This is a genomic window from Streptomyces sp. cf386 (assembly GCF_900103585.1).
In the GTDB taxonomy this organism is placed as follows: Bacteria; Actinomycetota; Actinomycetes; order Streptomycetales; family Streptomycetaceae; genus Streptomyces.
In genome coordinates this window covers 229325-286995 of the sequence record NZ_FNHV01000014.1, presented here as the reverse complement: position 1 = coordinate 286995, position 57671 = coordinate 229325, and the positions used below count along the sequence as shown (strand labels likewise).

43 protein-coding genes and 2 tRNA genes (2 of these 45 running past the window's edge) are annotated in these 57671 nt (G+C 70.7%); 24 read left to right on the top strand and 21 right to left on the bottom strand.

What is annotated here, in order from left to right; all coding sequences use genetic code 11:
- The 4 genes in view from BLU79_RS32620 to BLU79_RS32605 are tightly spaced (each overlapping or abutting the next) and all read right to left on the bottom strand, a layout consistent with a single transcriptional unit that may run on beyond the window.
- Positions 1-1481, bottom strand: partial view of a tetratricopeptide repeat protein gene (locus tag BLU79_RS32620; RefSeq protein ID WP_093909567.1) — the beginning only. It extends 1519 nt beyond the left edge of the window; the window shows 1481 of its 3000 coding nt (coding positions 1-1481); the start codon lies at positions 1479-1481; its stop codon lies off the left edge, out of view.
- Positions 1478-2491, bottom strand: coding sequence for a hypothetical protein (locus BLU79_RS32615; protein ID WP_093909566.1), 1014 nt, complete (start codon positions 2489-2491; stop codon positions 1478-1480). The genes BLU79_RS32620 and BLU79_RS32615 overlap by 4 nt, the downstream gene beginning before the upstream one ends.
- Positions 2488-3447 carry an AAA family ATPase gene (locus tag BLU79_RS32610; protein ID WP_177001261.1) on the bottom strand — a complete coding sequence of 320 codons (960 nt, stop codon included), beginning with the start codon at positions 3445-3447 and terminating at the stop codon, positions 2488-2490. Before BLU79_RS32610 ends, BLU79_RS32615 begins: the two co-directional genes overlap by 4 nt.
- Positions 3444-4676, bottom strand: a complete 1233-nt coding sequence (locus BLU79_RS32605) for a toll/interleukin-1 receptor domain-containing protein (RefSeq protein ID WP_093909564.1) — start codon at positions 4674-4676, stop codon at positions 3444-3446. Before BLU79_RS32605 ends, BLU79_RS32610 begins: the two co-directional genes overlap by 4 nt.
- A 227-nt stretch (positions 4677-4903) precedes the next feature.
- Here BLU79_RS32605 and BLU79_RS32600 point away from each other — a divergent pair, with 227 nt between their 5' ends.
- Positions 4904-6019 (top strand): hypothetical protein, encoded by a 1116-nt coding sequence (locus tag BLU79_RS32600; RefSeq protein ID WP_093909563.1) that lies wholly within the window; start codon positions 4904-4906, stop codon positions 6017-6019.
- Positions 6020-6034: 15 nt separating this feature from the next.
- On the opposite strand, the gene BLU79_RS32595 is transcribed toward BLU79_RS32600, so the two are convergent.
- On the bottom strand, positions 6035-6934 hold the full coding sequence (locus BLU79_RS32595; protein WP_093909562.1) for an ATP-grasp domain-containing protein: 900 nt from the start codon (positions 6932-6934) through the stop codon (positions 6035-6037).
- 131 nt (positions 6935-7065) lie between these two features.
- Between BLU79_RS32595 and BLU79_RS32590 the strand changes: the two genes are divergently transcribed.
- On the top strand, positions 7066-8151 hold the full coding sequence (locus BLU79_RS32590) for a MerR family transcriptional regulator (RefSeq protein WP_093909561.1): 1086 nt from the start codon (positions 7066-7068) through the stop codon (positions 8149-8151).
- Between the two features lie 19 nt (positions 8152-8170).
- Here BLU79_RS32590 and BLU79_RS32585 read toward each other — a convergent pair whose 3' ends face one another.
- The gene (locus BLU79_RS32585) at positions 8171-8929 is read right to left on the bottom strand and encodes a tetratricopeptide repeat protein (protein WP_093909560.1); all 759 of its coding nucleotides are present in this window, start codon (positions 8927-8929) and stop codon (positions 8171-8173) included.
- Positions 8930-9131: 202 nt separating this feature from the next.
- Here BLU79_RS32585 and BLU79_RS50095 point away from each other — a divergent pair, with 202 nt between their 5' ends.
- Entirely contained in the window at positions 9132-10220 is a 1089-nt protein-coding gene (locus BLU79_RS50095; RefSeq protein ID WP_093909559.1) for a S1 RNA-binding domain-containing protein, read from the top strand.
- Positions 10221-10636: 416 nt separating this feature from the next.
- Here the strand turns inward: BLU79_RS50095 and BLU79_RS32575 are convergent, their stop codons facing one another.
- On the bottom strand, positions 10637-11548 hold the full coding sequence (locus BLU79_RS32575; RefSeq protein WP_093909558.1) for a hypothetical protein: 912 nt from the start codon (positions 11546-11548) through the stop codon (positions 10637-10639).
- A gap of 330 nt (positions 11549-11878) precedes the next feature.
- On the opposite strand from BLU79_RS32575, the gene BLU79_RS32570 reads away from it, so the two are divergent.
- Both BLU79_RS32570 and BLU79_RS32565 read left to right on the top strand, forming a co-directional pair.
- Positions 11879-12145, top strand: a complete 267-nt coding sequence (locus BLU79_RS32570) for a DUF6959 family protein (protein ID WP_093909557.1) — start codon at positions 11879-11881, stop codon at positions 12143-12145.
- Between the two features lie 721 nt (positions 12146-12866).
- On the top strand, positions 12867-13907 hold the full coding sequence (locus BLU79_RS32565; protein ID WP_093909556.1) for a 5'-methylthioadenosine/S-adenosylhomocysteine nucleosidase family protein: 1041 nt from the start codon (positions 12867-12869) through the stop codon (positions 13905-13907).
- A gap of 214 nt (positions 13908-14121) precedes the next feature.
- Here the strand turns inward: BLU79_RS32565 and BLU79_RS32560 are convergent, their stop codons facing one another.
- The 5 genes from BLU79_RS32560 to BLU79_RS32540 all read right to left on the bottom strand — a co-directional run bounded on the left by BLU79_RS32560 (position 14122) and on the right by BLU79_RS32540 (position 21264).
- A complete protein-coding gene (locus BLU79_RS32560) occupies positions 14122-14586 on the bottom strand; it encodes a hypothetical protein (protein ID WP_093909555.1) in 465 nt (154 codons plus the stop codon).
- Between the two features lie 473 nt (positions 14587-15059).
- Positions 15060-16550: an FAD-binding protein gene (locus BLU79_RS32555; RefSeq protein ID WP_093909554.1), complete on the bottom strand. Its 1491-nt coding sequence runs from the start codon at positions 16548-16550 to the stop codon at positions 15060-15062.
- A gap of 167 nt (positions 16551-16717) precedes the next feature.
- The gene (locus BLU79_RS32550) at positions 16718-17989 is read right to left on the bottom strand and encodes an acyltransferase family protein (protein WP_093909585.1); all 1272 of its coding nucleotides are present in this window, start codon (positions 17987-17989) and stop codon (positions 16718-16720) included.
- Positions 17986-20370, bottom strand: a complete 2385-nt coding sequence (locus tag BLU79_RS32545; protein ID WP_093909553.1) for a glycosyltransferase — start codon at positions 20368-20370, stop codon at positions 17986-17988. Before BLU79_RS32545 ends, BLU79_RS32550 begins: the two co-directional genes overlap by 4 nt.
- A gap of 186 nt (positions 20371-20556) precedes the next feature.
- Positions 20557-21264, bottom strand: a complete 708-nt coding sequence (locus tag BLU79_RS32540; protein ID WP_093909552.1) for a FadR/GntR family transcriptional regulator — start codon at positions 21262-21264, stop codon at positions 20557-20559.
- 197 nt (positions 21265-21461) lie between these two features.
- Between BLU79_RS32540 and BLU79_RS32535 the strand changes: the two genes are divergently transcribed.
- The 7 genes from BLU79_RS32535 to BLU79_RS32505 all read left to right on the top strand — a co-directional run bounded on the left by BLU79_RS32535 (position 21462) and on the right by BLU79_RS32505 (position 34700).
- Positions 21462-22829, top strand: coding sequence for an SLC13 family permease (locus tag BLU79_RS32535; protein ID WP_093909551.1), 1368 nt, complete (start codon positions 21462-21464; stop codon positions 22827-22829).
- A gap of 50 nt (positions 22830-22879) precedes the next feature.
- Positions 22880-24337 carry an acyl-CoA synthetase gene (locus tag BLU79_RS32530; protein WP_093909550.1) on the top strand — a complete coding sequence of 486 codons (1458 nt, stop codon included), beginning with the start codon at positions 22880-22882 and terminating at the stop codon, positions 24335-24337.
- A complete protein-coding gene (locus tag BLU79_RS32525; protein WP_093909549.1) occupies positions 24330-25679 on the top strand; it encodes a carboxyl transferase domain-containing protein in 1350 nt (449 codons plus the stop codon). The genes BLU79_RS32530 and BLU79_RS32525 overlap by 8 nt, the downstream gene beginning before the upstream one ends.
- 84 nt (positions 25680-25763) lie before the next feature.
- Positions 25764-27656 (top strand): VMAP-C domain-containing protein, encoded by a 1893-nt coding sequence (locus BLU79_RS32520; RefSeq protein WP_093909548.1) that lies wholly within the window; start codon positions 25764-25766, stop codon positions 27654-27656.
- Between the two features lie 58 nt (positions 27657-27714).
- Positions 27715-28746 carry an AAA family ATPase gene (locus tag BLU79_RS32515; RefSeq protein ID WP_093909547.1) on the top strand — a complete coding sequence of 344 codons (1032 nt, stop codon included), beginning with the start codon at positions 27715-27717 and terminating at the stop codon, positions 28744-28746.
- Positions 28736-33412 (top strand): SAV_2336 N-terminal domain-related protein, encoded by a 4677-nt coding sequence (locus BLU79_RS49785; RefSeq protein ID WP_093909546.1) that lies wholly within the window; start codon positions 28736-28738, stop codon positions 33410-33412. The genes BLU79_RS32515 and BLU79_RS49785 overlap by 11 nt, the downstream gene beginning before the upstream one ends.
- A gap of 211 nt (positions 33413-33623) precedes the next feature.
- Positions 33624-34700, top strand: coding sequence for a rod shape-determining protein (locus BLU79_RS32505; RefSeq protein WP_093909545.1), 1077 nt, complete (start codon positions 33624-33626; stop codon positions 34698-34700).
- 331 nt (positions 34701-35031) lie between these two features.
- On the opposite strand, the gene BLU79_RS32500 is transcribed toward BLU79_RS32505, so the two are convergent.
- Entirely contained in the window at positions 35032-35925 is an 894-nt protein-coding gene (locus BLU79_RS32500) for a DUF6424 family protein (RefSeq protein WP_093909544.1), read from the bottom strand.
- Between the two features lie 153 nt (positions 35926-36078).
- On the opposite strand from BLU79_RS32500, the gene BLU79_RS32495 reads away from it, so the two are divergent.
- The gene (locus BLU79_RS32495; protein ID WP_093909584.1) at positions 36079-36375 is read left to right on the top strand and encodes a DUF1876 domain-containing protein; all 297 of its coding nucleotides are present in this window, start codon (positions 36079-36081) and stop codon (positions 36373-36375) included.
- Positions 36376-36392: 17 nt separating this feature from the next.
- Here the strand turns inward: BLU79_RS32495 and BLU79_RS32490 are convergent, their stop codons facing one another.
- Complete coding sequence (locus BLU79_RS32490; RefSeq protein ID WP_093909543.1) at positions 36393-37073, bottom strand: response regulator; 681 nt, start codon at positions 37071-37073, stop codon at positions 36393-36395.
- A complete protein-coding gene (locus tag BLU79_RS32485; RefSeq protein WP_177001260.1) occupies positions 37070-38746 on the bottom strand; it encodes a sensor histidine kinase in 1677 nt (558 codons plus the stop codon). The genes BLU79_RS32490 and BLU79_RS32485 overlap by 4 nt, the downstream gene beginning before the upstream one ends.
- Before the next feature lie 97 nt (positions 38747-38843).
- Here BLU79_RS32485 and BLU79_RS32480 point away from each other — a divergent pair, with 97 nt between their 5' ends.
- From BLU79_RS32480 to BLU79_RS32455, 6 genes are all read left to right on the top strand, one after another.
- On the top strand, positions 38844-39854 hold the full coding sequence (locus BLU79_RS32480; protein WP_093909542.1) for a Bug family tripartite tricarboxylate transporter substrate binding protein: 1011 nt from the start codon (positions 38844-38846) through the stop codon (positions 39852-39854).
- Positions 39851-40390 carry a tripartite tricarboxylate transporter TctB family protein gene (locus tag BLU79_RS32475; RefSeq protein ID WP_093909541.1) on the top strand — a complete coding sequence of 180 codons (540 nt, stop codon included), beginning with the start codon at positions 39851-39853 and terminating at the stop codon, positions 40388-40390. Before BLU79_RS32480 ends, BLU79_RS32475 begins: the two co-directional genes overlap by 4 nt.
- 7 nt (positions 40391-40397) lie before the next feature.
- Entirely contained in the window at positions 40398-41903 is a 1506-nt protein-coding gene (locus BLU79_RS32470; protein WP_093909540.1) for a tripartite tricarboxylate transporter permease, read from the top strand.
- 15 nt (positions 41904-41918) lie between these two features.
- Positions 41919-42314, top strand: coding sequence for a universal stress protein (locus BLU79_RS32465; protein WP_093909539.1), 396 nt, complete (start codon positions 41919-41921; stop codon positions 42312-42314).
- Positions 42315-42316: 2 nt separating this feature from the next.
- Positions 42317-43462 carry a DUF475 domain-containing protein gene (locus BLU79_RS32460; protein ID WP_093909538.1) on the top strand — a complete coding sequence of 382 codons (1146 nt, stop codon included), beginning with the start codon at positions 42317-42319 and terminating at the stop codon, positions 43460-43462.
- A gap of 174 nt (positions 43463-43636) precedes the next feature.
- Positions 43637-45376 (top strand): VanW family protein, encoded by a 1740-nt coding sequence (locus BLU79_RS32455; protein ID WP_093909537.1) that lies wholly within the window; start codon positions 43637-43639, stop codon positions 45374-45376.
- A 9-nt stretch (positions 45377-45385) separates the two neighbouring features.
- Here BLU79_RS32455 and BLU79_RS32450 read toward each other — a convergent pair whose 3' ends face one another.
- Entirely contained in the window at positions 45386-45922 is a 537-nt protein-coding gene (locus BLU79_RS32450; protein ID WP_093909536.1) for a hypothetical protein, read from the bottom strand.
- Positions 45906-46037, bottom strand: coding sequence for a hypothetical protein (locus BLU79_RS49320; protein WP_256333532.1), 132 nt, complete (start codon positions 46035-46037; stop codon positions 45906-45908). The genes BLU79_RS32450 and BLU79_RS49320 overlap by 17 nt, the downstream gene beginning before the upstream one ends.
- 153 nt (positions 46038-46190) lie before the next feature.
- On the opposite strand from BLU79_RS49320, the gene BLU79_RS32445 reads away from it, so the two are divergent.
- Positions 46191-48050 (top strand): acyltransferase family protein, encoded by a 1860-nt coding sequence (locus BLU79_RS32445; protein ID WP_093909535.1) that lies wholly within the window; start codon positions 46191-46193, stop codon positions 48048-48050.
- A 29-nt stretch (positions 48051-48079) separates the two neighbouring features.
- Here BLU79_RS32445 and BLU79_RS32440 read toward each other — a convergent pair whose 3' ends face one another.
- The gene (locus tag BLU79_RS32440) at positions 48080-48904 is read right to left on the bottom strand and encodes a lipase family protein (RefSeq protein ID WP_093909534.1); all 825 of its coding nucleotides are present in this window, start codon (positions 48902-48904) and stop codon (positions 48080-48082) included.
- A 128-nt stretch (positions 48905-49032) separates the two neighbouring features.
- Positions 49033-50055, bottom strand: a complete 1023-nt coding sequence (locus BLU79_RS32435) for an aromatic ring-hydroxylating oxygenase subunit alpha (RefSeq protein ID WP_093909533.1) — start codon at positions 50053-50055, stop codon at positions 49033-49035.
- 193 nt (positions 50056-50248) lie between these two features.
- Here BLU79_RS32435 and BLU79_RS32430 point away from each other — a divergent pair, with 193 nt between their 5' ends.
- The 4 genes from BLU79_RS32430 (at position 50249) to BLU79_RS32415 (ending at position 57215) form a co-directional block, all read left to right on the top strand.
- Entirely contained in the window at positions 50249-51805 is a 1557-nt protein-coding gene (locus BLU79_RS32430) for a flavin-containing monooxygenase (protein ID WP_256333531.1), read from the top strand.
- 56 nt (positions 51806-51861) lie between these two features.
- A complete protein-coding gene (locus BLU79_RS49315; protein ID WP_093909581.1) occupies positions 51862-52893 on the top strand; it encodes a helix-turn-helix transcriptional regulator in 1032 nt (343 codons plus the stop codon).
- A 179-nt stretch (positions 52894-53072) separates the two neighbouring features.
- Positions 53073-54170: a PLL family lectin gene (locus BLU79_RS32420; RefSeq protein ID WP_093909532.1), complete on the top strand. Its 1098-nt coding sequence runs from the start codon at positions 53073-53075 to the stop codon at positions 54168-54170.
- A gap of 114 nt (positions 54171-54284) precedes the next feature.
- On the top strand, positions 54285-57215 hold the full coding sequence (locus BLU79_RS32415) for a PLL family lectin (RefSeq protein WP_093909531.1): 2931 nt from the start codon (positions 54285-54287) through the stop codon (positions 57213-57215).
- A 166-nt stretch (positions 57216-57381) separates the two neighbouring features.
- Here the strand turns inward: BLU79_RS32415 and BLU79_RS32410 are convergent.
- Together BLU79_RS32410 and BLU79_RS32405 are read right to left on the bottom strand one after the other, a co-directional pair.
- Positions 57382-57458 (bottom strand) — tRNA-Ile (locus BLU79_RS32410).
- A gap of 181 nt (positions 57459-57639) precedes the next feature.
- Positions 57640-57671: transfer RNA gene (locus BLU79_RS32405), tRNA-Asn, on the bottom strand (it continues 41 nt past the right edge of the window).

The window sequence follows — 57671 nt, the reverse complement described above, 5'->3', positions numbered from 1 at the left end:
CGGGGCGCCCAGCCCCACCCCTGGGGCCCGCTGTCCGGACCGTGCCGCAGCAGCCGTACCAGCCAGGAGCCGAACAGCCTGTCCCAGCCGGCGTCGTGGGGCACCAGGACGGAGATCTGGCCCGTCCAGCTCGCCGTCCTCAGCTCCATGGACAGCGGCGGATAGCCCCAGCCGTCGCCGCTTCCCGGCGGCCGTACGGTGTCGAGCAGGACGAGCACCTGGTCGGCGCCCGACCCGGTGGCGAGGCGGAAGAGGTCCTCGCCGGTCAGGACGGTGTCGGGTCGGTCGGGGTCACTGTCGCGGAAGGCGAGGTTCGGGCCGCCGCTCCTCCTGCCGGGGAGGGCGTACCCGCGGACGTACACCACCAGCGGCCCGTCGTGCCGCCGCGCCGACAGCCGTGCGAGCCGCTCGGTGACGGCCGCGAGCGACGGGTCGGCCAGGTACTCCTTGGCGTAGGTGTCGCCGAACGCGGCCCCCACCTCACGGCACAGGTCGGGCGAGTGGTCGAGCGGCGGCAACTGCGCGTGCTCGTACCGGGCCACCGAGATCCCGAGGAACCGCCCGGCCAGGCCCGCGCCGTGCACCGGTGCGGCCCGCTCCGGCAGCCGGAACACATGGCCGCGGGCGCTGCGCAGCAGGACCGGTCCGGGACCGACGTGGACGCGGAGCTGCCAGGCCACCGGCACGGACAGATCCTCGTCCCGTTCGCGCGGGCCGCCGGCCAGCAGGGTCAGCACGCGCGGTGCCGTGTCGGGCACGGGGAGGGCGTAGCTGTCCGGCGGCACCTCGGTGGCGGCCTCGGGGTCGACCGGCTGCCCGTCGATCTCCAGCTCGTCGCCGTCCCGGCGCACGGTGATCAGGATGTCGTCGAGGACACGTGCGAGGTCGCCGAGCCGCCGGGCGGGCAGCGGCACCCGTTCCACGCCGAACGGGAAGCGCCGGGCCGGGAAGCGGGGGCGGGCGGTCTGGGCGAGCTGCCAGCCGGTCGACGAGTCCCGGACCGCCTGCGGCAGCCGCTCCCAGGCCGAGGCCAGCCACTGCTTCAAGCCGTCACGATTCTGCAGCGTGACCGCCTTCAACGCCGGGGCGAGCGCGTCGTCGATCTCACCGCTCCGCCCCGCCACGGCGAGCCAGGTGACCTGTTCCTCCAGCAGGAGGGCCGGGGAGAGGTCGGTGTGCACGTGCTGGATGATCCGCCAGAGGGAGTGCACGGGGGCGTCCGGATGCTGCTGCCGCAGCCATCGCTCCAGGCGGCGTTGGAGCCGGTGGCGTTCACCGGTGTCGAAGACGAGGCCCTTGGGCCCCTGGGACCGGACGAGTCCGCTGAACCACAGATCGGACTCGGTCTCCACACCGAGCCGCGGGAACAGCTCCAACCGCACCGCCCGGATCAGTTCGGGCTCCACGCGCACCGCCACGCTGAGCGCGGTCGCCAGCTTCTCGACCGCGTCGACGGTCTGTCGGTCGCGTGTCACGGTCACCGCCGGCTGCCCACCAGCGCGGCGACCGTGCTCACCGTCGTGGTCCGGTCCCAGGTGAGGGCGGACAGCAGCGGCGTCAGCTCGCCGGGCACCCGGTTCACCGGATAGGGCACCAGCGCCAGGACGGTGCACCCGGCCCGGACGATCTCGTGGCACACCCGGTACCACTCGGCGACCGAGGCCCGCCGCGGATGCAGGACGGGCCCGCCGACGCCGAGGTCGGAGACGACCAGGACCCGGGTTCCCGGACTGGGCGGCCGGTACGGCTGCCAGGTGCGCGGGGAGGCCGGGCCCGTGCCCCGGTTCGGCGCGTCGGCGAAGAAGCGGATCTGGGTGAGTTCGGCACCGACCAGTCCGGTGACCCGGCGGGCGAGTTCGCGCTGGTCGCGCCGGTACGGCTGCATGCCGTCGCCCTGGTCGACCAGGACCTGCACACCGAAGCGCAGCGTGGGGCGGGGCGCCCGCGGCAGCCGGGTGAGCGGGATGCCCCGGGCGAAGGCCTCGACGAGGGCGTCGATGTCCGGTTCGCCGTCGTCGCGGACCAGGGTGGTCAGGGCGGCGTTGAGGATCGCGGTGGAGGACCGCTCGGTGAGCAGCGGCTCCAGCGGGGGCCGGGCGGTGAGATGACGGTCGGTCACCTGGCCGAGGGAGGGGACGGTCGCCCAGTCGGTGGGGTCGGGGGCGTCGTGGTCGACGGGTTCCAGCACGGGCAGGCCGGCCGGGCGGGTCCGGCCCTCGTACCGCCCCGGCTCGAACTCCGGTGGCGGTGGTTCAGGAGGGACGGCGGTGTCGCCGGGGAGGCGGGCGGGCGCGCGAAGCGGCTGCTCCTCGGCCGGCGGGACGTGCGCGGGCACGGCGAGCGCCGGGTCGGGCCGTGGTCCGGGCTGCGGTGGCGCGTGCCCGAAGCCGAGCATCCGGGCGACCCGGTACTGCCGGTCGGGGTTGTCGCCCACCGCCGCCAGGGCTTTGGCCAGATCGGCCACCCAGATCTGGGGGACGTGTTCGCTCACGCCACGTTGTCCTGCTTCAGCAGGGCCATCCGGCGCAGCGTCCGCCAGCGCTCGTCGCTGTCCTCGACCCGGATGCCGAGTTTCCGGCAGGCGTGGAACGCGTCCAGGAACTCGGCGGTGCTGGGCTTGCGGTGCGCCCTTCGCTCCGCCTCCTCGCGCAGCTGCTGCACCACCTCCGCCAGCTCCCGGGCGAGCCGCAGGTGGGCATCCGTGAAGGGGCCGTCGTAGGCCTCCACATGGGCGCGGGCGACCTCGACCAGTTCCTCGGGTTCGGGGTGTTCGAGCTTGACGACCAGACAGCGCCGCAGGAACGCCTCGGGCAGCTCGCGCTGCTCGTTGGTGGTGATCACCACGAGGGCCCTGGCGTCGTTCTCCGGCTCGATGTCCCGGCCGGTCTGGGAGAGGGTGAAGCGGCGCGAACCCAGCGGGACGAGCAGCCCGTTGGGCAGTTCGGGGTCGGCCTTGTCGATCTCGTCGATCAGCACGACGGACTGGGCGCACAGATCGCCGGAGTCCGACCTGACCGGCCGTCGCCCGCGCGACCGGGGGCGGGGCAGACGGTGGGCACGGGCGCGCAGGGCATGGGCGTGGGCGCAGTGCGGCGCGAACGCCTTCCACAGCACACCGGGTTCCACATACGCGTCGATGGGCTTGAGCCGCTGGGCCTGCGCGTCGGCCAGCCTCAGCACATGGTCGAAGGACCACAGCAGGTCGGGCGCCTGGGTGCGGGAGGTCACCACGTGCTCGTGATACGTCCAGCCGTTCTGCCACGCCACATGCGCGGCGAACGACGACTTGCCGGAGCCCGGATCGCCGCGCAGCAGCAACGGCCGTCCGGTGGCGCGGGCCACGTCGACGGCCAGGTCGAGGTCGCCGCGGACGACGTAGGCCCGGCCGTCCGGGCGGTCCGGGGCGTTGCGCGCGGTGGGCTGCGGCGGGATCGGCTCGGGGATCACGGCGCCTGGTCCTTTCCGTGGCCGAGGTGCCGGGCGCGGATGTCGCCCAGCGCCCGACTGGTCCGCGCCACCTGCCGCTCGGCGCCGGGCTGCAGCGGAATGTGCAGGGTGCGGGCGCTCTGACCGCCCAGCGCCACGGGATCGGCCTCGTCCGTGAGGACGATGACGTTGAGCCAGGAGAACCGCCCGATCAGGGTGCGCACCAGCTTCCCGACGACGCCGAGTTCGGTGCCGGCGGGGTCGAGGACGAGGAAGAGCACCTCGCCGTCGATGGGCGCGTCGTTCTCGTCGTCCGACTTCAGCAGCGCGCGCACCGCGGCCAGGCAGGCCTCCCTGTGCTCCTCGTCCTGTGCCTCGCCCGCCACCAGGGAGACCGCCTGGGCCCAGTAGCCGCCCGAGAAGCAGGAGGCGCGGTGGATGTGCTGTCGGGCCGTGTCGGTCCAGGCGCCGGCCAGGGTGGCGACGACCTGGCCGTCACCGGGGAGCAGCAGACGTACGTCCACGGGGTCGATCCACGTGGGCAGCAGCAGGGTGATGAGCTTGTTCAGCCGGTCCAGCGCGAGAAAGAACTCGACCTCGTTGACGGCCGACGGCACCTTCTGGGTGGACACCGGGGCCAGGCACTGGTGCGCGATGTGACGGCGCTCCTCCTCGGCGGTGGGGAACCGCCAGTCCCCCTCGGCGCCGAGTGCGCCGGCCATGGCCCGCAGCGTGAACCGGTCGGTCACCCCGTCCAGACAGTGTTCGATCTTGGCCGTCATGGAACGCATCGCCGAAGTGTCCGCACACGTGCCCAGCCGCCCGAGCCGCCGGACGATCACGGAGACCACGTCCTCGCCGCCCGTGTCGTCCTGCACGATGCACTGCAGATCGGCCAGGTGGGACAGCTCCGAGCGGCGCAGCTCCCGCGGCGTGAGGCCGCTCAGCAGCACGGGCACGATGACCAGGCGGGACCCCACCGACTGCCGCCACAACAGGATGTTGACCTCGCGCTTCAGCCAGGTCGACGTCAGCCCGTCCGTGTTCACCAGGACGATCGCCGCGTCACAGTCGGCCATCCAGGTGTAGAGATCCGACCGCCAGGCCGCTCCGGGCGTCAGGGTGTCGTCCACCCGGACTTCCCAGCCGAGGTCCGGCAACCGTTTCATGAGTTCGGTCCGCACCGAATCGGCGTTCGCCTGGTCCTCTTCGGTCTTCGCCGAGCTGTGACTGATGAAGGTGATCGCCATCGACCACTTACCGTCCTGCCGCACGTGCCCAGTAGGGACTCACCCGTCCCTGTAGGACGGAGAGGTTGACAGGTGATAGGGACATAGGTCAACTCGGCACTATGTCGACGAATTGACGGTCCGTATATATGGCATTTACGTGTGGCCGGCCCAGCAGCCGGAAAGTCTCCCGGAGGCAGCGGATCGCCGGTCGGCGGAGAACGCGGGAAAGGCGGGTAATCAGACGGATGGTGTCACCCGACAGAGCACGGACCGAAGCCCGCCCGGTCATCGCGATCGTCGGCAGCGTCGACTCCACCCGAGCGTTCACACCCGAACTGAAACACCCCGCCACCGCCCCCGCCGCCTGCCGCGAGCTGGGCCGTCAACTCGCCCTGGCCGGCTACGACCTCGCCGTGTTCTCCGCGAAACCGAAGTACGTCGAGTACGACGTCGTCCACGGCTACGCCGCCCAGGAGAACGGTGGCACGATCTTCGCGCACGTCCCCCGGCACCGCGACGCCGACTTCGCCCTGCCGCAGGGCAGTTCGGTGGCCGTGCGCACGGTGCGGGACACCAGCCCGGAGTGGGAGGTCTCCTTCTATCGAACGCTGCCCTCGCTCGACGCGATGCTGCTCGTCGGCGGCGGCCAGTCGACCCGGGTGGCCGGGGTCATCGCCCTGTCCCAGCGCATCCCGCTGCTCCCGGTCGCCGCGTTCGGCGGCGGGGCGGGCCAGGTGTGGGTCAACCTCGACAAGGTCCGCAACGACACGACCGACGACGACATCACCCTGCTCGGCCAGGACTGGCGGCCCGACTCCGCCCGCCGGCTCGTCGAGTGCCTCGACCGGCAGCGGCAGCGCCGCGCGCAGTGGCTGCGGGACAGCGACCGATCCGCACGCCGGGCGTCACTCTCCACCGGCCTGGGCCTGACGGTCGCCCTGCTGCTCCTGGTCTGCTCCCTGCTGGGCTTCGCCCTCGCCGGTGAGCCCGGCCCCGCGACGGGCCGCCGGCTCGGCGTGCTGGTGGTGACGCCGCTGCTGGCGGCCATGGCCGGCGCGGTGATCCGCAGCTCCTTCGAGACGACCGATCAGTGGGCCAGGTCGGCGGTACGGGGGTTAGGGGCCGGAGTCGTCTCCGTCCTCCTCTACGTGGCGTCCCAGCTGCTCACGGTGCCCACCCTGCTCGACGAACTCGACGTACGCAGACTCCTGTTCTTCACCCTGCCCCTGGGGTTCAGCGCCGGTTTCACCTTCGACCTGGTCTTCGAACGCCTGCGCTCGGGAGCGGCGCCGGAACCTCCGGTGCCGCCGGTCGGACAGCCACCGGGCCCACCCGGCACCGGCACCACCGACCGCCAGTAACGGTTCGCTACCCCGTCACCGAACCTCAGCCGCAGCCGCAGCCGCAGCCGCCACGATCGCCTCCACCACCCGCGTCACCGACCCGGCATGCAGTGACAGGAACAGATTCGGCTCGACGAGCTCCAGCTCCATCACCCGAGGCTCCCCGCCCGGCCCGTCCTCCCCGTCGACGAGATCCACGCGCGCGTACAGCAACTCCGGAGCCTCCGGTACAGCGGCCAGGGCGCGCTCGGCGACAGCGAGTTCGGTCGGGGTCGGGGTCCAGGGTTCGAGGCCGGGATGGGCGACCTTGCGCTCGTCGTACGGCGTCCCGAGACTGAGGACGGCCCCCTTGCGGCTGGCATGCAGCAGGCGCCCGCCGTAGAACTGCAGGGCCCTCTCCCCACTGACGTCGATGCCCTTCACATACGGCTGCACCATCGCGGTGAACCCGTCGGCGTGCATGCGCGCGAGCTGCCGTACGGCCGTGTCGTGGTCGTCGGGCGTGTACCGGGCGGCGAACCGCGCGCCCGCGCCGGAGGTGGGCTTGACGACGTACTCGATGCCCTCGGGCAGCTCGGGGGTGTCACCGGGCGCGAAGTAGCGGGTCGGCACGACGGGCACCCCGGCCTCGGCGAGCGCGCCGAGGTACCGCTTGTCGGCGTTCCACCGCACGACCTCGGCGGGATTCGCGAGCCGCGTCAGCTTGCCGCACCGCTCCGCCCACGCCAGGAACTCCGCCGACCGCCAGCTGTAGTCCCAGGTGGAGCGGATCACGGCGAGGTCGTAACCGTCCCACTCGACGGCGTCGTCGTCCCAGTACACGGAGTCCGCCTCGGCCCCGGCTTCCCGCAGCGCCCGCACCAGTACCGGGAGGTCGCGGTCGACGCTGATGTCGGGGCCTGGGCGGCAGGTGACGAGGGCTATGCGGGGCACGGCGGGTTCCTCCATCGGAGACGGTTGAGCGCTTCGCAGGCTAACAAGCGGTTTCGGAACCGGGACAGGCCCCTTGACCTTCACCTTTGGTCAAGCCACAGCATCGGAGCGAGGAACCGGAAGGGATCGGGATGCGCAAGGACATGCTGACGATCGGGGCCTTCGCGAAGGCCTGCCGGCTGTCGCCGAAGGCACTGCGGCTGTACGACGAGCTGGAGCTGCTGAGGCCCAGCCGGGTCGACCCGGACACCGGGTACCGGTACTACGCCGTAGCCCAGCTGGAGCAGGCCCGCCTGGTGGCGTGGCTGCGCCGACTCGGCATGCCGCTGGCCCGCATCCGTGAGGTGTGCGCCCTGCGACCGCCCGACGCCGCCCGCGAGATCCGTGCCTACTGGGCGCAGGTCGAGACGGAGACGGCCGCGCGGCGCGACCTCGCCGAGTTCCTCGTCGGACAACTGCTCACAGAACCGAGGAAGGACACCACCATGCTGGAACTGCGCTACGCCGCCCACTCGGACCGAGGCCGGGTCCGCCCCGCCAACCAGGACACGGCCTACGCCGGCACCCGGCTGCTCGCGGTGGCCGACGGCTACGGCCCCGCGGGCGCTCCCGCGAGCGGCGCGGCGGTGGAGGCGCTGCGCTTCCTGGACACAGAGGAGCAACTCCCGGCGGGCAACGTCCTGAACCTGCTGGAGGAGGCGGTGCGGGGCGCGACGGAGGCGGTGCAGGACGCGGCGAACGGCGCCGGCGCCGGTTCCGCGCAGGACGCCGGCACGACGCTGACGGCACTGCTGTGGACGGGCTCCCGGCTCGCCCTGGTCCACATCGGCGACTCCCGCGCGTACCTGCTCCGCGACGGCGCCCTGTTCCGCATCACCGACGACCACACGGTGGTCCAGTCGATGATCGACGAGGGCCGCCTGACCCCGGAGGAGGCGACAACCCACCCCCAACGCATGCTGCTCCTCAAGTCCCTCTCCCCGACCACCCCCGCAACCCCCGACCTCCGTCTCCAGGACGCCGAGCCCGGCGACCGCTACCTCCTCTGCTCGGACGGCCTCTCCCGAGTCGTCCCCGACGCGGACATCCGCCGCCTCCTCAACTCCACGCCGGCGCCTGACACCGCCGTACACGCGCTGATCGCCGCGGCGAACGAGGCGGGTGGGCCGGACAACGTGAGTTGTGTGGTGGCGGATGTGGTGGAGGGGGCGGCATGAGGGGAGGAAGGGACGTTGCCTACTCGACCCGCGCTGAGAAGCCGTAGTACAGGTCTCGGCCCGGGACGGGTAGTCCTGGGGGCAGCCGGGTACCGGTCAGATCGGGGACGGCGACAGTCACCCAGTCCACCACGCCGTCCGTGGAGTGCTCGCTGAGGTCGATGGAGCTCACTTCGGAGCCGTCCACGTAGGTGAGCAGGGTGGGCGGACCGCCGAATCCGCCGTCAGAGAGCGCGAGCCATCTGTCGCAGGCCCAGCGGATTTCGTCGAGGTCGGAGGCGACGATGACGGCGGCGTGCACCACGGCCCCGCTCCACACCTCGTCCTCCAGCAGGTAGAAGCTGTACGTGTCCTCCGCAGGAGACTTTTCACTCAGCCCGAGCAAGACGGCCAACTCGTCCAGTCCCGCTTCGGAATCAACACCGGGACCGATCGCACGTATCCGGGCGTACAGCTCCTGCGCCTCAGTCCGGCGCCGCTCGACGGTCCCCTCGTCCTCACCGCATTCCCCCACCAGGTCGGGGTTCATCTCCAGCCCGTTCTCCCAGTAGGAGACCTGTTGGGCCAGCCGCCCGGCCAGCAGCATCAGGGGCTCGACGTCATGGGGATCTGCCTTCAACGCGGCACGCAGCCACCGCTCTTCGGGCCAGGTCTGGTCCGCCTCCGGGTCATCCGTCACCGTCAGGCTCAGCAGCCGTCCCAGCTCCCGAGCAGCCCGGGCATCCCCTGCGGTCGCGGCGGTCTCCAGCCGTGTGATCTTCTCGTCGTTGATCGCCATAGGAGAGGAGGTTACGACCCGTCACTGACAACGCGGACGGACTATCGGCACCGCCCTCGGGTCTGCGTCGAGTTGGCCATGACGCCTGCTTCCGCGAGGAGTTCACGACGTGCGCAATGTGCGCTGTTCCGGCGTCTCGGACGGCGATCGGCACGGTCAGCACGGTCGGATGAGCGAGTCAGCGGCCGTGGTAGAAGGTGTCATGTCGATCTCCGGAACGGACGCCTACGGCACGGCACTTCACCTCCCCCCACTCGTCGAGCGAGCCCTCACCGCGGCCCGTGTCCACGGTTTCCCCTACTCCTGTCGCCCGGAACAGGGCCGCCTGCTGCAAGCCCTGGCCGGTGGCGCCGACCGGGTGATCGGGGAGACCGGGACGGGCTGCGGGGTGGGGCTGGCCTGGCTCGCGGAGGGGGCCCGGGCCGGCGTACGGCTGGTCAGCGTGGAGCGGGATCCGGAGCGGGCCCGGGTCGCCGCCGAGGTGTTCGCCGACCGGCCCGAGGTGGAGGTGGTGTGCGGTGACTGGAGGCGGATCGAGGAGCAAGGGCCGTACGACCTGCTGGTACTGGACGGGGGTGGCACGGCCAAGGCCGAGGAGGACACCCCGGCGGACCCGGCCCGGCTCCTCGCCCCGGCCGGACGGATCGTGATCGACGACTTCACCCCGGCCACCGACTGGCCGCCGCTGCACGAGGGCGCGGTGGACCGGGCCCGGCTGTACTGGCTGCGGCATCCCGCGCTGGAGACCGTCGAGATCCCGCTCGCCGAGGACCTCGCCACGCTGGTGGGCACCAGGCGTCGGCTTGCCGGGACCGAGACCACGTGGCGGAACTTCGAGCTGGGGCAGGTCGTACGGGGAGTCGTCAGTAGCATCCAGAACTTCGGCGTGTTCGTGGACCTCGACGGCACCGAGGGCTTCATCACCATCCCCGAACTCTCCCGGCACCGCATCGACTTCCCCAGCGAGGTGGTCCACGTCGGCCAGGAGGTCGTCGCCGAGGTCCTCGCGTTCGAGCTCTTCCGTCCCCAGGTCCGGCTGTCGCTCACGGCCCTGGAGCCGGATCCGCTGAGGGAGTTCGCGCGGCGCGGGCTGGGCCGGGTCGTCCGCGGCTCGGTCACCGAGGTGGTCCCGTTCGGCGTGCTCGTACGCGTCGCCGAGGGCGTCGAGGGGCTGGTGCACCGCGACGCACTCCCGGACTCGGCGTTCCCCGACGCCGGTGACGAACTGGACGTAGAAGTCACCGGCATCGATCTCCATCGCCGCCGGGTGACCCTGACGCCGCTGCTCTGACCCGGGCGTGCGGGCGGGGCATCGGCGTAAGAGCGGGGCCGGGCGCCGGTGTCGTACAGCTTGAAGCAGCCCGTTGGGTTCCGGCACACGTCCCGCGGCGGCCCCAGGGACCAAAGTCCTGTGTGACGAGTGCCGTTGTATGTCTGAGCCTTGCCGGAAGACTTCTAGGACTCGGTGGCTGTTCCGCTCGCGAGAAGGAGTGCCGGGGGGGGCCGCCCTGCAACAGGAAGCGGCCCTCATCGACGGAGAAGCGATGGCCTCGGCACGATGCCGCGCCGAGGCCATCACGATCTGATCCGTAGCTCGGTTGAGTCGACTCCTGTCGGACCGATGCGCTCGAATGCGTGATCAGTCACGGCGGGTCGGTGGCGTTGCTGTCAACCAGTGATGCCGGCCGATCTCGTGGCCACCTGAGGTCAGACCTTGGAAAGCGTGACCTCTGACTCCTGCTGCCCGGTGTCGACGGTCACCGGGTAGTCCCGGTCATCCGCTTGAGCCCTGCTGCGCACCGTCGCGGTGCCGGGACGGAACGAGGTATCAGGTTCCTGGCTGGTCAGGCTGACAGACCATGGGACGGGCGCGCCCGGGGTACAGGCGACGGTTGTCTCATAGGACGCGCCTGGCGTTCCGTTCTTCTGGATCTGGAAGACCTGTCCGGTCAGCGAGACGCTCGCAGGCTTGTTGCACGTCACGGTGCCACCGACGGTGATCTGACCATCTCGGACATTCACCGTGCCAGTGGGGTCGGTACTCGCCCCCACGGCGAGTTCAGCCGGAGGCTGGGGCATGGCCGCGTGAATCTCACCGCGCAGAGGCACCGCCGATCCGTTGCAGTACTGCTCGAAGGTGGCGTCCAGTTCACGGACGTAGCCGTAGGGACCGAAGGCGATGTGCTCGACAGTGAAGGAGCCGGAGCTGGTGTTGCACCATTTCTCGGTCCCGTTGTCGGTCCCACTGAACTGCAGTTCCGGATCCCCTGGCTGGGCATAGGGCCACTGCTTGGCCCCGGTGTACGTGGTGCCTTCTGTCAGCTTCTGACCATCGGGGGCGGCGATGATGAGACGCCAGAGCGTGCCCTGGTCGGCATCTACCGCGACGGTAAGGCCGTTCTCATCCTGGCTGCCCTGGACGTCGAACAGCTGAACCGCTCCAGCCGCGTACTCGTACGACTGACCGCCTGAAATGGGCTCGCCCGGTTCGCCGCTGAAGCTGAGCGTTCCCGACTGCGCGCTGTGGGCCTGCGCGGTGCCCGCCAGCGGTGTAACGGCGAGCGCAACGGTGACTGCCGCGACAACGCCCACTGTGCGGGCCAGTATGTGTCTCGGCATGCTGCTTCTCGTCAAGGTTCCCCCAAGGGATATTTGAATCTTGACCAATCAAACGCGCAACACATGCGCCTTTGAGGCCCAAATCGGACGAAGTCTTGCTTTTTTGAGAGCCCGTCAGGGCTCCAGTGACTAAGCGTTGGAGCTTGCGCCAGCGTCACAGTGGTCTCTCAGTCCCCGTCTGCAACGCGACCTGCGACACCCGCTTCAGGAGTTCGATCGAGCGCCTCTCATACGGGCCTTCGCGGTTCTGCCGGCTTGGCGTGCGTGATCAGTCAAGGCCGCCTGCGTCCACAGTTGTTGTCAGCTGGTGATGTCAGTTCGGATGGTCCGATGGAGCGTATTGAGGCCGAGCTGTTCACAGATGGCGGCCACGACGCAGTGGTTCGCCTGCCCGGCAGACGGTTCCCCGGGATCCTGGTGCAGGGCGACTCCCTTCACATCCTCCGCAGTGACGCGGCCGAGGTGGTGGAGGCGTGCGAGCGAGGCGACCTGGATGAAGCTCGGGGCTCCGCCGGCCTTCTTCGGGCAAACCTGGATGCTTTGCTGGCGCGCTACGAGGCCGCGTTGGGCGAATACGAGATTCCGCGGCCGTACTGAGCTGCCAGTCCATCAGCTTGGGAAGCTGCGATCATTTGCGGCCGGTTTCGGCGCTGACCTGGGCGAACCATGTAGTCGTGCTCTCGTCGGGCTGGGTCGCTTTCCCCGTGATTCCCCCTTGCTCCCCGCTCGATCTGGTGCGCTTGTGGTGCGAGCCACCGTCGGTGTTGCCGCTGGTACTGCGACAGGGGCTCACTTCCTGCGACGCTTGCTCGCCCTCTTCTTCAGTTCGGTCTGGCCGCGTTTCGTCCAGTCACCTTGATGGAGGTAGCAGCGCGCCGTGCCCTTCATCGTCTTGTTCTGGCAACGGCTCCCAGCTGCCGTCGGCCAACCGCACTTCCCTTGCTTCCACTCACCCACTGTCCACCCCCAGTAGTTCGCTTCAAGGGCCAGCACCCAGCGTGCACTTCCTCGCACGCCTCGGGGGAGGGCGCATGGCCGACGGCAGGCAAGCGCCACGCGTACGCGAGTCGGTACAACGGCGCACGGTCTCGTGTGCACGCTTTCCAACTGTGGTGGTGGGGTTTTGGGGTGCGTGGAGGGGCGTTCACCTGGGTTCATGGGTGGTTGACTGCTGGGACGGGCCTGTCAGGGTGTCTCACCGGAACGGCCCTGTACGGGCCTGAATGAGACGGAAACTGAGACGGCCGGCAGCGTCGGAATAGACGGCGCCCTCTGCTAAGGCCCCTTCCGGCCGGGCGGCTGGCAGTATCTTTGAAGCGTGTCCGAGTATCAGCCCACGGCCGTCGTTCTCACGGCACTACCGCTGGAGTACGGAGCCGTGCGCGCCCATCTCGTGGAAGCGGTGGAACTCGTCCACGAAGACGGCACTCGCGCTGAGCATGGCCGTCTCCCCGGCACTCCTTGGCACGTGGCGGTTGCTGAAGTGGGCGAGGGTGCCGTGAACGCCGCAGCGCTCACCATGCAGATTGTCTCCTGGCTCCGTCCAGAGGCGTTGCTCTTTGTGGGAGTCGCGGGGAGCCTCAAGCACGATATCGGGATCGGCGACGTCGTCGTAGCTACGAAGGTGTACGGCATCCACGGCGGCAGACAGACGCCGGAGGGATTCCACGCGCGCCCTGAGGTCTGGCACGGCTCGCACCGACTGGTGCAGGCGGCACGCTCGGCCCTTCGAGGCATGCTCGGCGTACATTACAAACCAGTTGCGGTCGGCGACGTTGTCCTCGCTGACGACAGGTCTGTCCTCGCCGAGCACATTCGACGGCACTACAACGACGCCTGCGCTATCGAGATGGAGGGATCCGGCGCTGCACATGCGGCCTACCTGAGCGGGCAGTTGGACACCCTCATCGTCAGGGGCATCAGCGATCTTGCCAACGCTGAGAAGCACAAGGCCGATGCGTCCGGTTCACAGTCCCAGGCCGCTGAACGTGCCGCCCTTGCAGCAGTCACCGTCTTACGCAAACAGCAACCGGCTAGCTCGCCGGCAGTGTCACTCCAGCCGTCGAGGCGTGACCCAGAGCCTGTAGATGTGGGAGTCGGTGAGCGGTACCTGGGCACGGTCTTGAGGACGGTCACTTTTGGAGCCTTCGTCTCCGTGCTCCCCGGCAAGGACGGCCTGCTACATATCAGCCAGATTCGTAAGTTGGTCGGCGGAAAGCGGGTCGATGAGGTCGCTGATGTTCTAAGCGTGGGTGCGAGGGTTTGGGTCGAGGTCGCTGAGATCGACAAACATGGCAAGATCTCCCTGAAGCCGGTGATCGAGAACGGAAACGCTTCCACATCACGGAAGACTTCCTAGCAGGCGGTGAAATCGTCGTGGACCATTAGCTTGGGAAGCTGCGGACACCGAGGGCCTGCTGTCGGCGCCGACCTGCTCGAACGGCCCGTTCGCAGCCTCTGCGGGACCGGCTGCTTTCACCGTGGTTCCCCGCTGTTCCACGCTCGATCTGGTGCGCTTGTGGTGCGGTCACTGCTGGCGTGGGGCTCCACGAACCGGTGTGTCTGCAAGCGCATCAGAAGTGATGCTTGGCTGCTCTGACAAGGCGGCTGATGTCGTCACGGGTTCGTACCCTGGCATCGTCCAGTTCGGTTCTGCTGTCTGTCTTGGACAGCGCCGTAACGTCTGCCAGCACATCCTCCGCGGCCCGACTCAGCGTCTCGTCATCGGTGAGCATCTGCACCCGGAACAGTGCTTCTTGGGCGTTGGAGCGTAGGTCGTAAGCGCGGATCCGCACCGTGTCGGGGTCCTCCGGTGGAGGCTGTTCATGCTCGCAGAACCAGAGGTGAACCAGGCAGCGGCGGTAATTGACCAACGCGCCGGCGTAGGCAGAGTAGGCATCGAGTCGTTCCTGCCGGAGCTTCTCACGGCGGGTGAACTGGTGGCTTCTGTCGGCGGTGCGCTGCTGGAACGCCAGGGTGATCCCCGAACCAAGCAACGTGCCCAGCACGGCTATGCCGCTGGCGATGATGGTCTCCACACCCCAAGCTGATCACGCCTTGGCGTCCTCCGTGGGTCGTAAGCCGACTCCGATGCCAACGCGCTTTCCAACTGTGGTGGTGGGGTGTTGGGCTCGGTGCAGGGGCATTCACCTGCGTTCATGGGCGGCTGGCCGCTCACTGACGTGAGACAAGACCCTTGATCGTTTCTGGGCACCCGTCGCACAATGTCGCGATCACGAGGACGGCGCCGAGGCCGCCCACGGACAGGGGCCAGTGGACGTAACCCTGGGTGCCTGCCTGCGTGCCCCGAGGAATCAGAGCGTACGGAGCGCGACTTCGGAGGGCGAGCCGGGTTCGACGGGGACGGGGAGACCAGGGGAAGGCTCCGAGGTCTTCCCCTCTCCTTCTCCCTCTCCCTCGCCGGCGGGGGAACCACCGATACAGCGTCGGGCGCCCTCCGTAACAGCTCGGCTCCTCCCGCCCAGTTGTCGTCATGGTCACCCGCGCCGGATCAGAAGATCCCCTGGCCAGGCACCAGAATCCCCCGTGGGTCATACCTGCGCTTCGCCAGCTCCAGCCCCCGCCAAGCCGAGCCGAAGTGGTCTCGCCAGTCCGCGTGGCTGAAGGGAATGCTCCCGACCGGATAGTGAGTGCCGCCAGCCGCCGCAGCGGCCTCATAGGCCGCGCGATTGGCTGCCAGGAGGCGGTCGACGTTGGCGGTGTCGTCCGGCGGCGTGGCACGCAGCGCAGCGAAGAGGTAGGGCACGGCGTCGCGAGGGGTCCGTAGGAGCGGGGTGGTGAGGTGCTCGCGGAGGAACGGGTAGACGAGGACTACGCCGGGGCCCAGGTCGTCCGGGGTGAGGGCGGCGAGGACCTCACGTGTGACCGTGGGCGTGGATCCGCCGGGGAGGAGCAGGTTGAGCCAGGGGTGGGCGTGGGACCAGAGGCCCGCCTCCTTCAGGGCCGCGACGGCGGGGGCGATCCGGTCGAGGAAGTCGTAGTAGGGGCGGTCGGACTGCTGGACGCCGGACGGGTTGTGACGCAGGCCGCGCAGTAGGGTCGTGTCGTCCGGGGTGGGGCCGACCGGTGGGCCGTAGGCGACGGCCTCCAGGGTGTAGACGCGGAAGGCTCCGTCGGCGTCCGCCGTGACCTGGCCCTCGACGTAGTCGAAGCGGCCGTCCTGGACGAGGGTGCGCTGGTCTTCGAGGAAGGTCTCCAGGTCGTCGTAGGGCAGCAGGTAGTGGCGGACCGACTGCGGTGCGGGGACCAGGCGGAGGGTGGCGGCCACGATGATCGCGCACTGGCCGAGGCCGGCCAGGACGGCGTGGAAGAGGTCGGGGTGCCGGGTGGCGGAGCAGCGTACGAACTCGCCTGCCCCGGTGACGACTTGGAGCTCGGTGACGTTGTCGACCTGGGCGCCGTGGCGATGGGTCTGGCCGCCCAGGCCGCCCACGGACAGGGTGCCGCCGACGGAGAGCTCCAGGTAGTCGGTGAAGACGGGCGGGGCGTGGCCGTGGGCGATCGTCGCCTTGGCCACCTCGCTCCATCTGGCGCCCGCGCCGACGGTGACGGTGACCGTCGTTCCCTCCTGCCGCAGGGGGCCGATGTCCGCCAGGGTCGCCGTCTCGATGACCAGCCCGCCCTGGACCTGCGCCTGGCCGTTGGTGGCGTGTCCCTGGCCGCGCGGTGCGACTGGCAGGCGGTGCGTGTTGCAGAACCGGACCATGGCCACGACGTCGCGGACCGAGCCCGGGCGCAGTACGGCGACGGGACGGCGGTGCACGATGTGGCCGAAGTCGTCGGAGGCTGCGGCAAGTGATGCCTCGTCCGTGACGAGCGTCCCGTCCAGCGCAGGGATCCCTGCCAGGTCCGAGCCGGATGCGGATCCGGATCCGGATCCGGTCGCGGCCCAGCTCCTGGAGGCGGGATCGAAGCCGATCACTGTCGCGCCGCCTGCCGTGAGGCCGCGCAGAACAGTACGTCGTGGCGGTGTGTGGGGCATGTGCACTGCTACCTCGCACTCGATCCGGAATTATCAATTCCGGGTCATAGTAGGCGAGTTGAGTCAGTTTCGGAGGTCGTTCGGTTCAAGTGGTGGGAGGGGCTCGCCGCTGGGCCGGGGAATGCCCTACCTGACGCCGCTGCGTCGGGTAGGGCACCCGGCCGGAGTCACCGCACCACAGCTTCAACCTCCCGCCGACTCTCCGGCTCCGCCTCCGCCTCCGCCTCCGCCTCCGGATAGAACTCCCGCGGCCGTCCCTTCCTGTCCCGCAAACCCGCCAGCAAGCTCCCCGGATACTCCACCGCCCAGTAGCTCACCGTCGCCACCAGCACCCCGGCCGCGACCACGAACACCACCGCCATCGGGAACCCCTCCTGGGAGCGGGGCAGGGCGCCGGTGTCGTACAGGAGGAGCATCAGGGGCTCGTGCCAGATGTAGAGGCTGTAGCTGACCAGGCCCACGCCCGTCAGCCATCGCGAGCGCAGCAGGGCGTGCCAGCGGGGGCGGGCCGTCGTGCGGATGTGGAGGGTGGCGTAGAGCAGGGCGAACCAGAGAAGGGCCGCCAGGGGGTGGTAGTAGGTGTGCCAGGGGTTTTCCGGGGCGGAGTAGTACGACAGCCCGTACAGGCCTGCTGCCGCGGTCAGCGCCGTCGCCGTCGCCCAACCCGCGCTCACCCTCCCCCTCTCGCCCAGCGCCACCAGCACCACCGCCAGCAGCATCCCCGCCGCGAAGCCGCCCAGGCGGGCCTGGGGGCCGAAGTACACCGGCCAGTTGGTGTGCGGGACGCCGAGGGCGTGGTGGGCTACGGCGATCCAGGCGACCGGGGCCAGGTAGAGCGCCGCGCAGCCCGACGCGCACAGGGCGACCCGGGCTCGGCGGGTGCTCAGGCGGCGGCAGGCACGGATCGCCAGGGGGCCCACCGCGACCAGGGTGAGGTAGAACGCGATCTCCAGGGAGAGCGACCAGGTCGGGCCCAGAGTGTAGAAGATGCGCTTCTGGTCGAAGACGTGCGTGAACGTGAGGTGTTCCAGCAGGTCGCGCCAGTCGCCGGGGAGGGACGGGTTGCGTGCGGACCAGACGACCAGGACCGCCAGAAAGTAGAGCGGGAGGATGCGCGTTGCTCGGCGGAAGAGGAAGTCCCTGCCCGGGCGGGTGCGGTCGTCGCCGTCGATCGCTGCGCGGGCGTAGGAGAGCGTGAGCAGGTACGCCGACATGACGAAGAACAGGTCGATGACCTCCAGGGAGATCAGCGCCCCGAGGTAGGGGGTGTCGATCGGCGGGTGGGCGCCCTGGGCGTCGTAGACGTAGTACTGCTGCCAGACGTGGAAGACGACCGTGCTGAGGGCGGCCAGGCCTCGGAAGCCCTGGAGTTCGACGCTGCGGGAGCCGCGGGATGGCTTCGGCAGTGGCTGCGGCTGCGGTGCAGGTGATTTCGTCACCGGCCGCCCACCGCCTTCGCCGTCCCCGGCGTGACCGCCGTCGCCGACGCTCGTGGCGTCACCCGCCAACGCCGGTCCCCCAGCAGCTCCTTGAGGTGCGACTGCCGGGCCACGATGTTCTTGAAGTGGGTGTAGAAGACGGTGGAGATCAGTGCGTGGCGCAAGAACCAGCCGCGCCTGCGGCGCAGTTCGGGCAGGGCCAGGCGGCCCGCGAACGCCGTCTGGACGAGTCCCGCCGAGAGCGTGAACGCGAAGGCGAGCAGGCAGGCGGGGGTGGCCCAGTCGATGCGGTCCGCCCCTCCGGCGCGCACGGCCGAGTGGAGGAGGATCGGGAGGATCTGGAGGGAGAGCCAGGGCTGGATCTCGCGCCAGCCCAACAGGACTACGAGGCCGGTCTTCTGACGGGGCGTGAAGTTCGGGTGGCGCAGCGCCTGGCCGAGGTGGCGCAGGGACACCTGCAGCCAGCCCTGTGCCCAGCGTGAGCGCTGGTTCCACAGGGGTTTGAGGCGGGTGGGTGCCAGTTCCCGCGAGATCAGCGTGCGGTCGGTGGCGATGCGCGCACCCTCCTGCAACGCGCGTAGCGTCGAGTCGATGTCCTCCGTCAGCATCGAACCGTGCATCCGGATGCGGGCCAGCATGTCGGTGCGCCAGAAGCCGTTGGAGCCGCCGAAGATGCCGAAGCCGTACAGGCGGGTGCGGCCCGGGTGGCTGACGGCGTAGATCGCCTCGAACTCGGCGGCGACCTGTCGGGCCACCCAGGAGCTGTCGCCGTTGCGGATCACGCAGTGGCCCTGGACCACGTCGTAGCCGTGGGACAGCCAGTCCCAGGCGTGCCGGAAGGCGTCCGGTGCGGGGTGGTGGTCGGCGTCGAAGATGCCGACGAACTCGCCGCGCACCCGCGTGACGGCGGCGTTGATGTTCTGCGCCTTGGAGGTGCTCCCGGCCACCGGCAGAAGCACCAACCGCCGGTCGCGGCGGGCGATCTCCCGCAGGGTGTCCTCGACCGGCAACCCGTGAGGCGTGTTGTAGGCGAGGACGACCTCCAGGTCGTTCGGATAGTCCAGGCGCAGGAAGGACTCCACCGTGTCGACGATCGTCGCGGCCTCGTTCGGCAGATACGCCGCGATGACCGCGCTCGCGGGCGGATACGGCTGCGCGGGCGTCGCCGGCCGGGTGGGCGCGTCGAGCGAGAAGAGACATTCGAGGAGGATCAGTGAGGCGGACAGGACCAGTCCGGCCACGACGATCCAGTAGATCCCCGAGGCGATGTCCCAGCCCAGCAGCGCGTACGTCTGCTCGTACAGCGCGAACGGCACGCCCACGCCGATCAGCAGCGCGAGCAGCGGGGAGAGGGCCAGCAGAAACGGTCGTACGACCTTCCTGGCGCGGCTGCGTGGGGCGGTGGCCGCCCGCATCCACGGCTCGTAGCGGACGGGCCGCAGGTCACGGTGGCGCAGTGCCTCGGCGACGGCGTCGGCGGCCTGTCCGACGGCCCGGTCGGCGCGCCTGCCGTCGGCATCGGCCAGGGGGAGCCAGCCGACGGCCGGGGTCAGCCGTACGTTCTCGTCGGCGACGACGAACCGGGTGCCGGCGACGGCGGTGGCGAAGTCCTGCAACGCGCGCCGGGCCGTCTCCTCGTCGATGCCCGGCATGAGGACGAGCAGCCGTCCTTTCTCGTCCCAGCCGAGCCGACCGCTGCCGTCGCCGAGCCGTTCGCTGACGCCGGCGAGGCGTTCGGCGACCTCGCGGCGCACCCGTGCGCCGAACCGTTCCTCAAGCGCGTCCGCCTCGGCCACGCCGACCACCGCGAGGACGCCTTGGCGGCGGCCGGGGCCGGGGCGGCGCAGTTCGCGGTCGAGTTCGTCGTGGAAGTGGGGGGCGGAGTACAGGCCGGTGCGCGGGTCCAGGGCCAGCCGGTCGACGGGGACCGGGACGCGGTGCAGCTTGGCCGCGATACGGGCCGACAGCTCGACGGGGTCGGCGGCCTCGGGCAGGCAGTCGTCGGCGCCGCTGCGCAACAGGCGGGCGACACCGGCGGGTTCACGGTCGGCGGTGACCATGACGAGGGGCAGGACCTGGCCCTGGGGTGCGGTGCGTATCTCCTCCACGACCGCCACGGCCTGGTCGACACCGCCGTGGCCGCCTTGGCCGCCGTCGAGGGCGACGATCGCGTCGGGCGGGGTCTGCCGGACGCTGCGGCCGATGTCGCCGGGGACGGCGTGGGTGACCGAGTAGCCGGTGGATTCGAGGGTGCGGGTGAGTTTTTCGCGTCGGGGGCCGGGGGCGCCGACCGCGAGGACATGGCCCTGTGCCGGCCCGTCGGTCGGCGGGCAGGCGTCAGTGCTCCGGGGCGCGGGTGCGCGCCTCAGTTCGGTGTGCATGTATGAGGGTCCAATCCTGTTCGGATGTGGGGGGAGGACCTTTTGTCGCTACCTAGCCTCACCAGGCGCCGTGACGCCACACCTGCGGCGGTGTAAAAGCCTGATTGCCTTTACGTGCCCACGCCAAGGAGATGAAGGGAATCGGGTGACCGAGTGTGAGAGCACCGGGCAATGCGGAACCGGTGGCTAGCGTTCTCCGTCCGGCTCCCAGTCCAGCAAGCGCACCTTCGCGACCGTACGGACATGGCGGCGCATGGCGGCGGCGGCCGCTCCCGGCCTGCCCTCGGCGATCGCGTCGAGGATGGCCTGGTGCTGGGCGAGGGAGCGGGCCGGGCGGTGGGGCTGGCGGAGGGACTCGGTGCGGCTCTCGGCGATCTGGTCGGCGATGGAGCGCATGAACTCGGCGAGGATGCTGCTGTGCGCGGCGGCGGTGACCGCGGCGTGGAAGAGGCGGTCGCCCTCCACGCCGTGGCGGTTGTCGTCGATCTCCTTCGCCATGTGCGCGAGCGCCGACCGCATCGCCGCGAGGTCCTCCTCCGTGCGGCGCTCGGCGGCCAGTTCGGCGAGTTTGGTCTCCAGGGCCTCGCGCGCCTCCAGCACGTCGGGCAGGCGTCGGCGGCGCTCGACCATCCGCTCCACCGGCTCCACGTCGAGGCTGTCCCGGACGAGGTACGTGCCGCCCCCGTGCCGCACCTCCACCAGGCCCTGCACCTCCAGGACCACGATCGCCTGCTTCACGGAGGCCCGGCTGACCCCCAGCCGCTGGGCCAGGTCGCGCTCGGTCGGGAGCCGGTCCCCGGCACCGAGGCCGCCCTCGGCGACATAGGCGCGCAGCCGGTCGAGCACCTGCTCGTAGAGGCGCTGCTTGCTCATGGGGCGCAGGGCGTCGGTCACGGGGTCCCCCTCTCGCCGGGAGCGTAACACCGGGGTGGCGGGTGGCCGAGTGGCTCAGCCAATTCATGCGCGACCCCTTGACGTCCCCGTCCCGCGCGCCCACGCTAACCAGCCATCACCCGGAAGTGGCTCAGCCACTCGGCCACTGACGGGCGTGCAGCCCCCAACCGCTCCGGGACCCAAAGACGGGAGCCCGTATGTCCCCCGAGCTCATCTCGATCCTCGTCCTCGTCGTGGTGTTCGTCATCGCCACCACCCGCTCGATCAACATGGGCGCGCTCGCCTTCGCCGCCGCCTTCGGGGTCGGCACCCTCGTCGCCGACCTGGACGCGGACGGCATCTTCGCCGGATTCCCGGGCGATCTGTTCGTCGTCCTCGTCGGCGTCACGTACCTCTTCGCGATCGCCCGCGCCAACGGCACCACCGACTGGCTGGTGCACGCCGCGATCCGGCTCGTCCGGGGCCGGGTGGCGCTCATCCCATGGGTGATGTTCGCCCTCACCGGCGCGCTCACCGCGATCGGGGCGGTCAGTCCGGCCGCCGTGGCGATCGTCGCGCCGGTCGCGCTGAGCTTCGCCGCCCGCTACGGGATCAGCCCGCTGCTGATGGGCGCGATGGTCGTGCACGGCGCGCAGGGCGGCGGCTTCTCCCCGATCAGCATCTACGGGTCGATCGTCAACGGCATCGTCGAGCGGGAGAAGCTGCCGGGGAACGAGGTCGCGCTGTTCCTGGCGTCCCTCGTCGTCAACCTCGTCATCGCCGGGGTGGTGTTCGTCGTGTGCGGAGGGCTCGGGCTGTGGCGCCAGGGCTCGGTGACAGACGGCGAGGGAAGCGCCCCAAAGGGGCGCGGGGAACTGCGCGACCAGCCACGATGGCACCGCACCGAACAGACGACAGATCCCGGCACTTCCAGCGGAGCAACTGTCACCCGCCCCGCCCCCACCGCCACTGACCTCTCAACCACCCGCCTCACCCCCGCCCGCATCGCCACCCTCACCTCCCTCGTCGCCCTCGTCATCGCCGTCCTCGCCTTCGACCTGGACGCCGGGCTGTCCGCGATCACCCTCGCCGTCTTCCTCAGCACCGCCTGGCCGGAGGACAGCAAGAAGGCGGTCGGCGAGATCGCCTGGCCCACCGTGCTGCTGATCTGCGGTGTGCTGACGTACGTCGGCGTCCTGGACGAGATGGGCACCATCACCTGGGCCGGCGAGGGCGTCGGCGGCATCGGCGTACCGCTGCTGGCGGCGGTGCTGCTCTGCTACATCGGCGCGATCGTGTCGGCGTTCGCCTCGTCGGTCGGCATCATGGGCGCGCTCATCCCGCTCGCCGTTCCCTTCCTGGCGCAGGGCGAGATCGGGGCGGTCGGCATGGTGGCGGCGCTCGCGGTGTCGGCGACCGTCGTGGACGTGAGCCCCTTCTCGACGAACGGCGCGCTGGTGCTGGCCGCGGCACCGGACGTCGACCGCGAGCGTTTCTTCCGGCAGCTGATGATGTACGGAGGGATCGTGGTGGCGGTGGTGCCCGCGGTGGTGTGGCTGGTGATGGTCGTGCCGGGCTGGGGGTAGACCGGCAGACGTACAACGACCTCTATGACAACAGTTAAGGAGTACGACGCGTGTCCTCTCTCTTCCCGGCCCTGACGGGTGCTCCGGCCGGACGTCCCGCCCTGCGGTTCGGCGACCGCTCCCTGACGTACGGCGAGCTCGGCGCCGCCTCCGGCGCCCTCGCGGCGCGGATCGGCGGGGCGGGCAGAGTGGCCGTCTGGGCGACCCCGGCGCTGGAGACGGCCGTGGCGGTGGTGGCGGCGCTTCAGGCCGGTGTCGCCGCCGTGCCGCTCAACCCGAAGTCCGGGGAGAAGGAGCTCGGGCACATCCTGTCCGACAGTGCGCCGTCGGTGGTGCTGGCCGCGGCGGGGGACGAACTGCCGTCCGCCCTGGGCGACTTGGAGCGCATCGACGTCGATGCCGATGTCGACGTGCGTGCCGCCGAACCGCTCCCCGACCCGCAGGTGTCCGACGAGGACCCCGCCCTCGTCGTCTACACCTCCGGCACCACCGGACCGCCCAAGGGCGCCGTCATCCCGCGCCGGGCGATCGCCACCACCCTGGACGCGCTCGCCGACGCCTGGCAGTGGACCGCCGACGACGTCCTGGTCCACGGCCTGCCCCTGTTCCACGTACACGGCCTGGTCCTCGGCATCCTGGGCCCGCTGCGCCGCGGCGGATCCGTACGCCACCTCGGCAGGTTCAGCACGGAGGGCGTCGCGCGTGAGCTGACCGACGGCGCGACCATGCTGTTCGGCGTACCGACGATGTACCACCGCATCGCCCAAGCCCTCGCCGAGGAGCCAAAGTTGGCGAAGGCCCTGGGCCGGGCCCGCCTCCTGGTCTCGGGCTCGGCCGCGCTCCCGGTGCACGACCACGAACGCATCACCGCCGCGACGGGACAACACGTCATCGAGCGGTACGGCATGACGGAGACGCTGATGAACACGAGCGTCCGCGCGGACGGCGAGGCCAGGGCCGGGACGGTCGGTGTGCCGCTGCCGGGCGTGGAGCTGCGGCTCGTCGAGGAGGACGGGACGCCGATCGCGTCGTACGACGGCGAGACGGTGGGCGAGATCCAGGTGCGCGGCCCGAACCTGTTCACGGAGTATCTGAACCGCCCCGACGCGACGACCGCGGCCTTCACGCCGGACGGCTGGTTCCGCACCGGTGACATGGCGGTGCGGGATCCCGACGGGTACGTCCGCATCGTCGGCCGCAAGGCCACCGACCTGATCAAGAGCGGGGGGTACAAGATCGGGGCGGGCGAGATCGAGAACGCGCTCCTCGAACACCCCGGGGTGCGGGAGGCGGCCGTCACCGGGGAGCCGGACGCGGACCTGGGCGAGCGGATCGTGGCGTGGGTGGTGCCGGAGGATCCCCAATCCCCGCCCGCCGCAGAGGAGTTGGCGGACCATGTGGCCCGCCGCCTGGCCCCCCACAAGCGCCCCCGCGTCGTCCACTACCTCTCCGCCCTCCCCCGCAACGACATGGGGAAGATCATGAAGCGGGCGCTGCGCCATGACTGAGCGGCGTCTGTCGGCACGGGAGGTCGTCGCACTGGTCGCCGACGACTCCACCTTCGCCGAACTCCCCCACCCGGCACGGGAGTCCGGTCCGGACGGCCCGCTCGCCTGGCAGGGCTACGACGCCTCGCGCGCGCGTGCCGCCGAGCGCACCGGCGAGCAGGAGTCGGTCGTCTGCGGCACCGCGAGCGTGGCGGGCACGCGGGCGGTGCTCCTGGCGTTCGAGTTCGGCTTCCTGGGCGGCTCGCTCGGCGAACGCACCGGGGACCGGCTGGAGGCGGCGTACGCGTACGCCCGCGCCCACCGCCTCCCGGTCGTCCCGCTGGTCGCGACAGGCGGCAGCCGGATGCAGGAGGGCATGCTCGCCCTCACCCAACTCCAGCGCGTGGCACGGCAGTCCGCCCTGACCCGGGAGGCGGGCCTCCCTCAGATCGCCGTCCTCCGGGACCCGACGACGGGCGGCGGCTGGGCGACCCTGGGCGCGGGCGCCGACGTGATCCTCGCCCTGCCCGGCGCCCAGGTCGGCTTCGCGGGCTCCCGGGTGCGGCCGGCGGACGCGGACCCGGCGGCGTACACGGCGGAGGCGCAGGTGGCGGCGGGGGCGGTGGACGCGGTCGTAGCGCCTGAGGAACTGAGGGAGGCGCTGGGCCACTGGCTGGGGCTGTTGATGGGAAGGCCGGCCCAGGAGGCACCCCTCCCTTCCGCGCTTCCGGGCACGCAGGACCAGCTGCCCGCCACCGGCTGGGAGGCGGTCCTACGCGCCCGCGCACCGCAACGCCCGTGCGCCGAGCGCTACTTGGACTCCTACTTCACCCACCGCGTGACGATCAGCGGCGACCGCAGCGGCGGCGCCGACCCCGAGGGCATGCTGTGCGGCTTCGGTGAGCATGAGGGCCGTACCGTCGCATACGCCGCGCAGACCGGGACCGCGACCCGCCCGGCGGGCTTCCGTACCGCCGCCCGGCTGATCCGCCTCGCGGACAGGCTCGATATCCCGGTGCTGACCCTGGTGGACACCCCCGGCGCCGCCAACGACGCGGAGGCGGAACGGCAGGGCGTCGGCGCCGCGATCGCGGACCTGTTCGGCGCGGTGGCCGCCGCCCGCGTGCCGATCACCACGCTGCTGATCGGCGAGGGCGGCTCGGGCGGGGCGCTGGCGTTGGCGGCGCCGGGCAACACGTGGGCCACGCCGGACAGCTACTTCTCGGTCATCGCACCGGAGTTGGCGGCTGCGATCCTGAAGCGGACGCCGCAGGAGGTCGAGAAGACGGCCGAGCAACTCCGCATCCGGCCACAGGACTTGGTGGAGCTGGGGGTGCTTCGCGGAGTCGTGAGGAGAGAGTGAAGGGGGTGGCCGGAAACCGGGACAGCCTCGGCGGCCGTCCGGGACAATGGTCGTGATCGACGGACCGCAGGTGACGGGGGCGTCATGACAGGCCTGAAGGGTGCCGAGTGGCACGCCCGCATCGAATGCGGGGGCACGGTGTCCGGCGCGGGCTTCCTGGTGACCCCTGACAAGGTGCTGACCTGTGCGCATGTCATCGAGAACAGCGACCTGGCCCCGGTGACCGTGACCTTCCCGCAGCGCCCCGGGGACGCTCCCGTCGCCGCCCGGGTCGTCGCGCACGGCGGCTGGGACGGCCGTGTCTCCGAGCTGGGGGACCTGGCCGTACTGGAACTGGACCGCGAGGTGCCGATCACCCCGGCGCCGCTCGCCCCGGCCGACGTCGCGCACGGCGACCGCAGGCTCATGGCCTACGGGTTCCCCGCCGGGTACGACGACGGCACGATCGCCGAGTTCCGTGCCGTGACCGAGCTGTTGATCGGCGGCGAGTGGATCCAGCTGGAGGCCTGGAGTGGACAGGGCCAGCCGCTTGCCGTCGGTTTCAGCGGCGCCGCGGTCACCCTGGTCGACACCGGTCAGGTCGTCGGCATGGTCACGGCAGCGGCCGGCGCCCGCGCCTTACGCATCGGCCGGATGATGCCGACGCATGTGCTGGCCCGCTACTGGTCCGGCCTGAGCGACCTCGTGCCGGTCGTGGGGGCCGGGCATGTGCCGGGGGCGTCGGTCGCCGGGGCCGGGTACGTGCGGGGGACGGCGGCTTCGGGATCCGGACGGGCCCGCGCCACGCCCACGCAACGCCCACCGCTCCACGGAACGCACGCTCCGCTTCCGGCGCACTTCCTCGCGACGCCGCCGGGATCCGCGTACCCCCCTGGGACCCCCACCCCGAACCTCGTCCATCCCGGCCATCCCGGCCATCCCGGCCACCCCGACGGCCCCCGGCTTCGCGCACTCGTCGAGAAGGCCGCGCGGGCCGGCCTCGACTGTGACCCCGTGCGGCTCTACGCCGCCGCGGCCGGGCCGTTCGATCCGGATCCGCCCGCCGAGGGCTTCGGATCCCTGTGGTCGGCGGCGTGGTTCGTGCTGTGCGACGTGGACGACCCGGCCACCGTGACACGGTTCGTCGATCGCCTCGACGCGCTGCTCAACGCCCCGCCTCAGGCCGAGACCGGCGCCATCCTCGTCGAGCTGGGCCACAGCGGCGCCGGAGACGACCTGGTGCGGGTCGAGGTGTCGGCGTACAGCGCGGGGCGCCGGCATCCGGTCCCCGCGCAGACGGTGCCGCGGTCCCGGCTGCGTGCGTGTGTCCAGGACCGTATCGAGGACGCCTTCTGTCATCTGACGCCCGGCGCGGACGAGTTGATCGCCTTCGCGCTGCCCCGTGACTGGCTCGACTGGCCGGTCGACCGCTGGGAGAAGGGCCCCGACGACGACACCCCGCTCGGCTGCGTGCACCCGGTGGTGGTCACCGACCACGCCCGCCGCAGAAGCAGCACCCGGCACGTCCTCACCAGCGCCTGGCAGCGCCTGGACACCCGCACCGGCGCCGGTGTGCACCGCGTCACGTGCGGCGGCGTCGAGGACCACAGGAAGCTCCGGCTGGCCCTGCTGCAGTCCGAGGTCTGCCTGGCGGGGTTCGGGGCGACGTCCCGTGCGGCCCGCACCCGACCGCACTTCGAGACGTCGATCACCGCACCGGCGCCGGTGATCGTGTGGTCCCGGCAGGGCTGCGACCCGGGGGAGGCGGAGTGCGCGGGCAGCTCCGATTGCCCCGGTACGGCGTTCCTGGACGCCCTGGACGACCTCGTCTGCCGGGTACCGCCCGCCCAACTCCCCCGCCGGGTGCTGAGCCTGCGCCAGCGGGCCGAAGCCGAGGACGACCACTGGGCGCGGGACATCCAGCTCCTGTGGGACGACCCACGCCGCTTCACCGACCCGCACACCGCCGCCGTACACACCAGGTCACCCGTCGCCTGATCCGGCCGCCCGCCGGGACCGCAGACCGCCAACGGAGAGCAACCGGAGAGAGCGCACCATGTCCAACTGGTCCGTCTACACCGGCACCGACGAGCCGCACGACGGCATCGCCGAACTGCCCGCCCCGCCGCCCTGGCGGGCGTTCGACGGCGGCCCCGCGCTGCCGCGGCCCGGCGACGGCGACGACGCGTCGGCGGTCTCGCCGGACCGTGTGCACCGGGCGAGGACCTACGTCCCGACGCCGGAGAGCGTGCAGCTGGTCAACGCCGCGCTGTGTCTGCGCCGCCCGCTGCTGGTCACCGGCCCGCCCGGCACGGGCAAGTCGTCCCTCGCCTACGCCGTGGCCCGCGAGCTGAGCCTGGGCCCCGTCCTGCGCTGGAACATCACCAGCCGCAGCACCCTCGCCGACGGCCTCTACCAGTACGACCCCCTGTCCCGCCTGTACGCGGGCCGGAAGGAACCCGGCACCGGCCCGGGCGGCCCCGGCCCCACCCCGGACGGCGTCGAGGACCACCTGCGGCTGGGCCCGCTGGGCACGGCCCTCCTCCCCTACGACCGCCCGCGCGCCCTCCTCGTCGACGAGATCGACAAGAGCGACCTCGACCTGCCGAACGACCTGCTGAACATCCTGGAGGAGGGCCAGTACGAGATCCCCGAACTGGTCCGCGCGGCCCGCCACTCCACCGACGGCAAGGCCCGGGTCCTCGCCGACGGGACGGACACTCCGGTGCCCGTCGTCCGGGGCCGGGTCCGCTGCCGCGCCTTCCCCTTCGTCGTGCTGACCAGCAACGGCGAACGCGAGTTCCCGCCCGCCTTCCTGCGCCGCTGCGTCCGCCTGCGCCTGCTCCGCCCCGACCGCACCCAGCTCACGGACATCGTCCGCGCCCACCTCGGCGAGCCCGACGCTCGGGCGGAGAGCCTGATCACCGAGTTCCTGACCCGCGCCGGCACCGGCGAACTGGCCACGGACCAACTCCTCAACGCCATCTACCTCACGGGCATCGCAGGCCTCCAAGCCGACTCCCGCGAGCAGCTGGCCGAGCGGTTGATGCCGTATCTGAGCTCGGCGGCTGACGGCGATGGATTCTGAGGGGACGACCGCAGGGTCCGCCGTTGCGCGGCTCGCCGCCGTGCTGAGCTCCGTCAAGGGTGCGGACCCGTCCACGGAGGACGCCGCCACACCTCGCGAGCTTGCCGAACTCCTCTGGTTTGCAGCGCAGTTGATCCCGGAAGGGCAGGAGAGGCAGGAGGAGCCGACAGCCTCCGGTCAAGCCGCTCCTGCCGGGCATGCCCGGCAAGGCAGCACCGACACGCCTCCCACCCCCACCGCCGTCCCACCCCGACCCGATCCCCCTCACCCGAACCCCCACCAGCCCTCGACCCCACCCCCTGACACCCGCATCCCCCTCCACCTCCCGGAGCCCCCGCACCCCGACGCGCCGACCGGCCCGGGTCGCGGCACCCCGCTGCTCGCCCCCGCGCCCCCGATGCTCCCCCGCCCCCTCGCCCTGCAACGCGCCCTGCGCCCCCTCAAGCGCAAGGTCCCCGCCCCCCGCGCCCGGCTCCTCGACGAGCACGCCACCGCCGACCGGATCGCCCGGCTCGGTGCCCACCCGAACGTCTGGTTCCCGGTGCTGCGCCCGGCCCCCGACCGCTGGCTGCGCCTCAACCTCGTGTACGACGCGGGCCCCACGATGCCCGTCTGGCGCCCGCTGGTGCGCGAACTGCACACCGTGCTCGCCCAGTCCGGCATCTTCCGCACGGTCACCGCGCACCGGGCCACCCCGGACGGCCGCGCCCTTCACGTCCCCGCGCTCGCCGACGGCCGCACGGTCACCCTGGTCGTCAGCGACTGCATGGGCCCGCAATGGCGCCCCGGCCCGGCGGGCGACCGCTGGTACCGCGCCCTGCGCCGCTGGGCGTCGCGCATGCCTCTGGCCGTCGTCCAGCCGCTGCCCGAACACCTCTGGCCCACCACGGCCCTGCCCGCCGCCCCGGGCCTGCTCACCGCCCCGACCTCGGCGGCACCGTCGGCCGCGCTCACCTTCACGCCGTACGACGCACACGACCCGCACACCCCCCACGAGGGTGCCGTCCCCCTCCCCGTCCTGGAACCGGCCCCCACCTGGCTCGCCAACTGGGCCGCCCTGATCGCCGCGCCGGGCGGCGGCCACGCACCCGGCGCCCTGGCCTGGCTGCCTCCCGCGCCGCTCCCGCCCGCCGAACCCGCCCCCGGCGTCTCCTCGTTGCCGGCCCAGGACCTGGTGCTGCGCTTCCGGGCGACCGCGTCCCCGGAGGCGTTCCGCATCGCCGGCCATCTCGCCCTGGCGAACCCGTCCCTGCCGGTGATGCGGCTGGTCCAGCGCGCCCTGGACCGCAGCCCCCGCCCCCAGCACCTGGCCGAGATCATCCTCAGCGGCATGCTGACGGCGCTTGAGGGACCGCCGGGATCGTACGAGTTCCGGCCGGGCGTACGGGAGTTGCTGCTGCGTTCCCTGCCGCGTACGGCGCGGGCGCGGACCCGGGAGTTCCTGGCCCGGGTGGGCGGGTTGATCGACGAGCGGGCGGGGCTCGCGGCGGGTGAGTTCCGGGCCGAGGTGCGCCGGGAGGCGGGGGGCGACGGGGGTACGGGGCCGGCGTTCGCGACGGTCAGTGCGGAGACCATAAGGCGGCTGGGCGGAGAGCCGGCGGAGGAGCTGGTCGGCGGGCGGTATCGGCTGCTGGGGCAGCGGGGGCCGAACGACCGGATGTGGGCTGCCGTCGACGTACGCACCGACCGGCCCGTGGTCGTCCACCTCTACCCGCCCCAGCGGGCTCCGCAAGAGCGGTTCCGGCGGGAGGCGCGGGTGCTGGCGGAGCTGCGGCATCCGAATGTGGTGCGCGTGCTGGACCACGGCGTGGAGGACGAACGTCCGTATCTGGTCGCCGAGTTCGTGGACGGCGTCACCGTCGCCGAACTGCAGAACGGCAGCGGTCCAGGGGTCTCCTTCAGGGTGCACGCCCGGCTCGCGTCGGATGTCGTACCCGCGTTGGAGGCCCTGCACGAGCGCGGTCTGGTGCGTGGGCAGAGCGGCTGGGACGGTCTGCTGCTGCGCCCGGACGGCTCGGTGGTGATCAGCAGGTTCGCGCTGGGTGAGCAGTCGGAGGGGCGCGACGGGAGGTCGGACCTCGTCCGGTTCGGGTCGCTGCTCAAGGAGTTGGCCGCGCACAGCCCGGTCAGCCTGGGGTTCCAGCGGATGCAGGCGGAACTGGCCTGGGACAAGGACCCGGTCGACGCCATACGGAGGCTGCCGCGCTCGATCGCCCTCGGTTGGGCGCAGGGCGGGATCGACGCGGACCGGCTGCGCGTCACCATGCTCGGCCCGTTGGACATCAGCTGCCTGGGCCGACTCGTCACGCTCCCCTCCCCGCGGGCCCAGGCCCTGCTGTGCATGCTCCTCCTGCGACCGGGCCGCCGTGTCGGCCACGCCGAACTGGCCGCGGGCCTGTGGGAGGAGCCTCTGCCGAGAACGGAGGCGCTACACCGCCTCGCCCGGGTGGCGGGGGAGATCCACGCGTGCCTCGGCCCCGGCACCCTCGCCGAACTCTCCGACGGCTACGCCGTCCATGTGCCGGACGACTACATCGACGTACACCACTGCGAGGAACTCCTCGCCGACCGCACCGACGACATGGACCCGCAGCTCCAGCGCGCCCTGGTCCGGGACGCCTTGGGCCTCTTCTACGGCGACCCGCTGGACGGCCTCCCGGGTCCCGCCGCGACGGCCACCCGGGACCGGCTGCGCGCCCTCCGCCTCGACCTGCGCACCCTCCTCGCACAACTCGACCTGAAACTCGGCACCTTCAGGCAGGCCGCGGCCGACCTCGCCGACCTGGTCCGGGAGCACCCGGACCGGGAGGACCTGCGCCGACTGCACGTCATGGCGCTGAAGAACCTCGGCCGGCTCTCCGAGGCCATCAAGTCGTACGAGACCTATGCGGAACTCCGGCAGCTACGGCCCGGCGATCCCGTGGACCCCGCCCTCCAGGAGCTCTACCACGAACTGCGCACCGCCCCACGCCTGACCATCGGCCTGGAGATCGACGGCCGGGGCACACACCCGGAGGCCCACCACGCCCTCGGCCGAGCCACGGACCGGGTTCTGAAGGCGGCCCAATTGCGCCCGCACCAGTTCGAGGTGCTGGCCCGCGACAACGGCTACGTCGTCCTCACCGAGCCCGACGCCGCCGCCCACGGACTGGTGAGCGGAGCGCTTCTCCATCTCCCTGTCGTGCTCGCCGAGTTGGACGACCCGCCGAGGTTCCGGGTGACGTTCTGGCACACCCCGTTCGCCGGCGCGGACGAGTCCGCCGTCCCGTCCGACGTACGGGCCGCCCTGGAGACCGTCGCCGCGGACATCACGGTCGTCGTCTCCCCCGAGCTGCACGCGGAGCTCGCCGGTTCGGCGTTCCTGCCGTTGCACGGCGACACACCGGGCTCGGCGCCCCTCGCGTGGTACTGCCCCCTGTCCCGGCGGGCCGCCGAGCCGGACGTCACACCCCGTGACCTGGTACGCGGCCCCTTCACCACTCCCGACCTGTCCCTGCTCGCCTCCGATGCCGGCCGCACGGCGATCGTCCACACCCAGCCCGACGGCCCCCTCACCCTCCTCGACCCGGCCCGCCCCCGGGACAGGCGCCGCCCGCTGTACGCCACGTACTACGAGGTCGACCTCACCACCCACCGAGCGACCTGCCAGGACGTCCTCCCGAGTTCCGGAGGCGGTGCCTTCGCCGCCTCCGTCAAGTTCGCCTGGCAGGTGGCGGACCCGGTCGCCTACGTCCTCGGTGAGCCCACGCACATCGCGGACGCCCTGCTCGACCACGTCCTCTCCGAGGCCTCCCGGGTCACCCGCCGCTACCCCCTGCGCCGGGCCCGCGCCGCCCAGCGGGCCGTGGAGGTCAGGTTGGGCAGATGGCCGGTGCCGGGGCTCTCGGTGACGTGTTCGGTGCGCCTGGCAGCCGGGGCACAGCCGAACCCGGCCCCACCCGGGCCGTCCTCCGGCACACCGTCGCCCCTGGCCGACCTGCTCCGGAGCGCCGACGCCGTCATCCTCGGCTTCGACGGCACGCTCACCCGGCTGTTCGGGCCGGACGAGGCGCACGAGTTGGTACGGGACCTCGCCCGCCACGTCGGCGAGAACCGGCACCCGGACGACACCCTCGCGGAACAGCCGCTGCTGCCGGGGGCGGGACCCGTCCGCGCGGAGGACGGCGTCACGCCCATCGCACTGCTCCGCACGCTCGCCGGGCACCCGGCCGCGGACGCGGTACGCACCGAGCTCAACCGCAAGGAGACCTGGGCCGCCCGGACCGTCCGGCCCACGCCGTTCTCGGACGAGCTGGTCCACACCCTGTACAGCCGTGGCATGGGCCTCGCCGTCGTCACCGACCACGCCGCGTCCGCGGCCGAGACCTTCCTGGACCTCCATGGCCTCACCCCCTGCCTCCTGGGGGGCGTACACGGCCGCTCCTCCCACCTCACCCGCCTGATGCCGCACCCCGGCGTCCTGCTCCGTGCCGTCGAGCGACTCGGCGCCTCCCGCTCCCGCTGTGTGCTGATCGGCTCCACCCTCGACGAACAGTCCGCGGCCCACGCCGCCGGCATGCGCTTCATCGGCCACGCCCGTACCGAAGAGGCACGCCGGCGATTCGATGCGGCGGATCTCACCGTGCCGGGACTGCGCCCCATACTCGAAGCCGCCCACTCCCTGTGACCCGACACGCCGCCTGACGCCCTTTCAGAATCAAATCCCCCCATTCAGCGGCACCCCGCCCGGCCCCCTCCAAAAGGCGCCCCCTCCCGGCCGCGAGCACGATCGATGCCAAGGAGGCCGGCCACCCGCCGACCACACGACCCCGACCACCTCAAGCGAGGCCCGCCACCCACCCGGCGGACCCATGGTCTGCGTTCTCGGGAGGACCCTCATGATCGCCACGCTGGAGCAGTTGCGCCGCTGCCACTTCGCCGTCGACCTGGGGGCGGCCAGAACCCGCGTCTTCGTGAAGGGCTCCGGACTCGTCGTCGACCAGCCCTCCGCTGCCGCCGTCAACACCCGCACCGGCGCGCTCATCGCGGTCGGCGAGTTCGCGGAGAAGATGACCGGTCGCACCCCGCACTACATCCGCGTCGTACGGCCCGTCTCCGGCGGGACCGTCGTCGACATCGAGATGGCCCAGCGGATGCTGCGGCATCTGCTCGGCGACAAGATGCGCCGTACGCTGCGCCGCAAGCCGTTCCTGCGTGCCGCGGCCTGCACCCCGCACGACGCCGACCCACTGGCCCAGCGCGCCGCGATAGAGACCCTCGTCGGGCTCGGTGCGCGCCGCGTCGAACTCGTCGACACCCTCATCGCGGCCGCCGTGGGGTGCGGACTGCCCGTGGAGCAGCCCGAGGCCAGCATGATCATGGTGTGCGGGGCGGCGGCGACCGAGGTGGCCGTGCTCTCCATGGGCGCCATCGTCGCCGCCGAACGCGTCCGCGTCGGCGGCGAGGCCGTCGACCACGCGATCGTGCAGCACCTGCGGCACGAGCACGAGCTCATGCTGCCCAGCCAGAACGTACGACCGCTGCAGCTCGCGCTCTCCGGCAACGGACTCACACCGCACGGGCCGACCTCCACCGAGATCCACGGCCGCGACATCTGCACCGGCCTCGCCCGCAGCGTCCGGGTCGACACCGCCGCCGTACGGGACGCCATCCAGACCCCGCTCACCGCCGTCCTCGACAGCATCGGCAAGGTGCTGCGCGGCTGCCCGCCCGACCTGGTCGCCGACCTCGCCGACCGCGGGATCATGATGGTCGGCGGCAGTGCGCTGCTGCCCGGCTTCGACCAGATGCTGCGGCAGGCCACCGGGATGCCCGTGCACATCGCCGAGCGACCCGACGTCTGCGCGGTGCAGGGCCTCGGCACCATGCTGGAGGGCCGGGTCGAGCCGCTGGAGCTGGACACGAGCATGGCCACGGGCATGGACACGGACGCGGACGCGGACCTGGCCGACTGAGCCGCGCGCCACCGGTCCGGTAGACAGGATCAGAAGGCGGGCTCAGTACGGCGGGCTCAGCACAGCGGGATCAGTACGGCAGGATCCGCCCCGAAGGCGTGCGCCGGTCGATCTCTCCCCTGGTGTCGCGGGGAGCGGCCGGCCTACGGGTGACACGAACGCGAACATGGGTCTGGCGGTTCATGGCGCCCTCCTCGTACCTCGGTCCGTTGCGACCAGCCTTCTCTACGCAACCTTTCGGCACATCGTGCCCACGGAGGCACTTGTCATGCCTCCGTAGGAGGAGCGGATGCGTGCGAGGCTGCTCCCCGGGGAGGAGGGCGCCCCCGAGTCAGCTCGGGGTGCGGCGGCGTGCGCCGTTCGGCGAACCCCGCCGGCGCGTGCGCAGGGGCCCGGACGCGCTCTTCGCGCCCCGCGCTATCTGCTGCTCGAACGCCGCCAGCGCGATCGGGCTCTCCGGTGGCACGACGGCCATCATGTGGCGCCGCTGCGCCTCCGCGACGGCGTCCCCGGCGGCGGTGCCGTGCCGCGCGTGGACGATGCGGACGTGTCCGTCGCCGGAGCCGCGCCGGCCGACGGGGGTGACGCCGGCGTTGGTGCCGTCGGGGAGGGTCACCCAGAGCTGGAAGTCGTCGTAGCGGAAGTAGTCCGCCCCTTTGAGCGGCCAGGGGTAGTGATGCTCGCCGGCCGCCTTGGGCAGGATCCCCGAGTGGTCGCCCTTGTTGAGCGGCACGCACGCGTTGAAGAGCGAGTCGGTCCAGGCCTCGACACCGTCGGCATCCGTGATCGGCATGCTCAGCAGCTCTTGGGCACGCCGGTAGCCCAGCGCCTCCATGGCCGGGAGCGTGAGCGGAAAGGCCTCGACGAGCTCGGCCGCCTCGCGACGGAGCCGGTCGATCTTCGCGGGGTCGGCGCAGAACTGCGCGCTCCACTCGATACCGACCCGGGCCCGGTACATCCGCCAGCCGCTCTCCGACCTCACCCACAGGCTGCCGCCGTGGTGCCACTCCCAGGGCCTCGGTCCGTACGGCCTCTCCCCCGACTCGGACTCCAGTGCCGCGAGGATCTTCTTCGCCGCGTTCTTCGCGGCTCTGAAGTGCGACGACTCCTTACGTGTCGGATGCTTGACGACCTGTATCTCCCAGGGACGGACCTTCCCCTTGCGGGGTTTGCCGAGTTCGAGCTCAAGGGGTCCTTCCGGCGTTGTCACGACGTCCACAGCCATGAGCTGCCTCCTTCCGGCTCTCCTTCCATCGTCCGGCGCGGCCCCCGGCCCGTCGACCCGCGCTGGCCCCGGCACGGGAACAGGCGCACGCTCATCAGTAGGGCTCCCGACCCCGTACGGAAGTGATACGGAAGTGCTACGGAAGTGATCTCGATGGAAGACAAGAACTGGACCGTCCGGATCCACATCACCGAGGACGGCGACGACACCCGTGCCGAGGCCGTGCTGACCACTCAGAACGCGTCTCCGGACAGCTCGACCGTCACCGGGCGAGGCGTGGCCCACCGCAATCCCATCGACCGCCCCATCCCCGAGATCGGCGACGAACTCGCCGCCAGCCGCGCCCTGGAGGACCTGGCGATCAGGCTGCACGACATCGCGTCGGACGACATCGTGGAGCTGACCGGCCCGGTCGACCAGGGACGCGGCCGGGCGTGGGAGCTGCCCTAGGACCTGTTGGACAGGCCCTAGGCGTCCACCCAGCTGTACCGCCGTTCCGGCCGCCCCGCCTGCCCGTACCGGAGCGACACCTCCGCCTGGCCCGTGACGCTGAAGTGCTCCAGATACCGTCGGGCGCTGACCCGGGACACCCCGAGCCGGCCCGCGCACTCGGCGGCGGAGAGGCTGCCGTCGGTCGCGCGCAGCTCGCGCTCGATCAGCTCGGCGGTCTCCACGCTCATGCCCTTGGGGAGGGTGGCCGCCGTGGTGACCGGCGCCGCGCCGCGGGCCAGCGCGCGGTCCACGTCGGACTGCCCGCTGACCACCGCCGCGTACAGGTTGCTGCGCCGGGCCGCGTACTGCTCCAGGCGCGCCCTGAGGTCCCCGGCGTCGAACGGCTTGAGCAGGTAGTCGACGACGCCCTGGCGTACGGCGCCCCGGACCGCGTCCGACTCCCGTGCCGCGCTGATCACCATGACGTCGCAGTCGTGACCGGCGCTGCGCAGCCGGGGGATGATCTCCAGGCCGAACATGTCGGGCAGATACAGGTCGAGCAGCACCAGGTCGGGCTGTAGCTCGGCGACGGCGGTGAGCGCCTGTTCACCGCAGTTCGCCGTGCCGATCACCCGGAACCCGGCGACGTCGTTGACGAATCCTCGGTGGATCCGCGCCACCATGAAGTCGTCCTCCACGACCAGGACATCGATCATCGGACTCCCTCCGTCGCTCGGTCGGCCGGACGGCCCACCGACATCCGGGCGGTGAACATGGCCCCCGCCCGCGTGTTGGTCACCGACACCTCACCGCCCCGCCGTTTGCACACCAGCCGGGTCAGCGCGAGGCCGATCCCCCGGTCGCCGCCCTGCGCGGCCTTGGTGGTGAACCCGTGCGAGAACACCTCCTGCGCCAGCTCGGGCGCCACCCCCGGCCCTGAGTCCCGTACGACGATCTCCACGCTGGAGGCGTCCTGGCGCAGCTCGACCTCCACCCACGCGTCGGGGTCACCGTCCCCCGTCCTGGACCCGCTCGCGGCCGCGTCGACCGCATTGTCCACGAGGTTGCCGAGGACGGTCGCCACATCGGCGGAGTCCGTCGGCTCCAGCCGGTCCAGCGCCGTGCGCTCGGAGATCTTCAGCCGCACCTTGCGTTCGGCGGCGAGCGCCGACTTGGCCATGAGCAGCGCGGCGACGGCCCGGTCCCGGACCCGGCTGGTGAGGTGCAGATCGAGCGACTCGCGGTGTTTGCGCAGGGCGCGGACGTACCGTACGACCTCGTCGTGCTCGCCGATCTGGATGAGCCCGGAGATGGTGTGCAACTGGTTGGAGAACTCGTGGGCCTGGGCGCGCAGCAGCTCGGTGGTGCTGCGGAAGGAGCCCAACTCCCGTTCCAGCTGGGCGAGTTCGGTGCGGTCGCGCAGGGTGGTGACCGAGCCGAGGCGGCGGCCGTCCTTGGTGACGTCCATCCGGTTCATGACCAGGACGCGGCCGCGGCGTACGACGACCTCGTCCCGCCGCGCGAGGTCGCCGGGCTCACCCTCGGGCGCGGTCCCGGCCAGGACGTCGTACAGCCGCCCCTCGATCCCCAGGTCGGCGAGGCTCATCCCGACGCAGTTCTCGGGCAGGTCGAGCAGTCTGCGGCCGACGGCGTTCACCAGGGTCAGCCGCTGGTGCGGGTCGAGGGCCACCACGCCCTCGGCGATCCCGAACAGCATCGCCTCCCGGTGTTCGGCGAGCCCGGCGATCTCGCGCGGCTCCATGCCGAAGGTCTGCCGTTTGATCCGCCGGGCCAGCAGCCAGGAACCGGCCACCCCGAGGACACTGGCGACGCCGAGGTAGACCAGCAGATAGGACGAGGCGCCCACCAGCCGCTGCCACACCGACGGCGAGGCCCGGCCGATCATCACCGTGCCGAGATGGTCCCCGGCGTTCCCGTCCTGCGCGCCGAGCACCGGCGCCTGCGCCACCAGCTCGATGACGCCGTTCACCGGCAGCTCCCCGGACCAGCCGCGGCCGTCGACGACCTGCGGGCCGCCGGACGGCATCCGGGTGCCGACGAGGGTGGGGTTGGTCGAGGCGACGATCTCGCCGTCGCGACCGGCGACCGCGGCGGAGGTGACGCCCGACCTGGTCAGCGTGGACTGGAGCAGCGGCGCGAGCATCTCGGCGGGGGCGGGCCGCACCAGCTGGGTGCGCACCAGGGGGTTGCCGGCCATCTCCTCGGCGAGCGCGGTCACCCGGCGTCCCTCGACCCGGTCGAACGTCGACTTCGACTGTGCGAGCGAGACCGCGGCCACGGCGGCCAGCACGATCACGACAATGGCGAGCTGCCAGACCAGCAGCTCACCCGCGAGCGTCTGACGCCGTTGTCGTGACGTTATGACCACTATGAACTCAACCTTCAATGGTCACAGAACCGAGACGGGGTGTCTCAGGAATCGCACAATCATGGCGCCGGATCGGGCCGAGCGAAAGAGATGAGCCATGAGAACTCGAAGAGCCGCACTTGTCGGTGCTCTCGCCGCCGTGTCGATGGTCGCGGTCAGCGCCTGTGGCGCCACCGCCGACAACGAGGACTCCGGGAGCGGGGGCGGGGACGGGAAGCCCGTGACCGGCCTGCGCCTCATGGTCCCCAACACCCCGGGCAGCGGGTACGACCTCACCGCCCGCACCGTGACCCAGGTCATGCAGGACACCAAGGTCGCCTCCGGCGTCCAGGTGTTCAACCTGCCCGGCGCCAGCGGCACGGTCGGTCTGCAGCGGCTGGTGAACGAGAAGGGCAACGGCAAGATGGCCATGCAGATGGGCCTGGGCGTCGTCGGAGCCTCGTACACCTCCAAGTCCGAGGCGACGCTGACCGACACCACGCCGATCGCCAAGCTGATCGAGGAGGCCGGCGCGATCGTCGTGCCGAAGAACTCCCCGTACAAGACGATGGACGACCTCGTCACCGCCTGGAAGAAGGACCCCAAGAAGTTCGCCGTGGGCGGCGGCTCGACGGCGGGCGGCCCCGACCATCTGCTGCCGATGCAGCTGGCGAAGGCCGTCGGCATCAAGCCGAAGGACGTCAACTACGTCTCCTACGACGGTGGCGGCGAGCTGCTTCCGGCCATCCTCGGCAACAAGATCGCGTTCGGGGCGAGCGGCTTCGGCGAGTTCCTCGACCAGGTCGAGGCGGGCCAGGTGCGGGTCCTCGCGGTCAGCAGCGAGAAGCCGGTCGACGCACTCAAGGACGCCCCCACCCTCAAGGACTCCGGTATCGACCTGGTCTTCACCAACTGGCGCGGCATCGTGGCCCCTCCGGGCATCACCGACGAGCAGAAGCAGACCTGGATCGACTCGCTGACCACGATGCACGACTCCGACGAGTGGAAGGCGCAGCTGGAGAAGAACGGCTGGGTCGACGCCTTCGCCACCGGTGACGAGTTCTCCACCTACCTGACCGAGCAGGACAAGGCGGTCGCCGACCTGCTGGCCGAGCTCGGGCTGGCATGAGCTCCGAAGTGAAGGACGAACGGACCGTGGAGGACTCCCGTCCGTCCCCGGCGGGCGGGGACCGCGCACAGTACGGCGTGTGCGTGTTCCTCGCCCTGCTGGGCACCGCCGTGATCGTGGACGCCCTCGGCATCCCGCACATCACCAGCGGCACCGACCCGGTCGGCCCGCGCGCGGTCCCGCTGATCCTGGGCGCGCTGCTGGTGCTGCTCGCGGTGCTGTACGCCGTCGACGTGGCCCGGGGCGGCCACGGTGAGCCGGAGGCGGGCGAGGACGTCGACCTGTCGGCCGGCAGCGACTGGCGCACCGTCGTGCTGCTGATCGCGGTGTTCCTGGCGAACGCGCTGCTCATCGAGCGGCTCGGCTGGGTGATCAGCGGCGGCCTGCTCTTCTGGGGCACGGCGTTCGCCCTGGGCAACCGCCACTACATCCGCAATCTGCTCATCGCCGCGACGCTCTCCCTCACGACGTTCTACGCGTTCGCGATCGGACTCGGCGTGAACCTCCCCGCCGGCGTCCTGCAAGGAATCCTGTGAGGCCCTGATGGACAACCTGAACAACCTCATGCAGGGCTTCGCGGATGTCATGGACCCGCTCAACCTGCTGCTCGCCCTGGTCGGCGTGGTCATCGGCACCGCGGTGGGCGTCCTGCCGGGCATCGGCCCGGCGATGACGGTGGCCCTGCTCCTGCCGGTCACCTACGGCATGGAGCCGGTGCAGGCGTTCATCATGTTCGCCGGCATCTTCTACGGCGGCATGTACGGCGGCTCGACGACCTCGATCCTCCTCAACACCCCCGGCGAGTCCTCGTCCGTGGTCACCGCCATCGAGGGCAACAAGATGGCGAAGGCCGGCCGCGCGGCCCAGGCCCTGGCCACGGCGGCCATCGGCTCGTTCGTGGCGGGCACCATCGGCACCCTGCTGCTGGTCCTGATCACCCCGTTCGTCGTCGACTTCGCGGTCAGCCTGGGCGCCCCCGACTACTTCGCGCTGATGCTGCTGTCGTTCATAGCCGTGACGTCGGTGCTGGGCTCGTCCCGCATCCGGGGCTTCATATCCCTGCTCCTGGGCCTGACGATCGGCCTGGTCGGCATCGACACGGTGTCCGGCCAGCAGCGACTGACCCTGGGCATACCGCAGCTGGCCGACGGCATCGACGTCGTCGTGGTCGCGGTCGGCATCTTCGCGGTCGGCGAGGCGCTGTGGGTGGCCGCGCATCTGCGCCGCAAGCCGGCCGAGGTGATCCCGGTCGGCCGCCCGTGGATGGGCAAGAAGGACTGGAAGCGCTCCTGGAAGCCCTGGCTGCGGGGGACGGCGTACGGCTTCCCCTTCGGCGCACTGCCGGCCGGCGGCGCGGAGATCCCGACCTTCCTGTCGTATGCCACCGAGAAGCGGCTCACCAAGCACCCCGAGGAGTTCGGCAAGGGCGCGATCGAGGGGGTGGCGGGCCCGGAGGCCGCGAACAACGCGTCGGCGGCGGGCACCCTGGTCCCGATGCTGGCGATCGGCCTCCCGACGAACGCCACGGCGGCGGTGATGCTGGCGGCCTTCCAGTCGTACGGCATCCAGCCCGGACCGCTGCTCTTCGAGCGCGAGGCAAGCTTGGTCTGGGTCCTGATCGCGAGCCTCTTCATCGGCAACCTGCTGCTCCTGCTCCTGAACCTCCCGCTGGCCCCGGTGTGGGCGAAGCTGCTCCAGATCCCCCGCCCGTACCTCTACGCGGGCATCCTCTTCTTCGCCACGATGGGCGCCTACGCCGTCAACGCCCAGCCCCTGGACCTGTTCATCCTGCTCACCCTGGGCCTCCTCGGCTTCGCCATGCGCCGCTTCGGGCTGCCGGTCCTGCCGCTGATCGTCGGCGTGATCCTGGGCCCGCGCGCGGAGCTCCAGGGCCGGCGCTCCCTTCAGCTGTCCGGCGGCGAGCTGTCGGGGCTGCTGGGCGGGCCGGTGTCGTACACGGTCTACGCGGTGATCGCGCTGGTCCTGGTGTGGCCGCTGATAGGCCGGTTCGTCGTACGTCCGCTGCGCGCGCGAAGCGCCGCCCGATAGTTCCCGGAGACCGAGATGACCATTCTGGTCGGCTACGTCCCCTCCCCCGAGGGCGAGGCGGCGCTGCGCGCGGCGATCGACGAGGCCCGTCGGCGCGAGGAGAAACTGCTGGTGGTGAACACCTCCCGGGGCGACGCGATCGTGGACCCGCGCTTCGCCCAGGAACCCGACCTGTCCCATGTCCGCGAGGACCTCGCGGCACTCGGCGTCGATTTCGACATCCGCCAGGTCCTCGGCGCCCGCGACGCGGCCGAGGAGATCATCGACCTCGCGGACCAGACGGACGCGTCCCTCGTGGTGATCGGCCTCCGTCGGCGCAGCGCGGTCGGCAAGCTGATCATGGGCTCGGCGGCCCAGCAGATCCTGCTGGGCGTGGGCTGCCCGGTGCTCGCCGTGAAGGCGGAGGGCTGACGATGGTGCTGCGAACCTTCGGCTGGTCGCTCGGTGTCACGGCGCTCGGCCTCGCCTTCGCCGCGTGGCAGTGGGGCTGGGAGGCCTTCGGGATCGTGCTGATCCTGTCGGTCCTGGAGATCTCGCTGTCCTTCGACAACGCGGTGGTCAACGCCGGGATCCTGAAGAAGATGAACGCCTTCTGGCAGCGGCTCTTCCTCACCGTCGGCATCCTGATCGCCGTGTTCGGCATGCGGCTGGTCTTCCCGGTGGTGATCGTCGCGATCAGCGCCAAGGTCGGCCCCGTCGAGGCGGTCCAGCTCGCCCTCGACGAACCGGAGCGCTACGAGGCCCTGGTCACCGACGCCCACCCGGCGATCGCGGCCTTCGGCGGCATGTTCCTGCTGATGATCTTCCTGGACTTCATCCTGGAGGACCGCGAGATCAAGTGGCTGGCCTGGCTGGAGCGCCCGCTCGCGAAGCTCGGCAAGATCGACATGCTGGCGGTCTGTCTCGCCCTCGTCGCCTTGCTGGCCACGGCGATGACCTTCGCCACGCAGGCCCACGTCAGCACGGGCCACGCGGACAAGACCGCAACCGTCCTGCTCTCCGGTGTCGCCGGCCTGATCACCTATCTCGTGGTCGGCGGCCTCTCCGGCTACTTCGAGGACAGGCTCGAAGAGCAGGAGGAACACGAGCACGAGGAGGAGGAGAAGGCCAGGACCGAGGGCAGACCGGTCTCGGCGGTCGCCCTGGCCGGCAAGGCCGCGTTCTTCCTCTTCCTGTACCTGGAGGTCCTGGACGCGTCCTTCTCCTTCGACGGTGTGATCGGCGCCTTCGCCATCACCAACCACATCTTCTGGATGGCGCTGGGCCTCGGCATAGGCGCGATGTACGTCCGGTCGATCACGGTCTACCTGGTCCGCCAGGGCACCCTCGACGACTACGTCTATCTGGAGCACGGCGCCCACTACGCCATAGGCGCCCTCGCCGGGATCCTGCTGATCACCATCCAGCACCAGATCAGCGAGATCATCACCGGCCTGATCGGCGTCGTCCTGATCGCCGCGTCGTTCGTCGCCTCCGTCCGCCGCAACAAGGCGCTGGCGGCGTCCGGGGCGGATGAGGTGACGCCGGACGAGAAGGCAGAGGTGCCATCCGCGATGTGACGTTCGTCGTTTGGGGCGGCTGTGACCCGGGCACCGAGAGACGTGACCTGAAACATACGTGGGCTGCGACATAGGCGTTTTTGCCCGATTGTGGCTAGCTGGATGTGCTTGCCTCGCGCACAGTGTCGCGTCGTCCGACGCGTCGTCCCTGTCGATCGTCCGCCCGGGAGACCCATGCGCCTGCGCGTACCCTCCGCCCTGCGAAACCCCTCAAAACCCCGTATCGCCTCCGTTCCACCCCTCGCCCTCGCCGGCGGCGCCCTGGCCGTCGGCGTCGGCGGCCTGTATGTCGCCGGGCTGCTGGTCGCGGGCGGGGACATAGACGCCGGTACGACCGTGCGCGGCGTCGACATCGGCGGCCTCAGCCGCGCGGAAGCCGTCCGGAAGCTGGAGGACCGGCTGGACCCGGCCGCCTCACGCGAGCTGACGGTGACGGTCGGTGACCGTAAGGGCACGGTCGATCCGCGCCAGGTCGGCATCACCTTCGACTACGAGAAGACGGTGGACCGCGCGTCCCGCAGCGACTCCGCCGACCCCTTCACGGTGATCGGCGGCATCTTCAGCTCCGGCGACGCCGTGGAGCCGGTCGTACGCGTCGACGAGAACAAGGCCCACCGCGGCCTCGACAAGCTGGCGAAGTCGCTCGACCAGAAGGTCCGCGAGGGCGCCGTCACCTTCACCGACGGCCAGGCCCGCCCGGTCACCCCGCACGGCGGCTACGCCCTCGACACCGACGCCGCCGTCACCCCCCTGCGCTCCGCCTTCCTGAGCGGCGAGGCCGACTCCGTCACCGCCCTGCCCGCCCGCGAGACCAAGCCGAAGGTCACGGCGGCGGAGGTACGACGGGCGGTGCGCGAGTTCGCGCAGCCGGCCATGTCGGCGCCGGTCATGCTCACCGCGGCCGGCGAGCGGTTCACGATCGGCCCCGCGGTCCTCGGCGAATACCTGACGATGCGGCCGGACAAGGCCGGCAAGCTCACTCCGCACCTCGACGCCAAGGGCCTGCGCGCCGCCCCCGCGGTCACCGAGCCCCTGGCCGACCTGCCCGCGAGGCCGCAGAACGCCACGCTGAGCCTCGACAGCGGCCAGGTCGTCGCGGCCGACGACGCCAAGGCCGGCGTACTGGTCACCGACAAGGCGCTGGGCAAGGCCGTACTGCCGCTGCTCACCAAGTCGGGATCCGCCCGCACCGGCGAGATCGCCGCGCGTGTGACACAGCCTCAGGTGACAGCCGAGAACGCCCGGCAGCTGGGCCTGACCGAGGAGATGTCCTCCTTCACCGTCAACTTCGAGCCGGCGCCGTACCGCACGAAGAACATCGGCCGGGCCGTGGAACTGATCAACGGCTCCGTCGTCATGCCGGGCAACACCTGGAGCTTCAACAAGACGGTCGGCGAGCGCACGGAGGCCAACGGCTTCACCGAGGGCATCATGATCCTCAACAACGAGTTCACCAAGGCCCCCGGCGGCGGTGTCTCCGCCGTGGCGACGACCATGTTCAACGCGATGTTCTTCGCCGGGGTCAAGCCCGTGGAGCACGGCGCCCACTCCTTCTACATCGAGCGCTACCCGGAGGGCCGCGAGGCCACGGTCGCCTGGGGCAGCCTGGACCTGAAGTTCGACAACGACTCCGGCAACGCGATCTACATCCAGGCCGAGTCCACCGACACCTCGGTGACCATCACCTTCCTCGGCACCAAGAAGTACGACGAGATCGAGTCGGTCACGGGTCCGCGCACCAAGGTGAAGCAGCCGGAGAAGAAGGTCAGCACCGACGAGAAGTGCGTGCCGCAGACTCCGCTTGAGGGCTTCGACGTCACCGTGGAGCGGGTCTTCCTGGCCGACGGCAAAGAGGTGAAGCGGGAGCCGTTCCGCACCCACTACACGCCGCGGGACGAGATCGTCTGCGAGTGACGCCGCTGATCAGTCCTGGTCGGCCCCGGACAGAGCCTCGGTGATCAGGCGGGTGGCGAAGTCATGGTCGCCGGAGATCACGTTGATGCGCTCCGCGAGCAGGACGGCCGTGGCTTCCAGGGGGTTCATCTCGGCGTCGGTCCAGTCCCCGTACTGCGCACGCCACAGGTTGGGGCTCAGGCCGGTGCCCGCGGCAATGAGCAGTCCGGCCATGGTGGGGATGACCTCGGGACGGAAGGTCTTGGGCATCATCCGCATCGTGGCCACGAGGGTGGGGATCATGTACTCGATGACGTCCTTGTCGTGCTCCTCGCACACCGCCCGCAGCCACTGCATGAACATGTAGATGAGCGTGCACGCGCCGTCCAGCAGCGCGTCGAACTCCGCCGGCCCCAAGGACGCGGCGAACTGGTCGACCATCCGCTGCTGTTCGGGATCGGTCTCCGTCCTGCTGTCGTAGATGGACTTGAGCCGAGAGTCGACCATCATGAGCACCGCGCCCACATCACCGACGGGAGCGCACTCGGGGTCACAGGGCGACGACACAGAACTCCTCCTCGGACGACCGCAGCGAGTAACGCCGCATGTCCGTACGGTAGCCCGCCGATCGGACGGGGTCCGGCGAATGCCGACGGAGGGCGAACAGCTTGCGCTGAGCCACACAAGGCCTGCCCCAGCGATACAAAGCCGACACACAACCGCGCAGGTTTCGCGTACCGGCTGAGAACCAACGGAGACGGGCCGTATACCTGCGCGTTCAACCATCGGCAGCACCACCGCGAAGCACCTCGCGGGCTGTCCGACGGAGTAGCGCATGACCGACCGAAGCCCCGCAGTCCCTCCGCCGGCCCTCGTCGTGCTGAACACCAGGACCCCCGTGCGGGACGGCAGGACCCTGGTGATGAGGCGCCCCGCCGCCCACGAACTCGCCCCCGCCCGCCCTTCGCCCTACCTGCACGGGCTCGACGGCGTCCGGGCGATGGCCGTCGCACTCGTCGTCGTCTACCACGTCGCCCCCTCCTGGCTGCCCGGCGGCTTCCTCGGCGTCGACGTGTTCTTCGTCCTCAGCGGCTATCTGATCACCGACCTGCTGTGCACCGAGCGACACCGCACCGGCCGCATCGCCCTCGCCCGGTTCTGGATACGACGGGCCCGACGACTGCTCCCCGCACTGGTCACCCTCCTGGTCACCGTCACCGCAGTGTCAGCACTCTGGCGTCCGGAACGAATAGACGCATCCGGGCGGGACATCCTTTCGGCGCTCACCTTCACCAACAACTGGTGGCAAATCAGCACCGACGCCTCCTACTTCGCCTCGTTCGGCCCGCCTCCCCTCTTCCAGCACCTGTGGACCCTCGGTGTGGAGGAGCAGTTCTACTTCGCCTGGCCCCTGGTGATCCTGACCCTGCTGTGGCTGACCGGTTCCCGCGCACGCAGCCGGTTCCGCGTGACCGTCGTCCTGGCGGGGGCGGTCGCGTCCCTCACCGCGATGGCACTGCTGCACCAGCCCGGCGAGGACGCCTCACGGGTCTACTTCGGCACAGACACCCACGCCTTCGGCCTCCTGCTCGGCGCCGCGCTCGCCCTCGCCGTGCCCTCGGCCCGTGCCTGGAAGCACCGCTGGGCACCGTTTGCCTGCGGGGCGGCCGGTGTTCTGGGATGGGTCGTCCTCGGGGTGCTGGCCGGAGGGGTGCACTCGGACTCCGCGGACCTGTACCCGTGGGGATTCGCCGCCGCCGCGTGCGCGGCCGGAGCGGTGGTCCTGGCGGCGGCTCGGGCCGGCTCGGTCTTCGCCAGGGTGCTGGGCGCCTCGTGGCTGCGCTGGATCGGCCGCCGCTCCTACGGGATCTACCTCTGGCACCTGCCTCTGGTCGCCCTGGCCCTGCCGGACGGCCACACGGCGGCCCAGGCACCGCTGACGGCCCTGGCCGCGGCACTGCTCTCCCTGCCCGCGGCAGCAGCCTCCTACCGCTGGGTGGAGGAACCGCTGCGCCGCCCCCGCCCGCGCAACGGACACCCGCGCAACGGACACCAGCCGGCGCGGCTCCCGCGCGCGGTGGTGGCTCTGGCGGTGCCGGCCGTGATCGTCGCGACCTGGGGTCTCACCACGGCCGGGGGCGGCAGCAGCGCCGCCGACCAGATCGCCGCGGGCGAACGCGCCGTCCACAGCGCCGAAACGGCGTCACCGGACGCGTCCGCGCACCCTCACGCCAAAAGGATCACGGCCCTGGGCGACTCCGTCATGCTCGCCTCGGCCCCGGCGCTCGAGAAGCGCTTCCCCGGCATCGTCATCGACGCCAAGGTCAGCCGCCAACTGGCCGCCGCCCCAGATCTGGTCCAGTCCCTCGGCCAGGCCGACCGCCTGAACCAGATCCTGCTCATCGGCCTGGGCACGAACGGGGTCGGCGGCCGGCAGGACCTCGAACAGATCGTCCGGGCAGCGGGCCACCGCACCGTCGTCCTGGTCACCGTGCACGGACCCGTCACCTGGAAGGACCGGGTCAACTCCGCCATCCGACAGACCGCCCAGGCGCACTCGAACGTGGTGGTCGCGGACTGGGACCGCGCCATCCAGGGCAAGGACGACCTCCTCGCCGACGACGGCATCCACCCCGGCCCCACGGCCGCGAAGATCTACGCGAAGACCGTGGCCCAATCGGTGAAACGGAAGTGAAAGGACGAGTGCGCGCGGTGCGGACCAGCTCAACTCCGGGCCAGATTCTTTTCCATGACGTCGATGTAGTTGAAGATGAAGTGGTCCCTGATGCCGTCGCTTCCCGGGGCGAGGAGGTCGGCCGTCAGGCCCTTGGCCCGGTCGGTCAGCCCACTCAGCAGAGGCATGGATTCACGCAGCTTGCCCGCGGAGTCGATGTAGCGCAGCAGTTGGGTGTGGGTGTAGGCGGGCTCGGGCGGCAGGTGGGGCACGACGTCGTTGTTGTTCACGAAGCGGTGGGTGCGCTTGGCGAACGCCTTGTCACAGGCGGCGGCAAGCACCCGGTCGCACACGCGAGGCTGGCCGAAGGTGATGATGCCGTCGGCCAGCAGATTCGGCTCCTCGAAGTGCAGCCGCGCGCCGGCCAGCATGGCGAGAGCGCCCCCGAGGCTGTGCCCGGTGATCCACACCGTCTGCCCGTTGGTCCGCGACGCCTCCAGCTCTTTCTTGACCTGTGGAAAGACCGAGTTCAGGGCCTCGCCGAAGCCGTAGTGGACGAACCCCTTGCTCCCCGGGCCGGGCCACGGCGGCGTGGTGACGTCCGAGAGCCAGTCCTTGATGTTCGTGGGCTCGGTCCCCCGGAAGGCGAGGACGATCATGTTGTCGCTCGCCATCGTGTACGCCTGCGTGTCCTGGAGGGGGAAGGGCGGCGTGAACGCCGTGTGGTGGTGATGGACCCGGTCGAAGCCCCACTTCTCGGCCTGGGCCTCGATGGTGGCCTCGTCCTTGTAGGCGAGCTCGGAAGCCCGGCACATCCAGTAGGCGTGCTGCAGGTTGTACGTCTTCGTCTGGTGATCGATTGCGGCGATGGGCATCGCGCTCTCCCGGTGCAGGCAGGTCAGGGACACGGACACGAAATGGGGCCCTGATCGTCATAGCCGCAAACGGGCCACATGGCATGCAATCGATACAAAGACCACTCGGGCGGGCCACCGCCGGATACTCACGGCTCCGGGTAGAACTGCCGGGCCCAGTGGCGGAACAAGCCGATGGCCTCGTCGCTCGCGGCGAGTCGAGGCCGTGGCTCGTAGCGTTTGGTGTTCCAGATCCTCAGGTCCTGATGGACCTTGCCGACCGCGGTGCGCAGCATCGCCTGGGCGAAGGCCCGGTGCAGGCCACGCCGTGGGAGTGACGCTCCACCGGCGTCCTGCTTGTGGATGTCCGCACAGGCCGTCGCGACCAGCATGCGCGTGCGTCGGGGCCCGGTCGGTGTGTGCATCGCCCAGAGGTAGCTGACCAGTCCGAGCGAGGGCAGCGGCAGCTCGACGCGGAGGTGTCCCAGCCCCGCCAGGAGGAACGTATGGTCGGCCTGGATCTTCTGCTTGAGGGCGGGAGGCCGGTCCGGCCCGAGGCGCAGACGCATGCGCAGGAGGGGGCCTTGGGTCGTGGGCGGGTCGAGCTCCTGCACGGCCACGTGGTGCAGGACCGGGAGATGCCGGTAGTCGAGGGTGTTCTCGATGATCTCCTGGGCGTAGGTGTGCACTTCCGTGCTCCAGGCGGCTGTCGGAACGACTCCGGCCTGGGCGGTGTCGGGGACCTCCCAGGCGGGTGGAGCGCCATCCGGTTCGTACCAGGCGAAGAGGAAGCCGTTGCGCTCGCTGATGGTGTGGTGGTGCAGGCGGGCGCGTGGGGGTGGGCCGTCGGGCGTGGCGACGCAGGTGCCATCCGGGCCGAAGGCGAAGCGATGGAAGGGGCATACCAGGTTCTGGCCTTCGACGGTGCCGCCGGCGCCGAAGTGGGCGCCGAGGTGTGGGCAGTACGGATGCACGGCGCGGGGCCGGCCGTCACGGGTGCGGTAGAGGACGATGTCCTCGTCCATGAATCGGCGGGTCAGGACACTGCCGGGGGGCAGTTCTCGTGAACGCGCCAGGCAGAACCAGCCACTGGGGTAGGGCAGATGCCGCCCGGGCTCGTCGGCGGCGGCGTGGGGACTACGAGGTCCGGGCCGTTCGTCCCTCATCGTCATGGTCGGCAGCCAAACACAGGAAAACGCACCGCATTCAGCTCACCCAGCAAGATCACCCTTATGAGGTGTCTGCCGGTCATATCACCACGAGTGATCGCGGGTGACCCTACGATCGGTCGCTCTGAGCAAGCGGTCGGGGGCGGTTCGGCATCAGCGCCGGGATGCTCACGACGCGGACAGGGGGCGCGTGCTGGTGGCCGACGACAGCATCGACAACCAAATCGACAACCATCATGAAGCGGAAGTCGTCGTCATCGGGGCCGGCCTCTCCGGCGTGGCCGCCGTGATCGCGCTGCGCCGGGCCGGCTTCGACGATGTCGTCGTGTTGGAGAAGTCCGGTCGCCTGGGCGGGACTTGGCGCGACAACACCTACCCCGGATGCGGCTGCGACGTACCGGCGATGCTGTACGAATACTCCTTCGCACCCCACTCGTGGAGCCGGGGCTTCGCCGACCGGTCCGAGATCCTCGACTACCTCGACACCACCGCGGCAACGCACGGCGCGCACAAGGCGATCCGCTACGACACCGAAGTGCTGAGCAGCCGCTGGGAGCCGGAAGCGCACCGCTGGAACCTGCGGACCACCTCGGGCACGTACACCGCCCGCGCCGTGATCGTCGCCACCGGCCCCTGGCACCGGCCCCGCCATCCCGACATCCCCGGCCTCGACACCTTCCCGGGCACCGCCTTCCACTCCGCCCGCTGGAACCACGAAGTCGACCTGACCGGACGGCGCGTGGCAGTGGTGGGCACAGGTGCGTCCACCGTCCAGTTCCTGCCCGAGATCCAGCCGAAGGCGGCTCATGTCGACGTCTTCCAGAGCACACCGCAGTGGGTACTTCCGAAACCCGACTACCCCCTGCCTCCGGGACTCCACCGGTACTTCGCACACCACCCGGCAGCGCGCCGCGCACTACGCGGCCTGCACCACTGGACCCAGGAAGCCATCGGAGTCCCCCTGCGCCACCCCCACCTGCTGCGGCCCTTGGAGGCCCTGGCCCGCCTCCATCTGCGTACGTCGGTACGGGACCGCGCTCTACGCCGGGCCCTTACGCCTGACCACCGCTTCGGCGGCCGCCGCCTGATCACCTCCGGCACCTACTACACCGCCCTCACCCGGCCCAACGTACGGCTGCACCCCACCCGCGTGACCGCTGTGGAGGGCTCCGACGTCATCGGCGCCGACGGCACCCGCACCCGCGCCGACATCATCGTCCTCGCGACCGGGTACCACATCGGCGACATCCCGCTGGCCTCCCAACTACACGGCACCAAGGGCACCTTGGCCCAGAGCTGGGCCGACAACCGCCGCGCCTACCTGGGCACCAGCGTCAGCGGATACCCCAACCTCTTCCTGCTCATCGGCCCGAATCTGCTCACCGGCACCACCGCCGTCCCCACCGTCCTCGAAGCCCAACTCCGCTACATCACCGCCGCCCTCGGCCACCTGCGCGCCGGCGGGGCGTCCGCACTGGACGTCAAGCCCGAGGCCGAAGCAGCCCACCAGCGGTCTCTGCACGAGGCGCTGCGCGACACCGTCTACAACGCCGCCGGCGGCACCGGTTACTACTTCGGCCTCCCTGGCATCAACACCTTCTGCTGGCCCTGGTCGACCTCCAGGCTCGTCAAACGCCTGCACGCCTTCGACCCGGACGTCTACACCTGGTCACTGCCGCTGCCGGCCCAGGCTGATGCCGAGCGCGATGGCGTGCCCGCCCACCCCTCGGAGGACACCGCTTCGAACGGGTAGGGCAGGTTCTGTGAAGTCGGTTGCGGCAGTGACGGTGCCGGTCGACTTTGACCGACATGGGCGTTGATGGGCGGTTGCTGCGCGGGCTGCCCGCGTTGGCGGGGGAATCGCTGAGTTCACTGGAACTGGCCGAGGCCGTGTCCCGAGCGGTCGCGCCGGTCGTGGCGCACGACGCGCTGCGGTTGATGGGCAACAACCCGGACGGTGCCGGGCACACCGTGTTCAGTTTCTGGCACAACTTCGAGGACGAGTTCGGGCGCCAGTTCATGCGGAGCTACCTGGCCGGCGACGATCCGTGCCTGCCGACGGATCTGGTCCGGCAGCCGATGCCGGCAGGTCTGGTGGGTACCGGTCGGGGTCCGCGGGATCGGTCGATCCGGCAGTTGTTCGACGCCCACGGGGTCGGCAGTGAGCTGCGGGTGCTGCTGCGGGACGCGCACGGCGTGTGGGGTTCGCTGGCCCTGCTGCGGTCGGCCGGTGGCCGGGCCTTCGACAGAGCGGATGCCGCGCGGGTACTGGAGCTGACACCCGTACTGATCGCGACCTTATGGCAGTACGTGCTCAGCGGCCCGGTGCAGCCGGTCGCGCCGGAGCAGACGCCCGGGGTGTTCGTCGTGGACGCGGCCGGCAAGGTCACCGGCGCCACGCCGATGGCCGCGTGGTGGGCGGAGCGGCTGCGCGAGCACCATCCGGCCAGCTGGGTGGACGCGTTGGTCTCCGGCATCGCCGCCCAGACGCGGCTGACCCTGCGGGAGCCCGGGATACCGGCGCCGGTGATGCACTGCCCGGCGGCCCGGTTCGGCCGGTGGATCTCCGCGGAAGGCCAGCCTCTGGACCAGGACGGGGCGGTGGCCGTGCTGGTACGGGCCGTGCCCGCACGCGAGTTACTGGTCTCCCTCGGCTCCTGGTACGGCGTTACCGCCCGCGAGCGGCAGGTGATCCAGCACCTGCTGGACGGGGCGGCGGCCAAGCAGATCGCACGCGGCCTCGACATGTCGGTCCACACCGTCAACGGGCACCTCAAGGCCGTCTACCGCAAACTCGGCGTCGCCGGCCGGGCGGAGCTGCTGACGGCACTGAACACCTAGCGCGCGGCCCGTCATCCCACGGGCCGCCCCCACCAGCGCAATCACCAGTTTTAGGGATATCCGGTTCGATCACCTGATTCCTAACCTGATCAGCGGTGCGCGACGGCTCATGTGCCACCAGCCGGAGCAACTGGTCGGCACCGCATTGATCTGCTCGCGCCGCGAAGGAAGTGGTGTCAGTGAGCAAATGGAACGCCGAATGGTTCACGGTGCCTGGTGCGGCCGTCTTCGATTCGAGCGCGCAAGTCGCCTCGGTGTCGCGTGCCGAGGACCATCTCGATCTGTTCGTGGTCGGATACGACAACCACGTCTGGACACAGAACTGGAGCGCAGGGGCAGGCTGGCACCCCGACTGGGGACCCGTACCCGGCGCGGCGGTCTTCGACCAGCAACCCGTCGCCGCCGTCTCCCGCGACAAAGACCACCTCGACCTCTTCCTCATCGGCAACGACAACCACATCTGGAGCACCTTCTGGAGTGCGGGCGGCGGGTGGAGCCGTGACTGGTTCCCGGTGCCGGGGCAGGCCGTCTTCGACCAGAAGCAACGGCCGGCGGGCGTCTCCCGCCGCGGGGACCATCTCGACCTCTTCGTCGTCGGGTACGACAACCATGTGTGGTCCACGTACTGGCACCACCGAGCCCTGCACTTCCGGCTCAGGTACTTCGTCGAGAAGGAATCGACCGATGACTTCCTTCAGGGTGCGAGCGACGAGGTCTACATGTCCGCGCTCGGCGTCGACTCGTCGCTCGTAGGCGCTCGGCCGGACGGAACCTACGGTGCCCACATCGCACAGGGGCAGGAGATCGGTGACGTCTCCGAGGACGGCATGCGCGATCCCTGGCGGGACAGTCCGCATGTGCTCATGGAGTTCGCCCTCGACCGGCCGGGGCACTGGCCGCGGTCGTACACGACCACGCTGCTGGTGATCGAGCACGACAACGGGGATCTGAAGGGTGAGTTCGGCTCCCTGTACGACGCCTTCGGCAAGGCGATCCGGACGTCCGTCGTCGCGGCCGCGACCGCGGCGGGGGCGAGCCTGACCGGGCCGGTCATCGCCGCGGCGATCGGCGATCTCGCCGGTTCCGCCTTCGACGCGCTGAACAACAAGGTCAGGTCCGGGCTGACGGACGAGTCGTTCACGCCGATCCCGATCACGATCGTCGTCGACGACCCGGAGCACTTCGCACGGCATCCCCAGGTGGGGCGGCAACTCACCCAGAGGGTGGAGCAGTTCGGAGGGGTCTACGAGGTGCTCTACGAATGGCACGTCTCGTAGGTCACCGGAACCGACCGCGAGCCGAATACGAACCGACGGCACATCCAATGGACATCGACGACATCGACGCACATCGACCGCACATCGACCGCAAGACGAGAACGGGGAACAGGCATGGCTGACGACGTGGTGGTGTGGCAGCAGCGGGTCGCCGAGGCTCGGGCGCGGCTGGCCGAGAAGCCGAACGATCCCGAGCGGCAGAATGCCCTGGGGTCGGCGTTGTGTGACGGGCTCGCTCCAAGGCTGAAGACCGCCGGGCGGGACGGCGAGGCGGCCGACGCCGCTCGGGAGGGAATCGCACTCACCCGGGTTCTGCTGGCCGACACCGGGCGGGCCGACCGGCAGGGGCTCGCCAAACGGATCGCCGAGGCCGCCGAGTATCTGCCCGGTGAGGAGTCCGTCACCGAGACGGACGTGGCGGTCGCCGCGTACCGGGAGTTCCTGGCCGCCGCCCCGGACTCCACCGACGCGCTCCGCTGGCTGGCCTGGGCACTGTCCGACCGGCTGGCCCACCGGCAGTGGCGGGTGGGGCGGCAGGACGCCACCCGGGCCACCGTCCGGGAGTCCCTGGCCATCACCGACACGCTCGTCGAGCGGTCGTCGCTCGAGCTCCTCTCCGGGATCGCCCGCCGCTACCTGGTCGCCTCGGTCTATCTGCCGCTGGACGAGATGCTCACGCACACCCGGACCAGCATCGAGCTGTACCGCCGTGTCGCCGCCCCCGATCCCGCCAACGAGGGCAAGCGCAACAACCTGGTGTGGGCGATGACCACCCTGGCCAAACGTCTGACGCAGGGCGGACGGACCGTCGAGGGTGAGGCTGCGCAGGCCGAGGCGGATCGTGTCAGCCGTTACGGCGCCCTGTCGCTCTTCGGCCGGGACTACCGGTTTCCGCGGCAGGCGCCGATCGCCTGTGTGTCCCGTAACCCGTTGCAGCTCGACCTCTTCGCCGTAGGCGAGGACGGGCGTGCCTACAGCGTGTGGCGCAACCAGCGATGGGAGGACTACTTCCAGGTCGGTACCAAGAGCTTCCCCCCGCTCACGCCGATCGCCGGCCAGTCCCGCAACGACGACCAGATGGACATCTTCGCGGTCGGCGAGGACGGCGGCCTGTGGAGTGCCTGGTGGCACGGCGAGTGGCACGACTGGTTCCGGATCGGCCAGGAGGTCCTGCCGGCCCGCGCCCATGTCGCCACCCTCACTCGCGACCCGGACTACATGGACGTGTTCGTGGTGGGTGACGACGGCGTCGTACGCAGTGTGTGGTGGCACGGTGAATGGCGGGACTGGTTCACACTGCCCGGCGCCGTGTTCCCCAAGGGCGCGCCGCTCGCGGCGCTGTGCCGGAACTCGGACCACATGGAGGTGTGGGCCGTCGGCGGGGACGGCGTGGTGCGCGGCGCGTGGTGGAACGGCGAGTGGCACAACTGGTACGAGCTGCCCGGCAAGACGTTCCCGCCGGGCACCCGGATCACCGCTGTCAGCCGCAATGACGATGCCATGGAGATCTGGGCCGTGGACGGCGACGGCCAGGTGTGGGGCGCCTGGTGGGACGGCGACTGGCACGACTGGTACCACCTGGAGGGTCACACCTTCCCGGGCGGCGCGCCCGTGACGGCCCTCTCCCGCGAGTCCTCGCACATGGAGGTCTTCGGCGTCGACACGAACGGGGAACTGTGGGGCCGGTGGTGGGACGGCCAGTGGCGTGACTGGTTCCGGGTCGGTGACGGCACGCTGCCGCAGGGCACGCCGCTTACCGCGGTCGCCCGTGCCCCCTTCCCGATGGGCGGCGTGTACTTCATGGACGTCTTCGGTGTGGGCGCCGACGCGGGCATCCACACCGCGATGTGGGCACCCGGCGGCTGGCGGCGGTGGCATCGCATCCCGGTCGCCGTCCTGAAGTTCCAGCAGCCCATCGAGAGCGGCGGTGTCGCCGCGCTCGGCGGCTGGTCCGGCGTCAACATCAGCTACGACGGGCAGATCCAGTGGCACGGCCATGCCCATGACAGCGGCGCGGACGGCTACGACTTCGGCGTCGCCTTCTACGTACGCTCCGGGGACCACCTCATCGCGCTGTCGCACAACGGCAGCGTCGGCGGCACCGTCACCTCCGGCAGCCGCGATCACGACTGGGAGGAGATCCACCCCCGCAACGACCTGGTGCTGTCCCACCTGGCGAACTTCGCCACCGCCCAGGCCTCGATGAACATGCAGTACACCAGCCACATCGGCCAGACCCTGGAAGGCGTTGTCTCCCTCGCGCTGAAGTGGTTCATCGGCGGCTCGGTCGCCGGGTCCGTCACCGGCGTGGTCGTGTTCATCGGCGTCGAGATCGGCTCCCTCATCGCCACCGGCTCCCTCGAACCCGGCGCCGTCGCACTGGAGGGAGTCCTGTGGATGGCCGGGCCCAGCAACTCCCTGCTCGCCATCGCCGCGGGCGCCATCGCCGAGGTGGGCCACCGTTACCGCGAACTGCACCAGGAGGAATACGACTTCGCCAACGCGACCGTCTTCGGCGGCACACTGCCGCCGCGCGGGGACATCCTGCTCACCGACACCGTCGGCACGCGGGGCAGCTCCGGCTACCCCAGGCCCTTCACCGTGCCCGGAGTACGCGGCAAGGTCCTCATCAACATGGGCGAGGAGGGCTTCGACGACCCGCTCTCCTTCGGCGTCGACAAGGTCGCGCACAAGCAGGGCCGGCCGGATCAGAACGTCCCCCGCGGCGAGATCTTCATCCACGAACTCGTGCACGCCTGGCAGATCCACCACAGCGCGTTCTCGGTCTCCCTCCTCCTCGACGCACTGTCCGCCCAGTGGTCCAACGAGACCGGCGGCCACCCGTACGAATACGGCCCCGCCGGACCCGCCTTCGCCGACCTCGGCATCGAGCAGCAGGCACAGATCGTCTGCGACTGGTACGGCCGCCACGTCAACTGGGCCCAGTCCTCCGGCTACCAGGCAACCGGCCTCGACACCCAGACCGCCCTCAACGACGCCTACTTCCGCTACATCGCCGGCAACATCCGCATCGGGAAGTTCTGAAACCCAGTCGACGGTGGTGGTGATCGACTCGTGATCCAGGCCGGCCTGGATCACGGGCCGTGGGACCGTGCCGACGATGAGCGAGGAGGCCTGAGGGGGCGCATGTCGTGGACACGCGGGGACGCTGACCTTCCACAGGTCAGATCGTTTCTGCACCGATGCCGCTTGGTGGGGCGGGTGGGACTCGAACCCACGGCCGACGGATTATGAGTCCGCTGCTCTAACCGGCTGAGCTACCGCCCCATAGCGGCGTGTCGCGTACAAGTGTGCGCGCCGTCTGCCGCAGCATAGCCGCTCATACGATCTCCTGCTTCGTATGGTCGACTTCGCCTGCCCTGAAGGACTCCGCCTTGACCTGCGCGGTTCCCTCGACAGGGACACGGACATGAAAAAGGACCCCTTCGTGGGGTCCTCGTTCAGCATGCTCCCCCGACTGGACTCGAACCAGTAACCTGC

Coding starts and splice junctions, on each gene's coding strand:
- BLU79_RS32465 (WP_093909539.1), top strand. CDS start 41,919: ATGACCATTCTGGTCGGCTACGTCCCCTCCCCCGAGGGCGAGGCGGCG.
- BLU79_RS32480 (WP_093909542.1), top strand. CDS start 38,844: ATGAGAACTCGAAGAGCCGCACTTGTCGGTGCTCTCGCCGCCGTGTCG.
- BLU79_RS50095 (WP_093909559.1), top strand. CDS start 9,132: ATGTCGATCTCCGGAACGGACGCCTACGGCACGGCACTTCACCTCCCC.
- BLU79_RS32505 (WP_093909545.1), top strand. CDS start 33,624: ATGATCGCCACGCTGGAGCAGTTGCGCCGCTGCCACTTCGCCGTCGAC.
- BLU79_RS32590 (WP_093909561.1), top strand. CDS start 7,066: ATGCGCAAGGACATGCTGACGATCGGGGCCTTCGCGAAGGCCTGCCGG.
- BLU79_RS32525 (WP_093909549.1), top strand. CDS start 24,330: ATGACTGAGCGGCGTCTGTCGGCACGGGAGGTCGTCGCACTGGTCGCC.
- BLU79_RS32440 (WP_093909534.1), bottom strand. CDS start 48,904: ATGCCCATCGCCGCAATCGATCACCAGACGAAGACGTACAACCTGCAG.
- BLU79_RS32600 (WP_093909563.1), top strand. CDS start 4,904: ATGGTGTCACCCGACAGAGCACGGACCGAAGCCCGCCCGGTCATCGCG.
- BLU79_RS32520 (WP_093909548.1), top strand. CDS start 25,764: ATGACAGGCCTGAAGGGTGCCGAGTGGCACGCCCGCATCGAATGCGGG.
- BLU79_RS32445 (WP_093909535.1), top strand. CDS start 46,191: ATGACCGACCGAAGCCCCGCAGTCCCTCCGCCGGCCCTCGTCGTGCTG.
- BLU79_RS32500 (WP_093909544.1), bottom strand. CDS start 35,925: ATGGCTGTGGACGTCGTGACAACGCCGGAAGGACCCCTTGAGCTCGAA.
- BLU79_RS32435 (WP_093909533.1), bottom strand. CDS start 50,055: ATGACGATGAGGGACGAACGGCCCGGACCTCGTAGTCCCCACGCCGCC.
- BLU79_RS32470 (WP_093909540.1), top strand. CDS start 40,398: ATGGACAACCTGAACAACCTCATGCAGGGCTTCGCGGATGTCATGGAC.
- BLU79_RS49315 (WP_093909581.1), top strand. CDS start 51,862: ATGGGCGTTGATGGGCGGTTGCTGCGCGGGCTGCCCGCGTTGGCGGGG.
- BLU79_RS32475 (WP_093909541.1), top strand. CDS start 39,851: ATGAGCTCCGAAGTGAAGGACGAACGGACCGTGGAGGACTCCCGTCCG.
- BLU79_RS32555 (WP_093909554.1), bottom strand. CDS start 16,550: ATGCCCCACACACCGCCACGACGTACTGTTCTGCGCGGCCTCACGGCA.
- BLU79_RS32605 (WP_093909564.1), bottom strand. CDS start 4,676: ATGGCGATCACCTTCATCAGTCACAGCTCGGCGAAGACCGAAGAGGAC.
- BLU79_RS32545 (WP_093909553.1), bottom strand. CDS start 20,370: ATGCACACCGAACTGAGGCGCGCACCCGCGCCCCGGAGCACTGACGCC.
- BLU79_RS32490 (WP_093909543.1), bottom strand. CDS start 37,073: ATGATCGATGTCCTGGTCGTGGAGGACGACTTCATGGTGGCGCGGATC.
- BLU79_RS32575 (WP_093909558.1), bottom strand. CDS start 11,548: ATGCCGAGACACATACTGGCCCGCACAGTGGGCGTTGTCGCGGCAGTC.
- BLU79_RS32570 (WP_093909557.1), top strand. CDS start 11,879: ATGGAGCGTATTGAGGCCGAGCTGTTCACAGATGGCGGCCACGACGCA.
- BLU79_RS32515 (WP_093909547.1), top strand. CDS start 27,715: ATGTCCAACTGGTCCGTCTACACCGGCACCGACGAGCCGCACGACGGC.
- BLU79_RS32455 (WP_093909537.1), top strand. CDS start 43,637: ATGCGCCTGCGCGTACCCTCCGCCCTGCGAAACCCCTCAAAACCCCGT.
- BLU79_RS32495 (WP_093909584.1), top strand. CDS start 36,079: ATGGAAGACAAGAACTGGACCGTCCGGATCCACATCACCGAGGACGGC.
- BLU79_RS32585 (WP_093909560.1), bottom strand. CDS start 8,929: ATGGCGATCAACGACGAGAAGATCACACGGCTGGAGACCGCCGCGACC.
- BLU79_RS32415 (WP_093909531.1), top strand. CDS start 54,285: ATGGCTGACGACGTGGTGGTGTGGCAGCAGCGGGTCGCCGAGGCTCGG.
- BLU79_RS32460 (WP_093909538.1), top strand. CDS start 42,317: ATGGTGCTGCGAACCTTCGGCTGGTCGCTCGGTGTCACGGCGCTCGGC.
- BLU79_RS49785 (WP_093909546.1), top strand. CDS start 28,736: ATGGATTCTGAGGGGACGACCGCAGGGTCCGCCGTTGCGCGGCTCGCC.
- BLU79_RS32535 (WP_093909551.1), top strand. CDS start 21,462: ATGTCCCCCGAGCTCATCTCGATCCTCGTCCTCGTCGTGGTGTTCGTC.